Raw genomic sequence first — 56,951 nt, 5'->3', positions numbered from 1 at the left:
GGAGTGGACGGTGGGCGGAAGCAGCCTACCGCCACGCCCCGTTCGCGGCAGGCGGCCGCCCAGGCGTAGGCCTCGTCCGGGCTCGGCGCGGCCACCGAGATGACGCCGCCGGCCGGCTCCGAGACCTCCAGGCCCTCCGAGCGCAGGCGCTCCACCGCTCGCCGCGCGCGGGCATGCAGCTCGGCCCGCAGGTCGTCGCCGGACTCCAGCAGGCGCAGGGCGGTCAGCGCACCGGCGGCCACGGCCGGCGGGAGAGCCGTGTCGAAGATGAACGTGCGGCCGGTGTCGAGCAGCTCGCGGTGCAGCTGGCGGGGGCCGGCGATCACGCCGCCGGCGGCGCCCAGGGACTTCGACAGGGTGGCGGTGACCACCAGGCCGGGGGCGCCGGACAGGCCGGCGGCCGCCACACCGCCGGCGCCCGACGGGCCGATCACGCCGAGGGCGTGTGCGTCGTCGACCAGCAGCACGGCGCCGTGGGCGCTGGTGACCTCGTACAGCTCCGGCAACGGCGCCAGGTCGCCGTCGACCGAGAAGATGCTCTCCGTGACGACGACCGCGGGGCGGCCGGGGTGACGGGAGAGCTCACGGCGTACGAAATCCGGGTCCTGATGCGGGGCGACCACGGTCTCACAGCGGGCCAGGCGGCAACCGTCGATGAGGGAAGCATGGTTGTGAGCGTCGGAGACGACCAGGGCGCCGGGGCGCGCCAGGGTCCGCACGGCGCCCAGGTTGGCGAGATAGCCCGAGGAGTAGACCAGGGCCCGCTCGAAGCCCAGCAGCCCGGCCAGGCCGGCCTCCAGGTCGCGGTGGGCGGCCGTGGAGCCGCGGACCAGGCGCGAGCCGGTGGCGCCGAGGCCGAAGTCGAGCAGGGCCTGCGCGGCGGCGGCCAGGACCTCGGGGTGGCGGGACAGGCCGAGGTAGTCGTTGCCCGCGAGGTCGACGACCGGGTCGCCGGGGTCGCGCGGGACCAGCTCACGCCGCAGGCCGGCGGCCCGCCGGGTCGCGGCCTCCGCCTCGAGCGCCGACAGCCACTCCACCGTGGGCCTCCCCTTGTCGTTGTAGAACATCTACGATGCCGATTGTGCAATGTGCACAACCTAACCGAGCCCGCAGGGGGTCGGAGAGGCAACCCTAACGATTTGTAAGGTACGAGCATGCTTGATGCTGCCAAAGCCGTCCTGGACACCGGAGTCGGGCTCGACCGGGACGGTGTGCTCGCCGTCCTGACCTGCTCGGACGAGGAGCTGCCCGAGTACCTCGCGATCGCGCACGACGTCCGGATGCGCTGGTGCGGGCCGGAGGTCGAGGTCGAGGGCATCGTGTCGCTCAAGACCGGCGGCTGCCCCGAGGACTGCCACTTCTGCTCGCAGTCCGGGCTGTTCGCCTCGCCGGTGCGCGCGGTGTGGCTCGACATCCCGTCGCTGGTCGAGGCGGCCCGGCAGACCGCGGCGACCGGTGCCACCGAGTTCTGCATCGTCGCGGCGGTGCGCGGGCCCGACGAGCGGCTCATGGCGCAGCTCGCCGACGGCGTCGCCGCGATCCGCGAGGCCGTGGACATCAACATCGCCGCGTCGCTGGGCATGCTGACCCAGGCGCAGGTGGACCGCCTGGCCGAGCTGGGCATCCATCGGTACAACCACAACCTCGAGACCGCCCGCTCCTACTTCCCGCAGGTCGTCAGCACGCACTCGTGGGAGGAGCGCTGGGACACGCTGCGGATGGTCCGGGCGGCCGGCATGGAGGTCTGCTGCGGCGGCATCCTGGGCCTGGGCGAGACCGTCGAGCAGCGCGCCGAGTTCGCGGTCCAGCTGCAGGAGCTCGACCCGCACGAGGTGCCGCTGAACTTCCTCAACCCGCGCCCGGGCACGCCGCTGGCCGAGCAGCCGGTGCTCGACCCGAAGGACGCCCTGCGCGCGGTCGCCGCGTTCCGGCTGGCGCTGCCGCGCACGCTGCTGCGCTACGCGGGCGGGCGCGAGATCACCCTCGGCGACCTCGGCACCCGCGACGGGCTGCTGGGCGGGGTCAACGCCGTGATCGTCGGCAACTACCTCACCACGCTCGGCCGTTCCCCGGCGGAGGACCTGGCGCTGCTCGACGAGCTGAGCATGCCGGTCAAGGCCCTGTCCGCGACGTTGTGAACGCCGCGACCTACTGCGACCGCTGCGGGGAGCCGCTGGACAGCGGCTCCCACGACTCCTGCGCGGTCGCACGGCAGTTGGAGCCGCCGCGGTACTGCACGCACTGCCGCCGCCGCATGAAGGTCCAGGTGCTACCGGGCGGCTGGTCCGCCTCGTGCGTCGAGCACGGGGTGCTCACCCCGTAGGGCCGGCCCATTCCGTCGAGGCCGCCGCGGCGCGGTCCAGCGTGCGGGGGTTGACCCGGGCGATGGACGCGGCGAGGCGGCCGCGGGTCTGCAGTACCGCCGCGGCCTTCTTCGAATGCTGCAGCACCCGCAGGATCCGTGCGCGGCGCAGCCGGCCGTACTCGACCAGCGCCGGCCCCAGCGTCCCGCCCGTGACCCCGCCGACCAGCACCGTCTGCAGCGTGGCCACGTCCTCCAGCGCGAGCGAGGCGCCCTGCGCGAGGTGGTGCGGCATGGCGTGCGCGGCGTCGCCGATGAGCGCATAGCCGCCCGGCCCGCACGGCACCCCGAACGCCTCCGGCAGCGGCGTGAGCTCGCCGATCGGCTCCTGCACCAGGTCGTCGGCCTCGGTGGTGGCCAGCAGCTGCGCGATCGGCGCGTGCCAGCCGGCGAACCAGCGTCGCAGCAGCGCCAGCTGGCCGGCGGCCGGCTCGGGCCGCAGCGCGCCGGGCACGGTGGCGACCCAGTAGATGCCGCCGCGGGTGGAGCCGCCGGCCGAGCCGCGCTCGCCGAGCGATGCGTAGACGAACCGCTGCCCGCCGCCGATCGTCTCGCCGTGGAGCGCGACATCGGCGGGGAGCTCGGGTGCGCGGTACCACGGGATGACCGCCCGCCACGCGGCGAACCCGGCGCTGGCGAAGGTGCTCGCGGCGGCGAGCCGGCGCCGGATCGCGCTGTCCGGCCCGTCCGCGGCCACGACCAGGTCGGCCTCGAACATGACCCGGCCGTCGCCGACCGCCGGGCGGTCGCGGCGCACCCGGGCGGACTGCACCTCGATGCCGCCGCGCACGTCGACCTGGTCGCCGAGGCCGGCGATGAACGCGTCGTGCAGGTCCTCGCGGTGCACCACGACGGGCGGCGACTCGACCTCGGAGACGCCCGGCTGGACCAGCCAGGTGCCGTCGGGCCGGCGGATGCCCGCGGACGGCACCGGCGTGGAGATGCCGTCGAGGCCGCCGGCCAGGCCCAGGGCCCGCAGCGCGCGGATGCCGTTGGGCCACAGGACCAGCGCGGCCCGGCCGGGGCGCAGCCGGTCGTCGCGCTCGAGCAGGGTGACCTTCCAACCGGCTCGGGCCAGCGCGCCGGCGGCGGCGAGACCGCCGACGCCGGCCCCGACCACGACCGCGGTCCGCATCAGCCCTTACCGGCCGCGTCGCTGTTCTCGTGCTCGGGCTGCTGCGCCTCGTCGTCCGCTGTTTCTTCCGCCTCGGCTTCCGCCTCGGGCTTGGCCTCTGCTTCGGGCGTGGCCTCTGCCTCGGGCTTCGCCTCTGCTTCGGGCTTCGCCTCGGCTTCCGCTTCGGGCTCGTCCGGCTCGACGGCGGCCTGCGCCTCCTCGGCGCCGGCCTCCGGCTCGGCCGGAGCGGCGGCCTGCGCGGCCGGGGCGCCCACGAGGTGGATCTGCTCGTTCTCGTCGACCGTGACGAACTCCTGCGGACCGCGCACGCGCAGGAAGTACACCAGCGCGGCGGCGAAGACGATGATCGACGTCCAGTTGTTCAGGCGCATGCCCAGGATGTGCTCGGCGTCGTCGATGCGCAGCAGCTCGACCCAGAAGCGGCCGACGGTGTAGAGCATCACGTAGAGCGCGAAGGCGCGGCCCCGGCCGAACTTGTACCTGCGGTCGAGCAGCCAGACGGCCAGCGCGACGCCGAGGCACCACAGCGACTCGTAGAGGAACGTCGGTTGGAACAGGGTGTCGTACGCCATGGGCTTGCCGTCGGCACCCTCCGCCGCCCGGCCCTTCGCGCTGTCCCACTGGTAGACCTTGAGCCCCCACGGCAGGGTGGTCTCCTTGCCGTACAGCTCATTGTTGAACCAGTTGCCCCAGCGCCCGATCGCCTGGGCCACGGGCAGGCCGACGGCCAGCGCGTCCGCGGTCATCGCGAACGGCAGCCCGCGCCGGCGGCACGCGATGTAGGCACCGAGCGCGCCGGCCGCGATGCCGCCCCAGATGCCGAGGCCGCCCTCCCAGATCTTGAACGCCTTGATCAGCGACCCGTTCTCGCCGAAGTACGCCTCCGGAGAGGTGATCACGTGATACAGCCGGGCGCCGACGATGCCGAACGGCACCGCCCAGATCGCCACGTCGAGAATCACCCAGGGCGGGGCGCCCCGCGCCCGCAGGCGGCGGTCGGCGATGAAGCACGCGGCCACGATGCCCAGCACGATGCAGAGCGCGTAGGCACGCAGAGGAATTCCGATGTCCCAGACGCCACGGGTCGGGCTCGGGATCTCGGCCAGCGGAGAGAGGGCAGCATCCACGGGTGCACACGCTACCGCCGATCCGTCGAAATGCGATGCCCGGGCCATCCCGGTACCCGGTAGAGATCACCATCAGCGAAGGTCTCGCGACGCTGAGCGGCGGTGTCTAAAGTGCGAACATGGACTACTCAACGCTGAGTAACGGCAGCAAGGTGACCTCCGCGGTCGCCGCCGTCATCGAGGACGCGGCCGGCAGGGTGCTGTTGTGCCGCCAGGCCGGCGGGCACCAGCTGTGGGGCCTGCCCGGCGGGAAGATCCGCGCGGAAGAGAGCCCCGTGCACGCGGTCATCCGGGACATCCGCGAGGAGACCGGCATGGAGACCGAGATCGTCGAGCTGATCGGCATGTACCAACTGACCGGCGACGGCTGCGGCGCCGCCACGCCCGACCTGTTCGTCCACGTCTTCCGCGGCCGCCTCGACGGTGGCGGGCCCGCCCTCAACGCCCCCGGTCGCATCAGCCGCCTGTCGTGGCACTCCCCCGACATGCTGCCCGAGCCGCTGACCGCTACGACCCGCACCGCGATCGCCGACGCCGCCGCCGCGCGTACCGGCGTGATCCGCGAACTGCAGCGCGACGCCGAGCCCGAGGTCGTCGAAGCCTGAAAACCGCCCCGGCGATTTTCATGGGCATATCCCATTGGATCGCCGCGACCCTGTCCGCAATGATCAATGCATGGCCCCGCGGTACTACGCGCTCGGCGACTCGATGTCGATCGACGACTACGCGGGCGGCCCCGGCCTGGGCGCCGCCTCCCTGCTTGCCGACGACCTCGGCATCGAGCTGATGCTGCTCGCGCGCGACGGCGCGACGAGCGAGGACGTGCTGAGCCGCCAGCTCGGCCAGGTCGGCGGACGCCCGGCACTGGTCACCGTCACCATGGGCGGCAACGACCTGCTCACGGCCATCGTCGAGTCGCCGGACAAGGTGCCGGCGGCGATCGAGGCGATCGCCGCGAACTACGACGCGACGCTCGTGAGCCTCGCCGCGACCGGCGCGCGGGTGGTGGTCAGCACGGTGTACGACCCGACCGACGGCACCGGCGACCTGTCGTGGGCCGGCCTGCCCGACGTCGAGGGCGGGCTGGGCCTGCTGAAGGTGCTCAACGCGGAGATCCGCGCCGCGGCCGCCCGGCACGGCGCGGCCGTCGCCGACCTGCACGCCGCGTTCCTGGGCCACGGCGCCCAGGCGGGCGACATCACCACTTCGGACCCGCGCCCGGCCAACCGCGAGCTGTGGCTGTGCGGCGCGATCGAGCCCAACGCCTGGGGCGCCGAGGCCATCCGCGACACCTGGCGGGCGGCGCTACGCGCCTAGGGCGGAACACGGTGCCACGACCACGGCCGGCCTCTTCGTAGCGCCTGGTGGCCGGAGCGGGCGACGCCGGCGCGCCGGACGGAGTCAGCAGGGGCGAGGAGGGCCGCCAGGGGCAGCAGTTCAGCGGTGGCGGACGCCCTCGGCGAGTTCCGCGCTCAGCTTCGCCACGGCGGCGACGCCGGCGGACGGGGTCTCCGCCTCGAGCAGGCAGCGCACGAGCGCGCTGCCGACGATCACGCCGTCGGCGAAGGCGCCGACCTCGGCGGCCTGCTCGCCGTTGGACACGCCCAGGCCGACCGCGACCGGGGTGCCGGGTGCGAGCCGGCGCACGCGCTCGACCAGGGCGGGCGCGGCGCTGCTCGTGGTGCTGCGGGCGCCGGTGACGCCCATGACGCTGGTGGCGTACACGAAGCCGCGGCAGGCGGCGGCGGTGCTCGCCACGCGGGCGTCGGTCGAGGACGGCGAGACCAAAAACACCCGGTCGAGGCCGTGCGCGTCGGAGGCGGCCAGCCACGGCTCGGCCTCGTCGGGGATCAGGTCGGGCGTGATCAGGCCCGCGCCGCCGGCCGCGGCCAGGTCGGCCGAGAAGCGCTCGACGCCGTAGCGCTCGACGAGGTTCCAGTAGGTCATGGTGAGGATCGGCGCGCCGGTCGCGGCGGCCGCCTCGACGGCGCGCAGGCCGTCGCGGACCCGGAAGCCGCCCGCGAGCGCGGCCTCGGTGGCGCGCTGGATGACGGGGCCGTCCATGACCGGGTCGGAGTACGGCAGCCCGACCTCGACCACGTCCACGCCGTTGTCGATCATCGCGAGGATCGCGTCGACGGCGACGTCATGATTCGGAAAACCGGCCGGCAGGTAGCCGATGAGCGCGCTACGCCCCTCGGCGCGGGCCTTCTCGAACGCCGTCTGAGCACTCATACGCTGAACCATTCGCGCGCGGTGTCCATGTCCTTGTCGCCGCGGCCCGACAGGCAGATGATCACGGTCGGCTCGCGGCCCAGCTCGGCGGCCAGCCGCGGGATCACCCGCAGGGCGCCGGCGACGGCGTGCGCGCTCTCGATGGCCGGGATGATGCCCTCGGAGCGGCACAGCAGCTTGAAGGCGTCCATCGCCTCGGCGTCGGTGACCGGCTCGTAGGTGGCGCGGCCGGTGTCGTGCAGGTAGGCGTGCTCAGGCCCGACCGCCGGGTAGTCCAGGCCGGCCGAGATCGAGTGCGACTCGATGGTCTGGCCGTCCTCGTCCTGCAGCAGGTAGGTGCGTGCGCCGTGCAGCACGCCGGTCGCGCCGCCGGTGATGCTCGCGGCGTGCCGGCCGGTCTCCACGCCGTCGCCGCCGGCCTCGAAGCCGAACAGGCGCACGCCCTCGTCGGGCACGAACGCGTGGAACGCGCCGATCGCGTTGGAGCCGCCGCCCACGCAGGCCGCGACCGCGTCGGGCAGCCGGCCGGTCTGCTCCTGGATCTGGCGGCGGGCCTCGACGCTGATCCCGCCGACGAAGTCGCGCACCATCGCCGGGAACGGGTGCGGGCCGGCGGCGGTGCCGAGCAGGTAGTGCGTGTTGTCGACGTTGGTCACCCAGTCGCGCAGGGCCTCGTTGATGGCGTCCTTGAGCGTCTTGGAACCGGTCCCGACGGGCACCACGGTGGCGCCGAGCATGCGCATGCGGGCGACGTTGAGCGCCTGGCGGCGGGTGTCCTCCTCGCCCATGTACACGACGCACTCGAGGTCGAGCAGGGCGCAGGCGGTGGCGCTGGCCACGCCGTGCTGGCCCGCGCCCGTCTCGGCGATGACCCTGGTCTTGCCCATCCGCCGGGTCAGCAGCGCCTGGCCGAGGACGTTGCGGACCTTGTGCGCGCCGGTGTGGTTGAGATCTTCACGCTTCAGGAAGATCTGCGCTCCGGTACCGCGGGAGAGCCGCTCGGCCCGATACAGCGGGCTCGGCGTGTTGGCGTAGTCGCGCAGCAGCCGGCCGAACTCGGCCTGGAATGCCTCGTCGGCCTGGGCGTGGCGGTAGGCGGCGTCGAGCTGGTCGAGCGCGGCGATGAGCGCCTCGGGGACGAAGCGCCCGCCGTAGATGCCGAAGTGCCCGGCCGGGTCGGGCAGCAGGCCAGCGGCCGAGAGATACGCCCTCACCGGGCCGCCCGCGGCGTCGCCGGGTGGCTGCCGGCCGTGACGAGCTCGGCCACCGCGTCCCGCGGGCTCTTCTGCGTGACCAGGCCCTCGCCGACCAGCACGGCGTCGGCGCCCGCCGACGCGTAGCGGATCAGGTCGTGCGGCCCGCGCACACCCGACTCGGCGATCTTGACGACCTCGGCCGGCAGGCCGGGCGCGATCCGCTCGAACACGGTGCGGTCGACCTCGAGCGTGCGCAGGTTGCGGGCGTTGATCCCGATGACCCGGGCGCCGGCCTCCAGTGCGCGGTCGGTCTCCTCCTCGTCGTGCACCTCGACCAGCGCCGTCATGCCGAGGCTCTCGATGCGGTCGAGCAGCCCGGTCAGCGTGTTCTGGTCCAGCGCGGCGACGATGAGCAGCACCAGGTCGGCGCCGTAGGCCCGGGCCTCATGCACCTGATAGGAGGACACGACGAAGTCCTTGCGCAGCATCGGCACGTCGATCGCGGCGCGCACGGCGGCGAAGTCGTCGAGGCTGCCGCCGAACCAGCGGCCCTCGGTGAGCACGCTGACGCAGCGGGCGCCGCCGGCCGCGTACTCCTTCGCGAGCTCTGCCGGGTCCGGGATCTCGGCCAGCTGGCCCTTCGACGGCGACGAGCGCTTGACCTCCGCGATCACGCCGACGCCGGGTGCGCGCAGCTTGGCGTAGGCGTCTTGCGGCGGCGGTGCCTGTGCGGCGCGCTGCTTGATGTCTGCCAGGGGCACCTGGGCCTCGCGGGCCGCCAGGTCCTCACGCACTCCGGCGAGGATCTCATCGAGCACCCGGCCGCTTTCCGCGTTGATCAAGGAGCTCCCCTCTCCGGTTGTCATGCGACCGATGCTAGGTCGCCCCCGGTCAGTGGACGGTCGCGGGGGTATGGCCGACGTCACCTGATGGACTAGGGCATAATGCCTCGCCGCCCGGTTTTGTCGTACCCCGGATCTAGGGTGTCGGCATGAGCGTAGAGCGGGCGAACACATTGACGGCCGGCTGGGCGTCCGTGTCCCCCGCACGAGTGTTCTCGGGCGCCGCCGTCTATCCCCTGCTAGCCCTGCTCGCGTCGGTCGCGGCCGGGCGGGCGGCGCAAGAGCTGCTCGCGGTCGCACCGACGCCGCTCGAGCTGCCGATCCGCGGCGCGCTGGGCGTGTGGACCCGCGAGGGCGCCCCATTGACACTGGACTGGGCGGCCCGCTGCGACCCCCGCCTGACCGGCGACCCCGCCATCGACCGGCCGCTGCTGGACGCGTGGGCGGCCGCGCAGACCGGCGCGCCCGTGCCGCCCCTGCCCGCCGCCGCGTCCGGCCCGGTCGACGAGGACGGGCTGGTCCTGGCCACGGCCCTCGCCGTGACCGCGGACTGGCGGGAGCCGTTCACCGACGGCGTGCTCCGCCCGGCGCAGGGGCCGTGGGCGGGTCACCGGCTGGCCTCGCTGCACCGCCGCGGCACCGACCCGTCCGCGCTGCGGGTCGCCGCCACCGCGGCCGGCCCGGTCACGCTGCTCACCGTCGCCGGCGCCGCCGACGTCGACGTGGTCCTGTGCACGGCGGCCGGCGGGGCCTCGCCGGGCGCGGTCCTGGCCGCGGCGATCGCCGGCCTGCCCTCCGCCGCCGCCGCGGACGAAGGCCCGTGCATCAGCAGCGCCCTGGTCGACGCCGAGGACTCCACGCCCGAGCTGGTCGTGAAAGTTCCGCGGTTCGCCGCGGCGGGCACACACGACCTGCTCGCCAACGCTTCCGTGTTCGGGCTGGCGGCCGCGTCGGCCGGCGCCTCGTTCCCCGGCATCGGCCCCGACGGCCTGCGGATCGCCGCGGCGGCCCAGACCGCGTCGGCGGCGTTCACGGCCACGGGCTTCCGGGCCACGCCGGTGGCGCCCGCGCCGATGGTCCCGCTGCCGTCCACGCCCCGCGCCGCCCGCCGCCTGCGGGTGACCGCCCGCTTCGACCTGCCGTTCGGCTACCTGACCGTCCACCGCCCGACCGGCCTCGTCCTGATGGCCGGCTGGGTCGACGCACCGGAGGAAGCGCGATGAGCGTCGCTGATGCCAACCGTCTCACCGCCGCCTGGGCGGCCACCCTCGACGGCGCCGGCGGCACAGTGCTGTCGGGCGCGGGCGTCTATCCGCTGCTCGCCCTGCTCGCCGGCGCCGCCGAGGGGCCGGCCGCCGAGGAGCTGCGGGCCGTGGCTGCGCAGCCGCTGGAGCTGCCGGCGTCGGTGCGCGCCGCCGTCGGGCTGTGGGCCCGGGCGGACGTGCCGCTCACGCCGCGCTGGCGGGAGCTGGTGGCCGGCGTGCTCACCGACGACCGCGGGCCGCTGGACCGGTGGGCGAGCGAGCGGACCGGCGGGCTGATCCCGGCGATGCCGATCCAGGTCAAGGACGAGACCCGCCTGGTGCTGGCGGGCGCCCTCGCCGTCGACGAGCCCTGGGTCGACCCGTTCTGGGACGGTCCGATCTTCGTCGACGGCGGCCCATGGGACAGGCGGCCCATCAACGGGCTCCACCGCAAGCCGGACGGTCCCGCGGGCATCGCGGTGCTCGACTCCCAGGCGGGCCCGCTCACCCGAGTGACCGTCGCCGCCCGCGGCGACCTCGACGTGGTGCTGGTCCTGGGCGAGGAGCACCGCGGGCCCGGCGAGCTGCTGCCGGCCGCGATCGCCGCTCCGGCGGCCCAGGGCATCTTCTCGTTACACGGACCGGGCATCAGCGTCAGGGCCGGCATGACGCCGGGCTACCTGCTGTCGGTGCCCCGGTTCACCGTCCGCGCCGATCACGACCTGCTCGCGCACGCGGAACTGTTCGGCCTGCGCACCGCCTCCGACGACACCCGCGGGCACTTCCCGGGCATCGCCGACGAGCCCCTCGCCGTCTCGGCCGCGGCGCAGGCGGCCACGGCTTCGTTCACCGCGAAGGGCTTTCAGGCCGCCGCGGTCACGGCGTTCGCGGTCGCGGCCGGTGCCGGCCCGCGTCACGAGCAGGTGTGCGTGAGCTTCGACCGGCCGTTCGGGTTCCTGGCCGTGCACCGCCCGACCGGCCTGGTGCTCTTCGCCGGCTGGATCGCGGAGCCGGAGCCATGGGACCCCGGCGCCTTCTAGGCCTCTTCTGCCTTGGGGCGCTGCCAGCGGGCCGGGATCTGGCCGCGGGCCTGCATTTCCTTCCACTTCGCAAACGGGTCGAACTCGTGCTCCAGGGGCTCCTGCGCCGGGCGGTCGGCCTCCGGGACGTGGACCAGGTTGATCCGGATGCGATACCAGACCGAGTTGATCCCCCGCATCGAGTCGACCAGGACGTCGGCCGGCTCCAGCAGCGGCCACACCGACGGGTGACGGGCCTTCCACACCTCCAGGTCGGCGAGGGCCTCCTCCCGGGTGGCGGTGCGGGTGATCTCGATGAGCGGCATGCTCGGCTGGCGCCGGCCCGAGCCCTTCTTCGCCGGTGCGCGCTTCTTGAACGAGGCGGCGAGCTCCAGCAGCTGGTCCAGCGAGCCGCGCGCCTCCTCGATGCCCGCCCATGGGTCCGGGCGGTCCGGGACGGTCTCCATCGTGTACAGCGCCGGGTCGCAGCCGGGCACCTCGTCCCAGCTCAGCGGGGCGGAGACCTTCGCCTCCTCCGACGGGCGCACCGAGTAGCCGGAGGCCGTCGTGTGATCCTTGGCGTTCTGGTTGTAGTCGACGAAGACTCCGTGGCGCTCCTCCTTCCACCAGGCGCCGGTGGCGAGATCGGGCGCACGGCGGGCCACCTCACGCGCGAAGCCCTCGGCGGCGCGGCGCACCTCGGCGAAGGTCCAGCGGGGCTCGATGCGGGCGTAGACGTGGAAGCCGCGCGAGCCCGAGGTCTTCGGCCAGCCCGCCAGGCCGTATTCCTCCAGCACCTCCCGCGCGATCATCGCCACGTCGACGACCTGGCCCCACGGCACCCCCGGCACCGGGTCGAGGTCGATGCGCAGCTCGTCGGGGTGCTCGACGTCCTCGGCCAGGACCGAGTGGGTGTGCAGCTCCAGGCAGCCGAGGTTGACCACCCAGGCGAGCTGGGCGGCGTCGCGCAGCACGATCTCCTCGGCGGTGCGCCCGGACGGGTAGCGCAGCTCGGCCGTCTCGATCCACTCGGGCCGCTTGGCCGGGGCCCGCTTCTGGAAGAACGCCTCGCCCTCGATGCCGTTGACGTAGCGCTTCAATGCCATGGGCCGCCCGCCCGCGCCGCGCAGTGCCCCTTCGGCGACGGCCACGTAGTAGCGGACGACGTCGAGCTTGGTCCGGCCGGACTTGGGAAAGTACACCTTGTCGGGATTCGTGATGGTCACCTCGCGCCCGGCGACCTCGATCACTTCCTCGGTGCTGCTCGCCATGCGCCGAACCCTACTAGGGGCGCTGCGCTACCGCCGTCTCTTCGCCCGGTCCCGGCCTGGTCTCGGCCTGGTCTATGGGCGGTCGTCGTCTATGGGCGGTCGTCCTTTGTCGGGTCTTCGCCGCGGTCGAGTGCGTCCCAGAGCTCGGCCTGTGACGCGGGGCGGTCCGGTTTCTTCTCGGGGGCCGTCGCGGGGCGGTCGTATCGGGCGCTCATGCCCGGCCACGATCGGCCCGAGCGGACGGTCACCACGCCGGCGGCGAGCACCACCAGGCCGCCGAGCACGCACAGCAGCGGCCAGGCGACCTTCACCTTGTCGTCGAGGGTGACCAGCGCGGCGATCGCCACGCCCGCGCCGGACAGGATCAGCAGCACGCCCACCACCAGCCGCGCGGCGGCCCGGGTCGCGAAGAGCGCGCCGGCGCCGGCCAGCGCCACCACGCCGAGCGCGGGCAGCCAGGGCGCGATGTCCGTGCCGGTGCGCTCCTTCGTGATCGGCGGGAGCGGCGCCGGCTGCGGCGTGACGAGGTGCTGCCAGCTGCGGGTCGCGGCCAGCAGGACGAGCGCGGCGCCCGCTGCGCACGCCGCCGCCGTGATCATCAGTCCGCGACGCCCCGATGTACGCGCCGTGCCGGCCTCGGTCGCCTCGCTCATCGCGCCGGCCGCAGGGTCTCGGCGGTGGCGATGGCGGCGAGCACCGCCGCGGCCTTGTTGCGCGTCTCGGTCTCCTCCGCCACCGGGTCGGAGTCGGCGACGATGCCGGCGCCGGCCTGCACGTACGCCATCCGGTCGCGCATCAGCGCCGTGCGGATCGCGATCGCCGTGTCCATGTCGCCGCCGAAGCCGAAGTAGCCGACGACCCCGCCGTACAGGCCGCGCCGCGTCGGCTCGAGCTCCTCGATGATCTCCATCGCGCGGACCTTCGGGGCACCGGACAAGGTGCCGGCCGGGAACGTGGCCGCGAGCGTGTCGAAGGCGCTGCGATCGTCGTGCAGCTCGCCGACGACGGTCGAGACGATGTGCATGACGTGGGAGTACCGCTCGACGGTCATGAACTCGGGGACCTCGACCGTGCCGGGCTTGCAAACACGGCCGAGGTCGTTACGTGCGAGGTCGACGAGCATCACGTGCTCCGACCGCTCCTTCGGGTCGGCGAGCAGGTCGGCGGCCAGCGCCGCGTCCTCCTCCGGCGTGGCACCGCGCCAGCGCGTGCCCGCGATCGGGTGCAGCAGTGCCCGCCGCCCGTCCACCTTCACGTGTACCTCCGGTGACGACCCGACCACGTCGAAGCCGTCGAAGCGCAGGAGGTACATGTACGGGCTCGGGTTCGTCGTGCGCAGCACCCGGTAGACGTCCAGCGGGTCGGCGTCGGTGGCCCGCTCGAAGCGCTGCGCGAGCACGATCTGGAAGCACTCCCCCGCACGGATGGCCTCCTTGGCGACCTCGACCGCCTTCGGGTACTCCCCCACGGGCGTCCGGCTGACGACGTCGCCGAGCGGCACCTTGTCCACAGTGGACACCAGCGGCGGTGTCGGGCGCGACAGGGCCGTGGTCATCGCGTCGAGCCGCCCGATGGCCTGGTGATACGCGGCGCCGACCGCGGCGTCGTCCGCCCCGACCGCCGGCAGCACCGCGTTGGCGATGAGCAGCGCAGCCCCCTCGAAGTGATCGAGCGCGACGAGGTCGGTCGCGAGCATCATGCCAAGCTCGGGGTGGTGCAGGTCGTCCAGCGCCAGCTCGGGCAGCCGCTCGAAGCGCCGCACGGCGTCGTAGGACAGGAAGCCGACCAGCCCGCCCGACAGCGGCGGCAGGTTGAGTTCGCGCAGGTCGGCGTCGTCGGCGGTCAGCGCCGCGATCGTGGACCGCAGCACCTCGGTCGGGTCGCCGTCGACCGGCACGTTGGCCGGCGGCGCGCCGAGCCAGTGCGCGCGCCCCTCACGCTCGACGAGGGTGGCGACGCTGCGGACGCCGATGAAGCTGTACCGCGACCAGACCGCCCCGGCGGCCCCCGCGCCCTGCTCGGCCGACTCGAGCAGGAAGGTGCCCGGCCCGCCGGCGAGCTTGCGGTACACCCCAACGGGCGTCTCCCCGTCGGCCAGCAGCCGCCGGGTCACCGGCACGACACGCCGGGTGCGGGCGAGCTCGCGGAAGGTGGCCTCGTCCGGGGCCACGGCGCCGGTGGTCATCCGGTCACCTCCAGTGGAGTGAAGAAGCACGTGTGGTTACCGGTGTGACAGGCGGCGCCGGTCTGCTCGACGGTGATCAGCAGCGAGTCCCCGTCGCAGTCCAGCGCGACGGCCTTGACGTGCTGGAAGTGCCCCGACGTCTGCCCCTTGACCCAGTACTCGTTCCGGCTGCGCGACCAGTACGTCGCCCGCCCCGTCGTGAGGGTCCGATGCAGCGCCTCGTCGTCCATCCACGCCAACATCAACACCTCCCCGGTGCCGTGCTCCTGCACGATCGCGGGCACCAGCCCGGCCTCGTTGCGGCGTAAACGCTGGGCGACTTCTGGATCAAGGTTCGACGGCACAAAGGCAATTCTCCCGCACGGCGGACACTCGGCAGTTTGGGGTCTATGGCTGCTGGTCTCGGCAGGTGTACCTTGGCGGTGCGCCGCACGGAAGATCTGCGCGGTCGCCCACCCTTCCCCGCTCGCCGACGGCCACCCCCTACCCGTCATGCAGGGGGCACCCCACCGTCCGGTCATGCGGTCGTCGGTCCCGGGCGCCGCTCGGCCTCCCGGCGTCCGCGACCCCAGCGCTGAGCCAAGCAGCAGTCCGACCGGGTAGCTGCCCCCGTTCGGACCGAGCGGACGGAGGACCCAACGATGCATCCAAACTTCACCCCGCCGAACAACCAGTCGAGCCCGTCCCCTGAAGTAACCGCATCAGAGGACGAGCCGGCCGAGGCCCTGGTCCCGGAGCCCCGCCAGCCCCTCGACGACGAGGTGGCGGCCGCCGCCGCCGACGCCACCGAGTCCGCGGACGAGACCGCGGAGTCCTCCGAGCCCGCCGCCGCGGAATCCGCTCCCGCTGCCGCCGCCGACCACTTGGCCGACACCCCCGCCATCTCCGTGGCCGTCCCCGACGACATCTCCACCATCGTCGGCCCGGCCACCGACGAGTCCGACTCCCCCGCGGACGCCTCCACGGACACCGAGGCCGCCGAGGCCTCCACGGACGCCGAGGTCGCGGACGACACCGAGGCATCGACCGACGCCGAGGTAACCGAAGACGCCGAGGCACCGGCGGACGCTGAGGTCGCGGAAGACGTCGAGGCATCGACCGACGCTGAGGTCACCGACGACACCGAGGCTTCGACGGACGCAGAGGTCGCGGAAGACGTCGAGGCTTCGACCGACGCTGAGGTCATCGAAGACGCTGAGGCACCGGCGGACGCTGAGGTCACCGAAGACGCTGAGGCTTCGACGGACGCTGAGATCGCCGACGCGGAAACCACCGAGGAAGCCGAGGCATCGACCGACGCCGACGCGGAGACCACGGACGAGGCCGAGGCCGCAGCGGACGCCGAGGTCGCCGACGACACCGAGGCCTCGACGGAGGCGGAGGCCGCTGAAGCGGAGGTCGCAGACGACGCTGAGGCTTCGACGGACGCCGAGGCCGGCGAGCCCGAGGCGGAAGGCGAGGCCGCCACGGAGGAGGCCGTCGCCGAGACGACCGAGGGCGAGGCGAACACCGATGACACCGAGGCTGGGGCCGAGGACGCGGAGGCTGTAGCGGAAACCGACGAGGCTGAGGCCGTCGCCGACACCGAGGAGGCCACCGACTCGACCGACGACGCCGAGGCAGCGGCCGACACGGCAGAGCCGGAGGCCGCCGAGGCCGCCACGGAGACCGACGAGGCCACGGAGGACGCCGAGGCCGAGGCGATCGCCGAGACCGACGACGCCACTGACACCGACGAGGCCGCGGACGCTGACGAGACCGCGGACGCCGACGCCGTCGCCGAGACCGACGAAGCCACCGAGGACGCCGAGGCCGAGGCGATCGCCGACACCGACGACGCCACCGACACCGAGGAAGCCGCGGAGGCCGAGGACGCGGAGCCGGAGGCGGCCGCCGAGACCGACGCCGAGGAAGCTGCGGAGGCGACCGACGAGGCCGAGGCCGGCGAGGAAGAGGCCGCCGCAGAGGCCGCCGAGGAGGCGGAAGCAGGCGAGGAAGAGGCCGTCGCCGAGACCACCGACGAGGCCGAGGCCACCGAGGAAGAGGCCGTCGCCGAGACCGCTGACGAGGCCGGGGACGAGGAGGAGGCCGCGGCCGAGGACGCCGAGGCGGCGGCCGACGCTGAGGAGGTCGCCGAAGCCGAGGTGGCCGAGGAGCCCGAGGCGGCGGACGAGAGCGACGACAGCGAGGCGGTCGCGGACGACACGGCCGAGGCTGTCGCCGACGAGGACGCAGAAGAGGACGCGAGCGACGAGGCCGACGCGGACGAGCCGGCCGCCGAGGCGGAGGAGGCCGCGGACGCCGAGGCCGTCGCGGAAGAGGCCACCGAGGCTGAGGCCGTCGCGGAAGAGGCCGCCGAGGCTGAGGCCGTCGCGGAAGAGGTCGAGGACGCCGAGGCCGTCGTGGAGGAGGCCGCCGAGGCTGACGAGGCCGAGGCCGTCGCGGAAGAGGTCGCCGAGGACGCTGAGGCTGACGAGGCCGAGGCGGTCGTGGAAGAGGCTGCTGCCGAGGCTGCTGAGGAGGCTGAGGCCGAGGCGGTCGTCGAGGAGGCTGCTGCCGAAGAGGCCGAGGCGGAGGACGCCGAGGACGAGGGCGACGACGAGCCGGTCGCGGAGGGCGACGCCGACGCCGCAGAGAGCGAGGCGGGCGAGGATGCTGAGCCGGTCGCGGAGGACGACGCCACGGAGGGCGACGAACCGGCTGCGGAGGCGGAGGTCGACGCGGCTGAGGACGAGGGTGCGGCTGACGACGAGCCTGAGGCGGTGACCGAGGAAGCCACCTCCGACGACGCCGAGGCGGCCGAAGACGAGGACGCCGCGGACGAAGAGCCCGCCGCCGAAGCCGACGAGTCCGCCGACGAGGACGAGGAAGCCGAGGAGCCCGCTGCCGAAGCGGACGCCGACGACGACGCCGAGGACGACGACGCCGAAGAGCCCGCCGCCGAAGCCGACGCCGACGACGACGCGGAAGACGACGACGCCGAAGAGCCCGCCGCCGAAGCGGACGCCGACGACGAAGGCGTCGAGGACGACGACGCGGAGGAGCCGGCCGCTGAGGCCGACGACGCCGACGAGGAAGAGGACGGCGAGGAAGTCAGCGCCGAAGCCGACGTCGACGACGAGGGCGCCGAGGAGGGCGACGACGCCGGCGAGGCGGTCGCCGAGGCTGACGACGCTGACGCTGCGGGTGACGAGAGCGACGACGAAGGCGACGACGACGTTGAGGCGCTTGCCGACGCGGCGGATGACGCTGATGACGAAGACGATGAGGACGACGAGGACGAGGACGACGAAGTCTCGGCCGAGCTCGAGGACGACGAGGACGAAGACGAAGACGAAGACGTGCTCGTTGTTGTCGGGGAGGTCGGGGACGTCGACGACGCCGAGGAAGGCGACGAGGACGAGGCGATCGCGATCGTGGTGCTCGAGGAGGACGAGGACGACGAGCTGGAGTACGCGGCCGTCGCGCCGGCGCCGCTGCGGCCCGGGGACCTCGTTGAGCAGCGGATCGTGCTGTGGAAGCAGAAGCGGGCCGACCGGTTCCGGCAGCGGCTGGCCAAGGCGGAGTCCAAGTTCGTCGACGACCCGGTGAAGGCGGTCGCCCGGGTGTCCGCGGTCGTCAGTGACGCGATCGAGACGCTCGCCGAGAAGCTGCAGGAGCAGCAGCACGCGCTCAACCCCAGCAAGTCGTCGAAGCACCCCGACACCGAGGCGCTGCGCGTCGCGCTGCGGCAGTACAAGGACTTCCTCGAGCGGGTCCTGTCCCTCTAGTACAGAAACCTGCAGTACCGAAACCTGCAGTACCGAAAGCTGAAACGCCCGAGGGGGCGGACCGGAACGTTCCGGTCCGTCCCCTTGTCGCATTTACGGGTTTGACATGCCGCGGATTTCATCTACCGTTGAGTTCATCAAGCGTTGAGTTCTGACGAGGCCGCCGGGCACCGCGCGAGACCTCGGGCACCGCCAAGCAAGCGAGCTCCAAGACCCACCACCGCCAAGGAAAAGAAGGGACCCACGATGAGCAACGCGATCGAGGTCGAACACCTCGTCATCGCGCGCGGCAAGCGGCGGGTGCTGCACGACTTCACCTGCACCGTGCCCAGCGGCAGCGTGACCGGCCTGCTCGGCCCCAGCGGCAGCGGCAAGACGACGCTCATGCGGGCCGTCGTCGGCGTACAGAAGATCGTCAGCGGCACCGTCACCGTCCTCGGCCACCCCGCCGGGGCCAAGGAGCTACGCGACAAGGTCGGCTACCTCACGCAGGCACCGAGCGTCTACGCCGACCTCACCGTCCGCGAGAACACGCGGTACTTCGCCTCCCTCTACGGCCTGAGCGCCAAGGCGGCGGACGAGGCGATCTCCGACGTCGGCCTGACCCAGGCCAAGGACCAGCTGGTCGGCCAGCTCTCCGGCGGCCAGCGCGCCCGCGCCTCGCTGGCCTGCGCGATCGTGAGCAAGCCGCAGCTGCTCGTGCTCGACGAGCCGACCGTCGGGCAGGACCCGGTGCTGCGCAACGAGCTCTGGCAGCGGTTCCACGCGCTCGCCAAGGCGGGCTCGACGCTGCTCGTGTCCAGCCACGTGATGGACGAGGCCGGCCGCTGCGACCGCCTGCTGCTCATCCGCGACGGGTACCTCATCGCCGACCAGACCCCCGCCGATGTGCGACTGAGCGCCGGCACCGACGACCTCGACGAGGCGTTCCTGCGGCTCGTGCAGGCCCAGGACACGCAGAAGGTGGGCTGACCCATGTCCGCACGACTGACCTTCGGCACCGCCGCACGCATCCTGCGCCAGCTCCGCCACGACCGCCGCACGATCGCCATGATCCTGGTCGTCCCGACGATTCTTTTGACCTTGCTGCGGTACCTCTACGACAACAACCCCTTCCTCTTCGACCGCGTCGGCCTGATCATGCTCGGCGTGTTCCCGCTGGTGATCATGTTCCTGCTGACGAGCGTCGCGATGCTGCGCGAACGCACCAGCGGCACCCTGGAGCGCCTCCTCACCACGCCGATCGGCAAGGTCGACATCCTGCTCGGTTACGGCATCGCCTTCGCCGTGGCCGCCGCGGTACAGGCGGCAGTCGTCTCGGCGCTCGCGTTCTGGCTGCTCGGCCTGGACACGCTCGGCCCCGCGTGGCTCGTCGGCGTGATCGCGGTCGGCAACTCCGTGCTCGGCATGGCGCTGGGCCTGCTGGTCAGCGCCTTCGCCGACAGCGAGTTCCAGGCCGTGCAGTTCATGCCCGCCGTGGTACTCCCCCAGGTCCTGCTGTGCGGCCTGCTCCAGCCCCGCGATCGCATGCCCGACTGGATGGAGGCGATCAGCAACGTCCTGCCGATGTCGTACGCCGTGCAGGCCCTCACCGAACTCGGCTCCCACACCGACCCCACCGCGCTCATGTGGCGGGACCTCGCGATCATCGTCGGCTGCGTCATCGTGGCACTCTTGCTCGGTGCGGCCACGCTCCGCCGCCGCACCCCGTAGCCCCGCCTCCGCCACGCCCCGCTGTGCGGGGCGTGGCAGGCTCTCGAGGTACCGCTGAAGAATCGATCGAAATGAGGCTCATGGCTCGCACCGGACGCCGCCCCGGCAACCAGGACACGCGCGAGGCCATCCTGGCCGCCGCCCGCGAAGCGTTCGCCGAGCGCGGCTACGACGGGGCGTCCATCCGCCAGATCGCCACCAGCGCCGGCGTCGACCCGGCGCTGGTGCACCACTATTTCGGCGCGAAGGACCAGCTGTTCCTGGCCACGATGGAGGCCCCGATCAACCCGGGTGAGATCCTGCCGAAGATCTTCGAGCCCGGCCTGGACGGCGTCGGCGAGCGCCTGGTGCGCACCTTCGTCGGCGTCTGGGACTCCCCCACCGGCACCACGGTCGCGGCCCTGGTCCGCAGCGCGATGCAGCACGAGTGGTCGGCCCGCATGCTGCGCGAGTTCCTGGTCACGCAGATCCTGCGCCGCGCGACCCGCACCCTGAACCTGGACCCCGCCGAGGCCCCGAAGCGCGCTTCCTTGGTCGCATCGCAGATGATCGGCCTGGCCATGATTCGGTACATCCTGAAGCTGGAACCCCTGGCCTCCATGACCGAGGACGAGATCGTGCGCAACGTGGCCCCCACGATCCAGCGGTACCTGGCCGAGCCGCTACCCGAGGCCTAGCCCCTCGCCGGATCCTGGCGCAACTCGTCGGGCTCGGCGCAGTGCGTCCGGGCCTGCGGCGTCAGCAACAGCCCGAGCAGCGCCACCGCGCACAGCACCGGCAGCAGCCCGAACGGCAGCGGCGCGTCGAGCACCCACGCCAGCAGCGGCGTCATCGTCCCGGCCAACACCCAGAACACCAGGCTCGACAGCCACGCCCAGTGCTCCCCCCGCCGGACCCGCACCCCGAGGAACACGAGCACGCCCGCGAGCGGCGACAGGAACAAAACGGCATTGAAGAACAGGACAAAATCCAGATATCCGGTACCGCCCTGAGCCACCGGATCGACCTGCATCCCCGACAGGAACACCCCGAACGCCGCGAGCGCAAGCGTCAACATGACCCCGCCCACCGCGTTGAAGCCCGTCACCGCGATGCGCACCTGCACCGGCACGTACCGCCGCCCCCCGGCCGTCATGCAGCCCAATGTAGGCCATCGCCTCACCGGCGAAACGACCACACATAAAGCTGTACGTAAATGGAATCCGACTCGGCGACAAACCGTCACCATCCCGGATTCGTCACCGTAGAGCGCCCGACAACCGGCGTATCACCGTTGGTGGCCCTGCCTTGCAGCCGCCGAGTTCCGGTCCCGCTGCGCACCCACGGGATACACCGGCGCACCGACGGGATGCCCGGGCCCGGCACGCGCGCCGGTGTCCGCCGCGCACCGACGGAGTGCGCCGGGATGCGCGGGCCCGGCACGCGCGCAGGTGCCCGCTGAGCACAGACGGAGTGCGCCGGCGCACCGGCGGAGTGCACGTTCCCGGCACGCGCGCCGGTGCTGGGTGGCAACGGTCGCGCGGCGCGGGCGTCTAGCGGGTCTGCTCCAGCCACGAGGCGTACAGGCGGGCGTAGATCGAGTCGGCCTCGTTGACCAGCCGCGAGTGCGGCCCGCGCTGCACGACCCGCCCGCGGTCGACCACGATCACCTCGTCCGCGGACTGCGCCGTCGAGAGCCTGTGCGCGATCGCGATCGTCGTGCGCCCGCGCGTCACGGCGTCGAGGGTGCGCTGGAGCCGCACCTCCGTGGCCGGGTCGACCGCACTCGTGGCCTCGTCGAGCACGAGCAGGTCGGGATCGGCGACGTACGCGCGGGCGAGCGCAACCAGCTGCCGCTCGCCGACCGACAGCGCCTCCCCGCGCTCGCCCACCTGCGTGTGCAGCCCGTCGGACAGCGACTCGAGCCAGTCGCTCAGCCCGAGCTCGGTGAACGCGCGCTCGAGGTCGGCGTCGGTGAGCGTGGGCCGCGCGAACCGGACGTTGTCGGCGATGCTCGCGTCGAACAGGAACCCGTCCTGCGGCACCATGACGACCCGGCTGCGCAGCGAGTCGAACCGGACGTCGGCCAGCGGCACGCCGGACAGCAGCACCCGCCCGGTGCTCGGGTCCATCAGCCGGGTCAGCAGCTTGGCGAACGTCGTCTTGCCGCTGCCGGTCTCGCCCACCACGGCCACCCGGGTCCGAGCGGCCACGGTGAGGTGGACGTCGCTGAGGACTTCGGGCCCGTCCGGGTAGGCGAAGTGGACATGCTCGAACCGCACGTCGATCGGCCCGTCGGGCAGCGCCCGCCCGCCGGACCCCGGGTCGGCGACGTCGGGCTCGGTCTCGATGATGTCGAGCACGCGGCGCCACCCGGCGATCGCGTTCTGCGCCTCGTTGAGCACCTCGGTGGCGACCTGCACAGGCTGCACGAACAGCGTGGCGAGGAAGAGGAAAGCGGTCAGCTGCCCGACGCTGAGCCGACCGCCGACCCCGAGCAGCGTCCCGACGACCACGACGCCCGCCAGCGCCAGCCCCGCCGCCAGCTCGCCGAAGCTCATGCTGATCACGTTGTTGGTCTGCGCCCGGAACTGGTTGCGCCGACTGCGATCGATCGCCGCGTCGAGCCGCTCACTGGTACGCCGCTGAATGCCGTACGCCCGCACAACCGGCGCCCCGACGACGCTCTCCGCGATCACGCCGAGCATCGCCCCGACGCTCTCGCGAACCTCGAGATAGAGCACGCTGAGCCGCCGCTGAAAGAACCGCACGACGAACACCAACGGCGCGAAGGCCAGCACGACCACGAGCGTGAGCTGCCACGAGTACACCAGCATGACCGCAGTGGTAACCGTCAGCTGCCCCAGGTTGACGATGAACAGCAGCCCTCCGAACTGCAGGAACTGGCTGATCTGGTCAACGTCTCCGGTAACCCGCGAGACGAGCGCCCCACGCCGCTCGGACTGCTGGTGCAGCATCGAAAGATCGTGAATATGCCGGAACGTCCGCGCCCGGATGCTGGCGAGAGCGGTCTCACTGACGGTGAACAGCCGCACATTCATCACGTACGCACTGAGCATCGTCACCAGCAGCACACCCGCGGTGATCGCCACGATCGTGCTCACGATGCCCAGATCCGGCCCACCGGGCGCCCGGATCCCCCGGTCGATGCCCTGCTGAATGGCAACAGGCACGGCAACCCGCCCCGCCGTGGCAACAAGGGCAAGCCCGAGCGTCCCGGCAAGCCCGGTGAACAGCTCCGGCGACAGCGCCAGCCCACGCCGCAGAATCGACGCCCGCGGGACGCCCTCGACACTCGCGGTCACGCGCTCACACCTTCCCCGCCCACGCGGCCAAGAATTCGAACCCCAGCCGCCAAGCCGCGGCCACCAGCAACTCGCACGGTCATGAGCCAACACCCTCCGCGCCTGGGCGGTCACCGCCGCAAACGGCAACCGTCACCGCGACCGGGCGGCCAGCGACAACACCGCGCCCACGCGACCCCGCCGGCAGGGTCAGGTCCGCCGCATCGTCGAGGCCGGGCGGCGACACAGCGGCGCGGTCAACGAGAGCAGGGAGCGCCGAGCCCGGCGCCGCGGCGAGGCCAGGCGCCGACGCGGCGACGCGAGCACCGGCCGTGAGTCGAGCCCGGGTGGACGCGGCGACGAGGATGGGCGCGGCGACCACGCCAGCGGCGGGCGCAAGCAGCGACGAGCCCGGCGCCGCCGCGAGACCAAGCGCCAGCGCAGCGGAGCGAACGGCGGCAGTGAGCAGAGCCCGACGCGGCGCAGCGGCAAGACCGACCGCCGGCGCGGGCGCGCCAGCGGCGGGCGCAAGCAGCGACGAGCCTGCAGCCGCCGCGAGGCCAGGCGCCGGCGCAGCGGAGCGAACGGCGGCAGTGAGCAGAGCCCGGCGCGGCGCAGCGGCAAGACCGACCGCCGGCGCGGGCGCGGCAGCGGGGGGCGCAAGCAGCGACGAGCCCTGAACCGCGGCGAGGCCGGGCGGCGGCGCAGCGGCGTGAGCGGAGGACGTGCGCGGGGCACGGCGCGGCGCGGCGGCTCGAACGCGGGCTGGGGACGGCGGGCGCGAGTGCGATAAGGAGGGCGACGGGCCGCGGCGGAGGAGCGACATGCGCGGCGTGGGCGGGGCGAGCGCGGTCATGCGCTCACGCTCTGCTCATCCAGGCGATCGTCGAGGTCGTCGTCGTCCGCGCCGGCAGACCGCGCGGACGACGAGCCGGCGTGAGCACCGACGGCGCCCGGGACGGCGGGTCCGGCGGCAGACGGGCCGGCAGGCACCGCGGCAGACGGGCCGGCAGGCACGGCGGCGGGCGGCGTGGTGGGCGCGGTGGTGGGTAGGTCCGCCGCCAGGTCGAGGGGGTCGACGTCGAAAGCGTGCTCGCGTTCGCGCTCCTCCTCGGCCTTCTCGTACGCCGTGACGAGGTCGGCGTAGCCCGGGGCGGTCTCGAGGAGCTCGGTGTGGGTGCCGCGGGCCACGACGCGGCCGCGCTCCAGGTAGACGACCTCGTCGGCCAGGGCGATCGTGGCGCGGCGGTAGGCGACGACCAGGATCGAGGCGGGCTGGGTGGCGCCGTCGGCGCGGCGCAGGGACGCGAGGATCGCGGCCTCGACGCGCGGGTCGACGGCGCTCGTGGCGTCGTCGAGGACGAGGAGGCGCGGGGCGCCGGCCAGGGCGCGGGCGATGGTCAGGCGCTGACGCTGGCCGCCGGACAGTGAGGTGCCCCGCTCGCCGACCGTGGTGTCGAGACCGTCGGCGAGGTGGCCGACGAAGCCGTCGGCCTGGGCGAGACGAAGGGCGCGCCAGGCGGCGTCGTCGTCGACGCCGGCCCGGTCGAGCGTGATGTTGCCGCGAACGGTGTCGTCGAAGACGAACGGGACCTGCGCGACGAGGGCCGCGGCGTCCGAGAGCGCGTCCTGCGTGAGCTCCCGCAGGTCGACGCCGTCCACCTCGATGGCGCCGGAGCCCGGGTCGACGAGCCGGGCGGCGAGCGCGGCGATCGTCGACTTGCCCGAGCCGGTCGGGCCGACGAGCGCGACGGTGCGCCCGGGCGGCACGTCGAACGTGACGCCGGCGAGCACGCGCTGGCCGTTGCCCTCCTCGTCGGTGTAGGCGAAGTCGACGTCGCGGAAGCTCAGCGCGGCCGGGCCGGTGCCGGTCAGGGCGGTCTCGCCGTAGACGGTGTCGCCCTCGGCGTCGAGCACGTGCCGGATGCGCTCCCAGCCCACGACGCTGCGTGGCAGCTCGGCGAGGACCCAGCCGATGGCCCGGACCGGGAACGCCAGGACGGTGAACAGGAACGCGACGCTGACGACCTCGTCGACCCGCACGGCGCCCTGCTGGTAGCGCCAGCCGCCGACGATGAGCACGGCGAGCGTGCCGAGGCTCGGCAGCGCGTCGAGCACCGGGTCGAACAGGGCGCGCACCCGGCCGACACGGATCGTGGCGTCGCGCAGCTGCACCGCCTTGTCGGCGAACCGCTCGGTCTCCGACGCCTCGCGGCCCATGGTCTTGACCACGAGGGCGCCGTCGAAGCTCTCGTGCGCCACGGCGCTGACCTCGGCGCGCAGCTGCTGGGCCTTGGCGATGCGCGGCGACATGCGCCGCGAATAGGCCACGTTGACGCCGAGGAGGGCCGGGAAGATCGCGACGCCGACGAGCGCCATCGCCCAGTCGGTGACGAACAGCGACGCGACCGCGGCGACCAGCATGACGACCGTGCCGACAGCGAAGGGGAACGGCGCGATCGGATACCAGGCGGCCTCGACGTCCGCGTTGGCGTTGGACAGCAGGGTGCCGGTGGCGTGGCGCTGGTGCCAGGCCAGCGGCAGGCGCAGGTAGCGGCGGGTGACCGCGCGGCGGTACTTCGCCTGGAGGTTGAACTGCATGGCACCGGCGCCGAGCCGGCGGCCGAGGATGCCGACGATCTTGCCGAGGCTGACGGCGAGGATCGCCAGCCCGCCGAGCAGCAGGGAGCCGACGGCGACGTGACCGTGGTCGATGGCCGGTAGCACGATCTTGCCGACCACACGGCCGGAGACGAAGGCGGTCGCGATGGTCAGGAGACTGAACAGGACGCTGCCGACCACCGACACGGCAAAGGTGTGAGGCTCGTCACGGACCGCGTATCCCAGCACTCGAAAGCCCTTGGCGAGCACCTTGCCGCTGGTCACATCAGCCCCCTGTTTTCGTCGCGCCGGTAAGCAACCCCGACCGCACGCCAACCTTACCGACGACCTACGACAATTTCGGGGCTAGCGTTACGCACATGACTTCCTTCGCCCGCGCCGAGCGGGCGGCGCTCGCCGACGCACTGCTCGCGGCCGGCCCCGACGCGCCCACCCTCTGTGAGGGCTGGGTCACCCGCGACCTCGCCGCCCACCTCGTGCTGCGCGAGCGCCGGCCCGACGCCGCAGCGGGCATCATGATCAAGTCCGTGGCCGGTCACACGCAGAAGGTGCAGGACCGCCTGGCCGCGGGCGACTACGCCGCGCTCGTCGAGACGGTGCGCACGCCCGGCCTCATCGCGAAGCCCGGCTTCCTCGAGGAGGGCATGAACCTCGTCGAGTTCTTCGTGCACCTCGAGGATGTGCGCCGGGCGACGCCGGGCTGGGCGCCGCGCGAGCTGCCCTCGGAGTACGCCAACGCGCTGGGCGCGCGGGCGAAGGGCTCGGCACGCCTGTCGGCCCGCCGCTTCCCGGCCCGCATCCTCGTGAAGGCCGCGGGCCTGGAGCCGTTCACGGCCGGCCGAGGCGATGCCGACGCGTCCCGGCAGGTCACGGTCGAGGGCGCGCCGGGTGAGGTGCTGCTGTTCTTCACCGGACGGCAGGCGGTCGCCGACGTCGAGCTGAGCGGGCCCGACGATCTCGTCGAACGGCTCAAGGGAGCCCGGCTGGGCATCTAAGGCTGGGCTTCCTCACGTTTCGGTTTCGGGTCTAGCCCGTTTCGGGATCGACGGTTTACCGTCTGGTAACCGACGGACGTGACGGCAGTCACGGGCGGCGGCGCCCGCGTCCCGGACGCCCGGAAGGCCCGATCATGACCAAGACCCAGCGGCTCGAACTGCCGTACCGCTCGATCCCGGACATGTTCCTGCACCGCGTCGCGGAGACGCCCGACCAGCGCGCGTTCGGCAGCCCCGCCGCCGACGACGCCGGCGAGCCGGTCTGGCTCACCTGGCGCGAGGTGGGCGAGCGCGCCCGCGCGATCGGCGCCGGCCTGACCACGCTCGGCATCCAGCCCGAGGACCGCGTCGCGGTGCTGTCCAGCACCCGCCTGGACTGGATCCTCGCCGACCTCGGCATCATGCTGGCGGGCGCCGCCACGACCACGGTCTACCCGACGACGGAGCCCGAGGAGGCGGTGTACATCGTCGCCGACTCCGGCTCGAAGGTGCTCTTCGCCGAAAACGCGGCACAGGCGGCGAAGCTCGACGGCGCGGACCTGCCCAACCTGACGACGGTCGTGCTGCTCGACGGTGCACCCAGCGGTACCGAATCCGTCAAGACAATCACGCTCGCGGACCTGGAAGCGGCCGGATGGACGGCGATCGCCGCGGACGCGGAGCTCATCGACCGGATCGTGGCCGGCATCGACGGCGACCGGCTCGCCACCCTGATCTATACGTCGGGCACCACGGGCCGTCCCAAGGGCGTCGAGCTGCTGCACGCCGGCTGGGTGTGGCAGGGCAAGACGCAGCAGGACACCGGCGTGCTCACCCCCGGCGACCTGCAGTACCTCTGGCTGCCGCTGTCACACTCGTTCGGCAAGACGCTGCTGTGCGGGATCGTGTACGTCGGCCTGCCCACGTACGTCGACGGCCGCGTCGACAAGCTCATCGACAACCTCGGCAAGATCCAGCCGACGCTCATGTGCGCGGCCCCGCGAATCTTCGAGAAGGTCTACAACCGGGTCGTCACCGGCGCGCAGGCCGACGGCGGCGCGAAGTGGAAGATCTTCACCTGGGCGGTCGCGGTCGGCAAGCGCGCCTCCGCCGAGCGCCTGGCCGGCCGCCAGCCGAGCGGGACGCTGAAGCTGCAGGCCGCGGTCGCCGACCGGCTGGTCTTCAGCAAGCTGCGGGCCCGCCTCGGCGGCCGGATGCGCGCGATGGTCTCCGGCTCGGCGCCCCTGGCACCGGAGATCGCGGAGTTCTTCTTCGCCGCCGGCCTGCCCATCCTCGAGGGCTATGGCCTGACCGAGACGTCGGCCGGCTCCTTCGTCAACCGGGAGGGCCGCCCGCGCATCGGGACCGTCGGCGAGGCGCTCGGCGACCTCGAGGTCAAGCTCGACACCGACGGCGAGGTGCTGCTCAAGGGCACTCCGGTCATGCGGGGGTACCACAACCTGCCCGACGAGACCGCCGCCGCGTTCACCGAGGACGGCTGGTTCCGCACCGGCGACATCGGCGAGCTCGACGACCAGGGCTACCTGCGCATCACCGACCGCAAGAAGGACCTGATCAAGACCTCCGGCGGCAAGTACGTCGCGCCGAGCTACATCGAGGGCCTGTTCAAGTCCGTCTGCCCGTACACCTCGCAGGCCGTCGTCGTCGGCCAGGCCCGCAACTACGTGACGATGCTGGTCACGCTGGACCCCGACGCGATCAAGGGCTGGGCCGAGGGCACCGCGCTGGCGGGCAAGTCCTACGCCGAGATCGCCGCCTCCAAGGAGGCCGAGGCGCTCGTCGAGGGCTACGTCCAGGAGCTCAACGCCAAGCTCAACCGCTGGGAGACGGTGAAGAAGTTCGCCGTCCTCAGCCGCGACCTGTCCATCGAGGACGGCGAGCTCACCCCGTCGCTCAAGGTCAAGCGCCGCGTCGTGGAGAAGTCGTTCGCGCCGGATATCGAGCGCATGTATGCGGGCTCGCTCGCGGAGATCTGACAAGGACCTCACTCACACCCCACAGTGTCGTGGCCCCCGGGAACCGCCATCCCCGGGGGCCACGACGCGTTCGGGGGTCTGCCAGAAATACGGGACATGGGTAAAGCGCCCGGATGACTACCGATCCGTCCATGAACATGGTGGCGTTCCGGCTGCAGCGCGAAGGCGGCACGATCGTGACCGGGCACGGCCGCACCCGCGACGACGACGCCGTGCGCCAGGCGTGGGCCATGGTCCAGCGCGAGCACAACGCCGCGCCGGGCGAGGTCATGGAGTTGTACAGCGAGTGGGAGCCCTCGTTGGCCGACAACGTGTTCATCGCGAAGGCCTTCCCTCGGGCCAAGCTCACGTACTCCTTCTCCCGCCCGGCGAACGGCCAATGGGACGCCGCGTTCGCCGAGGCCCGCGCCACGATCGAGCGCGCGGAGGCCGAGCGGCGCATGCGCGAGGTCGACGAGCAGGGGCAGCTGGTGCCGGTGCTCTGGAGCCCGCGGACGGCGGCCGAGATGCTGCAGATGTTGCCGTACCGCGAAATCGTCCCCGGCGCCCTCGTCGTCACGGTCGCCGTGGCCGCGCCCACCCCGCGCGGGACGATCGGCATGAACCACGTGACCCGGGCCGGCCTGGGCGACACCCCGTTCGAGGAGCGCCTGGCGGCGGCGACCGAGTCGCTGACGCAGGGCCTGTCGATCAACGCCTACAACGACGGCGAGGTGTTCGGCGTGAGCCGCGAGGGCGGGTTCGCCGCCTCGGCGATCGCGCTGCCCGGCTTCGGCGCGCGGATGGCCCAGATCGTCGGCAGCGAGGACCTCGTCGTCGCCATCACCGACGCCGACTGCGCGTTCCTGGCCGCGGCGGGCTCGCCGGCCGCGCAGCACCTGCGGCAGATGGTCGCCGAGGCCCCGCGCGGCGGCCAGCCCGAGCCGACCCTCCTGCGGCTCAACGGCCGCGGCATCGCCGTGGCGTAAGGACGGCCGAGCGACGATCGCGCTCCCGACAAACGCTCAACGGCCGCGGCATCGCCGTGGCGTAAGGACGGCCGAGCGACAATCGCGCCCCCGACAAACGCTCAACCGCCGTGGCGTAAGAACGGCCGGGCGACGATCGCGCTCCCGACAAGCGCTCAACGGCCGCGGCATCGCCGTGGCATCAAAGGTGGCATAGGAACGATCAGGCGACGACCGCCGGTGTCGCCCAGGAGTGGCGGCGCGGGCGGTCCAGGTCGCTGCGGGCCTCGGCGAGCCGGCGCACCGCCTCGACCAGGTCCGCCTCCGGCAGCGTGAACGGCAGGCGCATGAAGCGCTCCATGGTGCCGTCGGCGCCGAAGCGCGGGCCCGGCGCGACGCGCACGCCCAGCTCCTCGGCCGAGCGGGCCAGGGCGCTGGACACCGGCGCGTCGAGCTCGGCCCAGATGACCATGCCGCCGCGGGGCAGCACGAAGCGCCACTCGGGCAGCTGCGCGCGCAGCGCTTCGGCGAGCGTGTCGCGCTGGACCAGCAGTTGCTTGCGCCGCGCGGCGACGATCGTGTCGCGCCGCTGCAGCAGCCGGACGGCGACGAGCTGGTCGAGCACCGGCGAGGCCATGTCGACGCCGACGCGGGCGGCGGCGAGGCGGGCGATGAGCGGCGCCGGGCCGCGCACCCAGCCGATGCGCAGGCCGCCCCAGTACGCCTTGCTCATGCCGCCGATCGTGAGCACCCGGGCCGTGCGGTCGAACGCGGCCACGGCGGGCGGCATCCCGCCCTCGGCGAGCTCGGGCTCCAGCGCCAGGTCGACGAAGGACTCGTCGATGATCAGGTCGGTGCCCGCGGCATGTGCCGTCGAGGGCAGCCGCTCGCGCAGCGAGGCCGGCATGAGGTGGCCGGTGGGGTTGTGGAAGTCCGAGATGAGGTACGCCACCCGCGCCTGCGCCGCGCGCACCGTCGACAGCAGCAGGTCGGCGTCCCAGCCGTCGGGGCCGATCGCGTAGGCGCTGATCCGCGCCCGGCCGGCGACGAAGGCGCTCAGCGCGTTGGGGTAGGTCGGCGTCTCCACCAGGGCGCGCTGGCCGGGCGCGACGAGCAGGCGCAGCAACAGGTCCAGCGCCTGCTGCACGCCGCCGGTGATCATGACCTGGTCGGGCTCGGTCGGCAGGCCGCGCTCGGTGTATTGGCGTGCGACGGCCTCGCGCAGCACGAGCAGCCCGGAGGGCTGGTAGCCGGGGCCGCACAGGTATGGCTCGAGGTCGGCGACGGCCTCGGCGGCGGCCGGCCCGGCCTCGGGCGGCGCGGGCATCGCCGCGCAGCCGAGGTCGATCAGGCCGGCGTCGTCGCTGGGCGTCCACAGCCCGGAGGTGCCGACGCGGTGCCCGGCCGGCAGCTCGGTCCAGCTCCCGGCGCCGCGACGGCTGGACACGTGCCCGCTCTCGCGCAGTTCCCGATAGGCGGCGGTCACGGTGGTACGGCTGATGCCCAGCGCCGCCGCGAGCTCGCGCTCGGCGGGCAGCCGGACGCCCAGGGCCAGGCGGCCGTCGATGAGCAGGCCGCGCACGGCGTTGGCGAGCACCACGTATTCGGGCCGGCGCCCGGCGGGGCCGCGCACCCCGACCGCGACCTGCCAGGCGTTGAGCATGCGGGCCAGTTGGGCGCCCCGGACGATCGCTGACAAGGCCAGTCCCCCCCTAATTGGCTTTCACACTCGACCGATTGGCCTCAGACTGGCATGCACCGGCTCGGCGGGCAAGTCCAATTCCCGCTCGCTTTCGGGGACCACCTTGCGCGGGGCGACCGCGCCCAGCAGGACGCCGCCGAGGATCGCCGCGCCGCCGACCAGGTCGTACCAGTGGATGTCCTCGTGCAGGAACAGCGCCGAGGACAGGATCGCGAAGATCGGCGCCAGGGCGGCGAAGGGCGCGACGGTCCCGGCGCCGTAGCGGGCGATCAGCCTGCCCCAGACCCCGAAGCCGAGCAGTGTCGACAGGTAGGCGATGTAGGCGATCGCGCCGACGGCGACCAGGTCGAGGCCCTTCAGGGCGCCCCAGACGTACGCCGGGCCGTCGACCGTCAGCGTCAGCAGGATCAGCGGCGGGGTGGCGACGGCGCTGACCCACACCATGAAGTTGAGCATGTTCTGCGCGGAGGCCTTGCGCATGGCGACGTTCGCCAGGCCCCATGCGGCGCCGGCCGCCACGACCAGCAGGAACGCGCCGAGCGGGCGGTCCAGGCCGAGCTGCGTCGCGATGAGCACGATGCCGGCGCCGGCCAGCACGACACCGGCCACGCGCCGCGGGCCCGGCCGGTCGCGCAGCAGGACGGTGGCGAAGACGAGGGTGAAGACGACCTGGCTCTGCAGTACCAACGCGGAAAGCCCCGACGGCAGACCGGCCGCCATCCCGGCGAAGAGCAGGGAGAACTTGACCACGCCGAGCGCGATGCCGGTGGCGATCACCCAGCGCCACGGCGCCTGCGGCCGCCCGACCAGGAACACCGCGGGCAGGGCCGCGACGCCGAAGCGCAGGGCGCAGAACAGCAGCGGCGACATGCTCGACAGGCCCACGTGGATGACCACGAAGTTGACGCCCCAGATGACGGTCACCACGATCGCCAGGGCGAGGTCGCGAGGTTTCATGCCTCGATGATTGGCCCGCCGAACTTGAAGTACCATCGAAAAGTTCTGCATTGTTGTTTTAGCATTGCTTCATGCTTGACCTTTCGCGGCTCCAGGCGCTCCGCGCGGTGCAGACGTTCGGCACGGTCACGGCCGCCGCGGGCGCGCTGCACTGCACGCCGTCGGCGGTCTCCCAGCACATCGCCAAGCTCGAGCGTGAGACGAAGACCACGCTCGTGGAGAAGGACGGGCGGCGGCTGCGGCTCACCGAGGCGGGCCGGGTCCTCGCCGAGCACGCCGGGCGGGTCCTCGCCGCGGTCGAGGAGGCCGAGGCGGCGCTCGCCGCGCACCAGGAGACGGTGTCGGGGCGCCTGAGCGTGTCGTCGTTCCCGACCGCGTGCCGCGGGCTGCTGCCCCATGCGCTGCGCCGGCTCGCCGCGGACCACCCGGGCCTCGAGCCGACGCTGCTGGAGACCGACCGCGAGTCGAGCTTCGACGGCATCCTGCGCGGCATCATCGACGTAGCCCTCATCGACGAGTGGCTGGAGATCCCGGTGACCTACCCGCCGGGCGTGGCCAGCGTCGAGCTGGGCCTGGACGTCGGCGACCTGATGCTGCCGGCCGCGCACCCCCTCGCCCGCGGCGTCGGGCCGGTCACGCTCGACGAGGTCCGCGAGGAGCGCTGGATCGGCGCGACGCCGGGCACCGTCTGCAACGAGTGGCTGCTGCGCATGCTGCCCGGCCTGCAGCCGTCGATCCTGGTCAACGAGTTCGAGACGCAGTTGACCTTCGTCGCCGAGGGGCTCGGGGTGGCGTTCGTGCCGCGGCTGGCCCGCACCGCGCTGCCGGCCGGCGTCGTGGCCCGGCCGGTCACCCCGGAGGCGGCCCGGCGGGTCTCCGTCGCGTGGCGCGCGGCGGCCGCGGTGCGCCCGGCGATCGGGGCCACCGTCTCGGCCCTGCAGGACGCCTGGCGGCACCGGGCGAGCCCGGCCGTCCCCGGGTTGGACCTACCCGAGTGGGTGCCCGGGCGGGACGTCATTCACGTGGTTTAGCCCAGTTCAGGCGTCTCGTCCGGGCCCCCTGGACCGCGAGGCGTTCATTCATCATATTCACTTCTGCGGGTTTTCGGGCCGCCCCTTACATTCATTGCTATGGCCCTCTTCCGTTCCCGGACGGCGACCGGCGCCGGCATCCTGGCGACGCTGCTCCTGGTGCTCATCTTCGGCAACCAGATCTTCACGGAATGGGTCGACCGCCATAGTGACGGGTCGACCGTTTGGGGATTCTTCCTGCGCATGCTCGCCTGGCCGCGGTGGTGGATCAGCCCGCGCGACGGCTCCGGCAGCGCGGCCCGGGAGCTGCTCGCGAACGACCTGCGGGCGTTGCTGGTGATCCTCTTCGTTGCGTTGGTGCTGTCCGTGTCGGCCAAGACCGTGGCCGGCGGCGGGGGCGCGTTCGTCATCGGCTGGGCCTCGCTGATCTTCGGCGCCGCCCTCGCCGCCTTCACCACGGCGTTCCTCGTCTCGGACCCGACGATGCTGGGCGCCCTCAACGCGGCCGCGGCCGCCTCCGGCTACGGCCTCTTCGTCGGCTGGATCGTCGGCATCGCCGTCGCCGCCGGAAAGAAGGCCGACTAGCGAACCGGGTGCCCGGCCTCGCGCAGGGCAACCTTGACGTCACCGATCGCCAGCTCGCCGAAGTGGAACACACTCGCGGCGAGCACGGCGTCGGCGCCGGCGGCGACGGCCGGTGCGAAGTCGCCGACCTTGCCGGCCCCGCCGCTGGCAATGACGGGGATGCCGACCACCGCGCGGACCGCCTCGATCAGCTCCAGGTCGAAGCCGTCCTTGGTGCCGTCGGCGTCCATCGAGTTGAGCAGGATCTCGCCCGCCCCGAGCTCGGCGACCCGGGCCGCCCACTCGACGGCGTCGAGGCCCGCGCCGCGGCGCCCGCCGTGCGTGGTCACCTCGAAGCCGCTGGGCTGCCCCTCGGCCCGGCGCACGTCGAGCGACAGCGTGAGGACCTGGTTGCCGAAGCGCTGCGCGATCTCGGCGATGAGCTCCGGGCGGGCGATCGCGGCCGTGTTCACCCCGACCTTGTCCGCTCCGGCGCGCAGCAGCGTGTCGACGTCCCCGACGCTGCGCACGCCGCCGCCGACGGTGAGGGGGATGAAGACCGTCTCCGCGGTACGCCGGACGACGTCCAGCATCGTCGCGCGCCCGTCGGCGGAGGCCGTCACGTCGAGGAAGACCAGCTCGTCGGCGCCGGCGGCGTCGTAGGCAGCGCCCAGCTCGACCGGGTCGCCGGCGTCGCGCAGGTTGAGGAAGTTGACGCCCTTCACAACCCGGCCCGCGTCAACGTCCAGGCAAGGGATCACCCGCACCGCGACGCTCATTCGGACTCCTCCAGCACCTGCAGCGCCTCGGCGACGGTGAAGGCTCCGGCGTACAGCGCCTTGCCCACGATCACGCCCTCGACCCCGGCCGGCTCGAGCGCGGCCAGCTGGCGCAGGTCGTCGAGCTTCGACACGCCGCCGCTGGCGATCACCGGCTTCTTCGTCCGGCCGGTGACCTCCAGCAGCAGGGTCAGGTTGGGGCCGGTCAGCGTGCCGTCGCGCATCACGTCGGTCACCACGTAACGGGCGCAGCCGGCCTTCTCGAGCCGGTCGAGGACCTCGAACAGGTCACCGCCCTCCTTGGTCCAGCCGCGCGCCGCGAGCTGGTGACCCCGCACGTCCAGCCCCACCGCGACCTGGTCGCCGTAGGTGGCGCAGACGTGGTCGCACCAGTCCGGGTTCTCCAGCGCCGCGGTGCCCAGGTTGACCCGGGTCGCGCCGGTGGACAGCGCGGCCTTCAGCGACGCCTCGTCGCGGATGCCGCCGGAGAGCTCGACCTGCACGTCGAGGCGTCGCACCACGTCGGCGAGCAGCGCAGCGTTGGAGCCCCGCCCGAATGCCGCATCGAGGTCGACGAGGTGGATCCACTCCGCGCCCTGCCGCTGCCAGGCCAGCGCGGCCTCGAGCGGGTCGCCGTAGGTGGTTTCGCTGCCGGCGGCGCCCTGGACGAGACGGACCGCCTGGCCGTCGGCGACGTCGACGGCGGGCAGGAGCTGCAGAGCCATGAGAGTTCAGATCCTTCGGTCCAGGACGAGCACGGTTAGCGCCGGAGTGGCGACGATGACGATCGCGCTGATGCCGATCCGGGCCGGCCAGGAGTCGATGAGCAGCCAGACCAGGGCCAGGACGACCAGCACGATGGTGAGGATGACGGCCCGTTGCGCGCGGGACCGGCGAGCGAAAAGCTTACCGGTGCGCCCGACGCGGACCTTGGGCACCAGCCGCCGCATTGCGGCCCGGCGCACGCGTTTGCGCTCGTGGCGGCGCATGCGTTCGGCGCGCTCCGCCTCCAGCAGCGCGCGTCGCTTCGCCCTCTCCTTGCTCACGTGCTCAGAGGGTTTCGAGCCAGTTCGCGAGCAGCGTGGCGCCCGCGTCGCCGGACTTCTCCGGGTGGAACTGGGTCGCGCGCAGCACGTCGGTCTCGAACGCGGCGACGAACGGCTCGCCGTGCACCGCCGTGGCCACCCGCACGCCGGCCTCGGCCTGCGCGTCGATGACCGTCGGGGCGTAGGAGTGCACGAAGTAGAAGCGGGTCTCGGCCGGCAGGCCCGCGCCGAGGACCGAGTCGCCCGGCCAGGTCACCGTGTTCCAGCCCATGTGCGGCACGACCGGCGCCTGCAGCCGGGTCACCGTGCCGGGCGCCAGCCCCAGGCCCTTGGTGACCACGCCGTGCTCCTCGCCGGAGTCGAACAGGATCTGCATGCCGACGCAGATACCCAGCACCGGCGCGCCCGCGCGGACCCGCTCGGCGATCGTCGGGCCGGCGCCGAGCTCCTCAATGCCGGCCATGCACGCCGCGTAGGCGCCGACGCCGGGCACGACCAGGCCGTCGGCCCGCGCCGCCTTGCCCAGGTCCGAGGTCACCTCGACGTCCGCGCCGACCCGCGCCACGGCCCGCTCCGCCGAGCGGAGGTTGCCCGAGCCGTAGTCGAGAATCACCACTCGTTTCGCCACGGATACTCCCCCTCTCTCAGAGCCACAGCAGCCCGCCGGCCGCGGACAGAGCGGCCAGCACCAGCGTGATCACGAACGGCACCTTGGACTTGCTCTGCTGGCGCAGCGACAGCGCCCCGCCGAGCAACAGCCCGGCCAGCGCGAGCAGCAGAATGCTCACAGCGCGCCCTTGGTGCTCGGCACCGCGCCGGCGTTGCGGGGGTCGATCGCGCACGCCTGGCGCAGCGCCCGGGCGACGGCCTTGAACTGCGCCTCGACGATGTGGTGCGCGTCGGGCTGTGCGCCGTGGCGGCCGGCCCGCAGGATGCTCACGTGCAGCGTGACCCGCGCCGAGTGGCCGAAGGACTCCCAGATGTGCCGGGTCAGGCTCGTCGGGTAGTTGCCGCCGATGTGCGGCGCGATGTTGGCGGGCTCGTCGTGCACCACGTAAGGCCGGCCGGACAGGTCGACCACCGCCGAGGCGAGCACCTCGTCCAGCGGGACCTGGGCGTGGCCGTACCGGGTCACGCCGGCCTTGTCCCCGAGCGCCTCGGCGAACGCGGCGCCGAGCGCGAGCGCGGTGTCCTCGACGGTGTGGTGGGCATCGATCTCCAGATCCCCCACCGTCTGTACCCGAAGATCGAACCCGCCGTGCTTGGCGATCTGGTTGAGCATGTGGTCGTAGAAGCCCACGCCGGTGGAGATCTCCCCGACGCCGGTGCCGTCGAGGTCGAGCTCGACCAGGACCTTGGTCTCCTTGGTGACGCGCTCGATCCGGGCGGTACGGCTCACGGCACCTGCGCTTCGCTCCGGCACCGTCGTGAGCTGAAACCCTGCCACGCCGCTTCGCTCCAAACCGCTCACAACAGCTCCTCGAGTGCATTCAGGAAAGCGCTGGTCTCCTCGGGCGTGCCCGCGGTCACGCGCAGCCAGCCGGCCAGGCCGACGTCGCGGATCAGCACGCCCCGGTCGAGCAGGGCCTGCCACACGCCCTTGCTGTCGCCGCGCGGCGCGCCGAACAGCACGAAGTTGGCGTCGCTGTCGGCGACCGGAAGGCCCCAGCCGCGCAGCGTCGCCACGATGCGGTCCCGCTGCTCCTTGACCGCGTCCACGGTCGACAGCAGCGCATCCGTGTGCGCGAGCGCCGCGCGGGCGACCGCCTGGGTCATGGCGCTGAGGTGGTACGGCAACCGCACCAGCTGCACCGCGTCGACCACGGCCGCGTTGGCCGCCAGGTAGCCGACCCGCCCGCCGGCCAGCGCGAACGCCTTGCTCATCGTGCGGGTGACGACCAACCGGGGGTACCGCTGCAGCAGGCTCAGGGCGAAGACCGTGCCCTTGCGGGCGAACTCCGCATAGGCCTCGTCGACGATGACCATGCCCTCGGCGGCCTCGGCGACCGCCTCGACGACGTCCAGCGGCAGCGCGGTGCCGGTCGGGTTGTTGGGCGAGCACAGGAAGACCAGGTCCGGCCGGTGCTCGCGGACCTTCGCCACGGCGTGCTCGGCGGTCAGCTCGAAGTCCTCGCCGCGGCGCCCGTCGACCCACGCCGTGCCCGTGCCGGCGGCCAGCAGCGGATGCATCGAATACGACGGCGTGAAGCCCAGCGCGGTGCGCCCTGGCCCGGCGAAGGTCTGCAGCAGCTGCTGCTGGATCTCGTTGGAGCCGTTGGCGGCCCACACGTCCTTCCAGGTCAGCCCGTGCCCCAGGTACGTCGCCAGGTCCGTGCGCAGCGCAACGGCGTCCCGGTCCGGATACCGGTTGAGATCGCGCAACACCGCGGAAAGCGACTTCTCCATCTCCGCAACGGCCGCATCCGGTACCGGATAAGAGTTCTCGTTCGTGTTGAGGCGCACGGCCACGTCGAGCTGCGGCGCGCCATACGGGGTCATGCCGCGCAGCTCGTCGCGCAGCGGCAGGTCGTCGAGCGTCGTCATCCGTTGAACCGCACCTTCACCGCGGCGCCGTGCGCCGGCAGGTCCTCGGCGTCCGACAGCGCCACCACGTGCCCGGCGACCTGCTGGAGCGCGTCGTGCGAGTACTCGATGAGCTGCACGCCGCGCAGGAACGTCTGGGTCGACAGCCCGGACGAGTGCCGGGCGCAGCCGCCGGTCGGCAGGACGTGGTTGGAGCCCGCGCAGTAGTCGCCGAGCGACACCGGCGACCACGCGCCGACGAAGATCGCGCCGGCGTTGCGCACCCGCTCGGCCACCGCCCGCGGGTCGCGGGTCTGGATCTCCAGGTGCTCGGCGCCGTATGCGTCCACGACCCGCAGCCCCTGCGCGAGGTCGCCCACCAGTACCGTCGCCGACTGCGGCCCGTTCAGCGCCTCGGTGACCCGCTCGATGTGCCTGGTCGCCGCGACCTGCCGCGCGACCTCGGCGTCCACCGCGTCCACGAGCTCCACCGACGTCGTGACCAGCACGCTCGCCGCCAGCGGGTCGTGCTCCGCCTGGCTGATCAGGTCCGCGGCCACGTGCCGCGGGTCGGCGCTGTCGTCCGCCAGGATCGCGATCTCGGTCGGCCCCGCCTCGGCGTCGATGCCGACGGTCCCGCGCAGCATCCGCTTCGCGGCCGTCACCCAGATGTTGCCCGGCCCGGTGATCATGTCGACCGGCGCGCACGCCGGCTCCTCGTCGCTGAACCCGTAGCCGAACATGGCGATCGCCTGCGCGCCGCCCACCGCGTACACCTCGTCGACCCCGAGCAGCGCGCACGCCGCCAGGATGTTCCGGTTCGGCAGGCCCGTGTCCTTCTGCGGCGGGCTCGTCACGGCGATCGACTCGACCCCCGCCGCCTGCGCCGGAACGACGTTCATGACCACGCTCGACGGATACACGGCCAGGCCGCCCGGCACATACAGCCCGACGCGCCCGACCGGCAGCCACCGCTGTGTCACCGTGCCGCCCTCGCCGAGCACCGTCGTGACCTCGGTGCGGCGCTGGTCCTCGTGCACCTTCCGGGCCCGGGCGATCGACTCGAGCAGCGCGGCCCGGACGGCGGGCTCGAGCTCGGCCTCGGCCCGCTCGATCTCCTCCGTGGGCACCCGCAGCTGCTTCACCTCGAGGCCGTCGAAGCGATGGGTGGCCTCCCGGATCGCGCTCGCGCCATGCTCGCGCACTGCTTCGACGGTCGGACGCACCTGCTCGGTGGCGACGGTGACGTCGATGGCGGCTCGGGGCAGCAGACGGCGCGGGTCCTCGGCGGAGCCGCGCAGGTCGATCCGGTTCAACACCCTTGCGAGTCTATTCGGCGCCGCCAGCGGTTATGCGTCCCCGTCCCGCCTGGCGGTCTGTCCGCTTCTTGCCGCTGTTACCTGCGTCGCCATCGCCCTAGGGCTGGGCGTTCTGCCGGGCCTTCGCCCAGCGCCAGTTGGTCTCGGCCGGCTCGGGGGCCGGCCCTGGGAGCGGATCGGCGTCGTCGCGCTCCATCCCGTCGATGGCCAGCGCCAGGTAGCGCCGGCGCAGCTGGACGCTGCGATCGCGGTCGGGCAGCCGGATCGCCGCGCACGCCTCCAACAGCAGCGTCACGTCGGCCAGCACGAAGTCGGCCCGCAGCCGCCCGCCGGCGTGCGCCCGGGCGACGAGCCGCTCGACGAGCTCGTTGGCCCGCACCGCGTCGGCCCCCATCTCGGGCGTCGGCGTGAAGGTCCCCGCCAGGTGCACGGTGAGCGCATGGACGTCGGCGTCGACGACGTTGCGCAGGAAGGTCGTCAGCGCGTCCCAGCCTTCATTCATGTCGCCACCGTCGACGGCCGCGTCGATGAACGCCTTGAGCCCGTCGTGGCACAGGGTGCGCAGCAGGTCCTCCTTGCCCGCATAGCGCCGGTACAGCGCGCTGATGCCCACCCCGGCCCGCTCGGCCACGGCGGAGATGGGCGCCTTCGGGTCCTCGATGAACACGTCACGGGCCGCGGCGAGGATGGCGCCGTCATTGCGGGCGGCCTCGCGCTTACGCCCTTGAAGCGGTGTGGTCATGACCCACACCATACCACCGGAACGGACTGTTCCGATCCGGTTCGCAGCACACCGCCGCCCCCGCTTCCGCGGTTCGCAGCGCACCGTCGCCCCCCGCTTCCGCGCTTCACAGCGCACCACCGGCCCGCCCGCCTCCGCGCTTCACAGCGCACCACCGGCCCGCCCGCCTCCGCGCTTCACAGCGCACCGCCGGCCCGCCCGCTTCCACGCTTCGCGTGAGGCGCACCGCCATGTCGCCCTCGCCGACGATCGCACCGCCGCCGGCGAGGGCGATCCGCCCGGGACGCCTATTGGAACGGAGCATTCCGTTCTGCTATGCTCGAGACAACGGAATGAAGCGTTCCGTTCCGGCTAGCAGCGGAGGATGTCATGAAGGAGTTCCGGGTCGAGGTGCCGCAGGCCGCGATCGACGAGCTGCGGGCGCGGCTGCAGCGGACGATCTGGCCGAACGAGCTCGACGGCGTCGGCGACGAGTACGGAGTGGCCCGGGGACGGGTCGAGGAGCTCGCGCGGTACTGGCTGGAGGAGTTCGACTGGCGTGCGGTCGAGGCGCGGCTCAACGCGTATCCGCAGTTCCTCACCGAGATCGACGGCGAGACCATCCACTTCCTGCACGTGCGCTCCGCGAACCCGGACGCCCTGCCCCTGATCCTCACGCACGGGTGGCCGGGCTCCGTCGTGGAGTACCTGGACGCCATCGAGCCGCTGTCGAAGGACTTTCACCTGGTCATCCCGTCGCTGCCGGGCTACGGGTTCTCCGGCCCGACGCGCGGGCGGGGTTGGAACCGGTACCGGACGGCAAAAGCGTGGAACGAGCTCATGTCCCGCCTCGGGTACGAGCGGTTCGGCGCGGTCGGCAACGACGCCGGCTCGATGATCGCCCCCGAGCAGGGCCGCCTGGCGCCGGAGCGGGTGATCGGCGTGCACGTGACGCAGCTGTTCTCGTTCCCCAGCGGCGACCCCGCCGAATTCCAGGACCTCACCGACGTCGGCCAGCGCGCGCTGGCCAAGCTGCAGTGGTTCTACGAGAACAAGATGTCCTTCAACGTGCTGCAGAGCCAGCAACCCCAGACCCTGGCGTTCGCGCTGGCCGACTCCCCCGCCGGCCTGCTCGCGTGGCAGTCGCAGCTCTTCGGCGAGACCCTCGACGCGGACTTCGTGCTCGCCAACGTGGCCATCTACTGGTTCACCGGCACCGCGGCCTCGTCGATGCGCTTCTACTACGAGGAGGCCCACGCGACCGGCAAGCCCGAGACCCCGACCACCACCCCCACCGGCCTCGCAATGTTCTTCGGCGACTTCGAGTCGATCCGCCGCTTCGCCGAACGCGACCACGCCAACATCGTCCAGTGGCACGCGTACGGCTACCCCGAGTCCCCGGCCGCACCCACGACCGGCGGGAACGACGCGGCCGGGCATTACGCCGCGCACGAGGCCACCGATGTGCTGGTCGCCGATGTCCGGAGTTTCTTCAAGACCCTCTCCTGAGGGCCGCCGGGCGCAAGCTCGGCTACGCTTCGGCTCGTGGAGGCACCGAACGATCCGGAGCGCACGCGAACGCTCCTGCCGCTCTTTCCGCTCGGCACGGTGTTGTTCCCCGGCCTGGTGCTGCCGCTGCACGTGTTCGAGCCGCGGTACCGCACCCTCGTGCAGCACCTCACCGAACTCCCGGCGGACCTCCCCCGGGAGTTCGGTGTCGTGGCGATCCGCCGCGGCTGGGAGGTCGGCCGGCAGACCGAGTCGACGGACGCGGCGATCACCGCCGGCGAGTCGCTGTCGCTGTACGAGGTGGGATGCGCCGCCGAGATCAGGCAGATCACCGAGCTCCCCGACGGCCGATTCGACCTCATGACCGTCGGCCGCCGCCGCTTCCGCCTGCTGGGCCTGGCCCGCAACGACACCCCGTACCTCACCGGCGAGGTCGAGTGGCTCCCCGAGCCCAAGGGCGAGCCGGACCGCGAGAGCGAGCTGGCGGCCGGGGTGCTCGCCGCCTACCAGGACTACCTGCGCGCGGTACGCGCCGACGACGACGGCGAGCAACTGCCCGACGACCCGACGGTCCTGTCCTACCTCGTCGCCGCGACGGCCTCCCTGACCCTGGAGGACCGCCAGTCACTGCTGGCCGAGCCCGACACGATCAGCCGCCTCAAGGCCGAGCGCGCCCTGCTGCGCCGCGAGGCCGCCCTGCTCGGCCAGGTCCGCGCCGTCCCCGTCGCCCTGGGCGACCTGGCGGTTCCCTCCAGCCCGAACTGAGCCTCGCCCTTCGTCGCTCGCCGAGCCGTGCGGCAGCGCTCCCATCGATCGACGAAACACTCGACCCCGGCCGGCACCGGTCGGGGTCGAGTTTCAGTGTTTCCGGTCCTGACCGCGGGTGCACGCCCTACCGAGGCAGGCACTCGAACGAGAGTCGAACTCGGTAAGGCGGGTCAGCTGCGCGGGGCCTCGGCGGACGGAGGCTCCGGCTCCGTGGCCGATTCCGGGGTAGCCGAGGGCCAACCCGCGGCCGCATGCGTCGGATTGGCGGCGGCGCTCGGCCAGCCCCCGGTCGTGCCGGGCACGCCCCGGGCGATCGGGTGGTGGCCGTCGCTCGAACCGGCCGCTGCAGGCTGGGCACCGTTCGGACCCGCGACGGAAGGCTGACCGTCGAACGAGCCGCCGAGCGTCGGCTGGGCGTCGTCCGAACCCGCGAACCCGGGATAGCCGCCGTCGGAACCGGCCGGGGCATGTTCGGCGCCGTCCGGGCCCGCGGGCCAGGGCTGGCCACCGCCGGAACCGGCCGGGCCCGCGGGCCAGGGCTGGGCGCCTTGCGAGTCCGTGGGGGCGTAGAGGCCGTTGGGCGCAGGCGGGTAGGGGGCCGCCTGCGGGTCCTGGCCGAGGCCGGCCTGGCCTTCGGCGGTCGGCCGGAACTGCGGGTCCAGGTACTCCGCGGGCATGTTGTCGTAGCGGAGCGTCGGGGAGGCGTGGAAGCCGGCCAGGCCGGTGTAGACCGCGGCGGCGGACAGAGCCTGGACCAGCATGGTGCCGCGGACCCAGGGGATGAAGCCCAGGTAGAGGCTCGATGTGCCGGTGCGGAGCTTGACCGGGCGGAAGATGTGGGTGTCGACCGGGGCGTGGTTGACCTGGTCGACGTAGTAGGACCAGCCGATCTTGTTGCCGAGCCAGGCGGCCAGGACCGAGGCGGCGGCGGAGCCGACCACCAGGGCGGCCAGGAGGATCGGGCCGCGGTAGCGGCGGAGCAGGAACCAGGCGGCCACGGCGATGAGGATGCCCATGGCGATGGACATCAGGAGGAAGTAGCCGTCGTCGGCCCAGTAGCCTTCGGGCTCGCCCTCGATCGGGTAGGGGCCGTATTGCGTTTGGACCAGTTCCACGTGAGGGGCGAGCTTCGACCACAACAGGCCGAAGGGGGCGCCCAGGCCGAAGACCACCACCGCGACGAGCAGGGCGAACAGCAGCTCGCGGCCGCGAGGCACGCTGGCCGCGGCGGTGGGGGCCATCGGCTGTTCGACGGGCGAAATCGGGGCGATGCTCACGATCCCATCCTGCCAGGCGCGGCGGCCGATCCGGCAAGTGAGTCCGCGACGGACCCCGATCCCGGCGAGTGACCCGAATCGGATAGATCCGCCGGGGTCGCCACATTTCCTGAATCGAGCGGATCCGTCGAAGGAGCCGAACCCGCAGCACCCGGCGATGACGACGGCCCGAACGAGGACGAAGCCGAGGACGAGGGCGGCGGCAGGGTCAGGTCGGGGAGGGTCAGGTCCATGGCCATCAGGCGGGGGGCCTCCTCGCGGCGGTCGACCCGGCCCTTCACCGCGACCACCGCGTCCTCCGCGACCCACTGGTCGACCAGCTCGTAGGTGTCCGGGAAGAACATGACCTCGACGCTGCCGTCCAGGTCCTCCAGGACGGCCGACGCCCAGGGGCGGCCCTGGCGGGTGACCTTGCGCTGGACGCCCGACAGGATGCCGGCCAGGCGGACGACGGCGCCGTCGGGGACCGTGCCCTCCTCGACCAGGGCGGCGATCGGGCGGTCGGCGGCGGCGCGCAGGATGTGCTCCAGGCCGCGCAGGGGGTGATCGGAGACGTAGAGGCCGAGCATCTCGCGCTCGAAGGCGAGGCGCTCGGGCTTGTCCCACTCCATCGCCGGGACCGGCGGGGCGGTCATCAGCGGGGCGCCGAACAGGTCGAACTGGCCCATGGCCTCGTTGCGCTTCACGCCCATGACGGCGTCGAGGGCGTCGGCGTGGATGCTCAGCAGGCCGCGGCGCGAGTGGCCGAGGGAGTCGAAGGCGCCGGCCTTGATGAGCGACTCGATCGTCTTGCGGTTGCACACGACCTGGTCGACCTTGGCGAGGAAGTCGTAGAAGTCGGTGAAGGCGCCCTTCTCGCGCCGGGCCCGGATGATCGCCTCGACCGCGGCACCGCCGACGTTGCGGACGGCGCCGAGGCCGAAGCGGATGTCGGGGCCGTCGGCGGCGAAGCGGCCCTGCGAGGAGTTGACGTCGGGCGGCAGCACGCGGATGCCCATGTGCCGGCACTCGGCGAGGTAGACGGCCGAGCGGTCCTTGTCGCCGCCGACCGAGGTGAGCAATGCGCTCATGTACTCGGCGGGGAAGTTGGCCTTGAGATACGCCGTCCAGTAGGCCACCAGGCCGTAGGCCACGCTGTGCGCCTTGTTGAAGGCGTAGTCCGAGAACGGCACGAGGATGTCCCAGAGGGTGCGGATCGCGCCCTCCGAGTAGCCGCGCTCGCGCATCGCCGGCGCGAACAGCGTGAACTCCTCGTCGAGGATCTCCTTCTTCTTCTTGCCCATCGCCCGCCGCAGCCGGTCGGCGGCGCCGAGCGTGTAGCCGGCGACGCGCTGCGCGATCGCCATGACCTGCTCCTGGTAGACGATCAGGCCGTAGGTGTCGCCGAGGATGTCGGCGAGCGGCTCGGCCAGCTCGGGGTGGATCGGCGTGACCGGGCGCCGGCCGTTCTTGCGGTCGGCATACTCGTTGTGCGCGTTGGCGGCGATCGGGCCGGGCCGGTAGAGCGCGCCGACGGCGGAGATGTCGGCGAAGCCGTCCGGTGCCATCGCCCGCAGCAGCTGGCGCACCGGCGTCGCGTCGAACTGGAACACACCGAGCGTGTCGCCGCGCGATAGCAGCTCGTAGGTGGGCCCGTCGTCCAGCGGCGCGTCCTCGATCGCGAGGGACACGCCGCGGTTGTGCCGGATCGCCTCGAGCGCGTCGTCGAGAATCGTGAGGTTGCGCAGCCCGAGGAAGTCCATCTTGAGCAGGCCCATGGCCTCGCAGGCGCCCATGTCCCACTGGGTGATGATGGCGCCGTCCTGCTCGCGGCGCTGGATCGGCAGCACCTCGAGCAGCGGCTCGCGGGACAGGATGACGCCGGCCGCGTGCACGCCCCACTGCCGCTTGAGCCCCTCCAGGCCGCGGGCGGTGTCGACGACCGTGCGCACCTCGGTCTCGGACTCGTAGAGCCGGCGCAGCTCGCCGCCCTCCTTGTGCCGCGGGTGCGCCGGGTCGAACACCCCGGACAGCGGCATGTCGCGGCCGAGCACCGGCGGCGGGACCGCCTTGCTGATCCGCTCGCCCAGGGAGAACGGGAAGCCGAGCACCCGGGCCGCGTCCTTGATCGCCGCCTTGGCCTTGATCGTCCCGTACGTGATGATCTGCGACACCCGGTCGGCGCCATACTGCTCGGTGGCGTATTGGATCATCTCGCCGCGCCGGCGGTCGTCGAAGTCGATGTCGATGTCGGGCATGCTCGGTCGCTCGGGGTTGAGGAACCGCTCGAAGAGCAGCCCGTGCGCGAGCGGGTCGAGCTCGGTGATGCCGAGCGCGAACGCGACCAGGGACCCGGCCGCCGAGCCGCGCCCCGGCCCGACGCGGATGCCCTCGCGGTGGGCGTGCGCGACGAGGTCGGCGACGACGAGGAAGTAGCCGGCGAGGCTGGCGCCGGTGATCACCGACAGCTCGTATTCCGCCTGGCGGGCGTGCGGCTCGGGCACGCCGGTGGGAAAGCGCCGGGCCAGCCCGCGGGCGACGTCGGCCTGCAGGTGTGAGTCCTCCGTCTCGCCGGGCGGCACCGGGAAGCTCGGCATCAGGCGGCGAGGGACGAAGACCTCGGCGTAGTCGCCGATGCGCGCCGCGATCTCCAGCGTGGCGTCGCAGGCGCCGGGGACCTCGGCGTCCCAGAGCCGGCGCATCTCCTGCGCGGACTTGAGGTAGAAGTCGCGGGCGTCGAACTTGAAGCGCTTCGGGTCGGCGAGCGTCGTCGCCGACTGCACGGCGAGCAGCGCCTCGTGCGCGTCGGCGTCGCCGGCGAACGTGTAGTGCAGGTCGTTGGTGGCCACCGGGGTGAGCCCGAGCCGCTTGCCGAGGCGCAGCAGGTCGGCGCGGACCCGCGTCTCGATGCCGAGGCCGTGGTCCATGAGCTCCAGGTAGAGGTTGCCGGCGCCGAAGATGTCGCGCAGCTCCCCCGCGGCGGTGCAGGCCCGCTCGAAGTCGCCGATGCGCAGCCAGGTCTGGATCTCTCCGGACGGGCAGCCGGTCGTGGCGATGACGCCCCCGGCGTGCTCCTGCAGCAGCTCCCGGTCGGCGCGGGGCTTGTAGAAGTAGCCCTCCAGGCTGGAGCGGGACGACAGCCGGAAGAGGTTGCGCAGGCCGGTGGCGTCGGCGGCGAGGAGTGTCAGGTGGGTGTATGCGCCGCCGCCGGAGACGTCGTTCTCGCCGCCGTCGGCCCAGCGCACGCGGGTGCGGTCGCGGCGGTGGGTGCCGGGCGTCAGGTAGGCCTCCACGCCGAGGATCGGCTTGATCCCGGCGCGGGTCGCCTGGTGGTAGAAGTCGTGCGCGCCGAACATGTTCCCGTGGTCGGTCATGGCGAGCGCCGGCTGCCCGAGCCGCGCCGCCTCGCCGAAGAGCGGCCCCAGGCGCGCCGCACCGTCGAGCATCGAATACTCGGTGTGCACGTGCAGATGTACGAAAGACTCCCCCACGGCCCCGAACCTATCGCCGGGGTACGACATTTTGCGAGACACTCCACGTCATGATCGACCGTGACCGGCTCGGCGCACTGTTGCGCCGCGAGCGAGCCACCTTCGCCGAGCGCAACCCGCGCTCGGCGGCCGAGTACGAACGAGCCGGGCACCTCTTCGGCCGGGTGCCGATGACCTGGATGAACAAGAAGGCGGCGGGCTTTCCGCTGTACCTCGCCACCGCCCGCGGCGCCACCGTGACCGACGTCGACGGGCACGAGTACATCGACTTCTGCCTCGGCGACACGGCCGCGATGGCCGGGCACTCCCCCGAGCCCGTGGTCGCCGCGGTCCGGGAGCGCTTCGACACCCTCGGCGGCGCGTGCGCGATGCTGCCGACCGCCGACGCGGCCTGGGTCGGCGACGAGCTGACCAGGCGCTTCGGCGTCAGCCGCTGGAGCTTCGCGCTGACCGCGACCGACGCCAACCGCTGGGCGATCCGCCTGCTGCGCGCGGTGACGGGCCGGCCGAAGATCCTGTTCAACAGCTACTGCTACCACGGCTCGGTCGACGAGTCGCTGATCGTCCTGGACTCCCAGGGGCGATCGGTCAGTCGCGACGGCAACGTCGGCGCGCCGGTCGACGTGACCGAGACGAGCCGGGTGGCGGAGTACAACGACCTCGCCGGCCTCGAACGCGAGCTGGCGCACGGCGACGTCGCCGCGGTGATCATGGAGCCGGCGCTGACCAACATCGGCATCGTCCTGCCCGAGCCGGGCTACCTGGAGGGCGTGCGGGAGCTGACCCGCACGTACGGCACCTACCTGGTCAACGACGAGACGCACACGTTCTCGGCCGGCCCCGGCGGCGCGACGGGCGCCTGGGGCCTGCAGCCGGACGTGGTCACCATCGGCAAGGCGATCGGCGGCGGCATCCCGTCGGCTGCGTACGGTTTGTCGGAAGAGTTCGCCCAAAGGGTAGAAAATACGAAAAATCTCGATCTCATCGACATGGGCGGCGTCGGCGGCACCCTGGCCGGCAACGCCCTGTCAATCGCCGCGACACGGGCAACGCTCGAACACGTCCTGACAAAACCAAGCTTTGACCGAATGTCCGAAATGTCAGCACAATTCGCGAACGACGTCCAACGCGTCATCGACGCATACGACCTGCCGTGGTCAGTCACGCAGCTCGGGGCACGGGTCGAGTATCGATTCGCGAAACCGGCGCCGAGAACGGGTACCGAATCACATGCGGCAAGCGACGCGGACCTGGAGGATTTCCTCCACGTCTATCTCGCGAACCGCGGCATCCTGCTGACCCCGTTCCACAACATGGCCCTGATGTCCCCCGCGACGACCGAGGAGCAGGTCGAGCGGCACCACAAGGCGTTCGAGGGGGCGATCGAGGAGCTCAGCGCGCGTAGGGGTCCATCATGACGGCGGCCGCCCGCAGCCAGGCCCGCTTGGTCGCCGGCGCCAGCATCGGATACTCGATGTTGGAGCCGCTCTCCAGCGCCGGGTCGTAGGGCACCACGACGACGGCCCGGGTCCGGGTGCGGAAGTGCCCGGCCAGGTCGTCGATGAGCGGCGTCGGGTTGGGCGTCGGGCACGACAGCAGGGTCACCGCGTTGGCGACCAGCTCCTCCATGCCGGCCTCGTCGAGCAGGTCGAGCATCCAGTCGGCGGTGAACGCGGCATCCTCGCGCGGCACGCTGGTGACGACCAGCTGGTCGGCGGTCTGCAGCACGGTCTGCCAGTTCGGGCTCTCGACATTGTTGCCGGTGTCGACGCAGATTACGTCGTGGGTGCGGCGCAGCAGCTCCAGCACGCGACGCACCGTGTGCGGGTCGAGACGCTGCGCGAAGCGCGGGTTCTCCTCGCCGGCGAGGACGTCGTAGGAGCCGTCCGAGGCGTGGCGCAGGTAGTCGTCGAGCATGTCGTACAGGTCGTAGCCGGTCGCGTTCTCGACGCGCACGAGGTCGGCGATGAGGTGCCGGATCGTGCGGGCGTGCCGCGCGCTGCCGGCGCGCAGGCCGAGCGTGCCGCGCAGCTCGTTGTCGTCCCAGGCGATGACGCCCTTGCCGCGGACGCTGCCAATGGTGGCGGCGGTCAGCACGGTCGCGGTCGTCTTGTGCACCCCGCCCTTGGGGTTGGCGAAGGCCAGCACCTTCGGGGTGGGTATCTCCTGGCGGAGGACCTGGACCATCTGCTCGTTCGGGTCGGCCGGACGGTCCTGGTACTCGACCATGGGGCCGCGACGCGCGGGCCCGTCGGGGAGCGGCGCGTCGTAGGGGCGGGTGCCGTTGCTCGGTTGCATTGGCTCGTCATCGTAGGGCCGACCGGGCCGGTACGGGGCCGTGGGGCTGCCGAAGCGGCCGTCGTAATCCAGATCACCCGGGTTCGCCCGGCCCAGCAGCGCGCGGTCGAGCAGCGAGCGCCAGCGGGGAGCCGGGTCCGCCGACCTGTCCCACCCGGCATCGGCCACGACGAGCCCTCCTCACGCGCGCTCAGAAGCTTGTACCTCAGGCTACGGACCGAACACTATTCGGACCACACCTGCGAGCCCATCCCCTGCATCAACTGCACGACAGGCCGAAGGGACATCGCCTCAGGACGGACCGGGGGACGCGGCGGCCTCGCGAACCGGCTCCGCGACCGTATCCTGCTCGGGCAACGGGGGCAGGAACACCGTGCGATCGAGGCGTTGCAGCTCGGTGATCGGGTCGACCACGCGGGTCTCGGGCCGGGCCGCGACGGAGCGCAGTGCGGCCGGCGCGGCGTACACGACCGCGGCATAGACGCATGAACAGTGCTCGCGGTAGGCGGTCGCCTCCTGGTCGGCGACGTTCGCGCCGGAGACGTACCGCTCGCGCGTGTCGCTCGGCGCGTCGTCGGCCCGGGCCAGCAGGTCGCGGTAGTGCTGCGCCTCTTCGATCTTGCGCCGGGCGGTGTCGTCCATGGCCACGACCACGTCGTCCGGCAGCCGGTACGCCCCGAGACGCACGAGCTCGGTCTGCGTTTTCGGCAGTGGTACCCGTGCGAAGACGCTCGACACCGAAACGTCCGCGAGCACCGGCGCGAGCCGCTCGGGCGCGAGGTAGGCGGCGAAGGACACGAGCGCGTAGACCGGCGCGTCCCCGGGCAGCGCGGCCAGCTCGTCGCGCCCGGCCCGCACGTACTGCGGGATCGAGTCTCCCTCGGCCACCCCGACCCGCAGCACGTCGCCGAGCGACGGGTCGCTGCGCGGCCGCTCGGGGCGGTGCACCACGAGCAACGTGACGGTCACCGCGAGCACGCCGACGACGGCCGTGAACGCGCGCAGGCGCCGTGCACCCCGGAAGATCCGGGCGAGGACGTTGCCGACCGGCGGGAGAAGGCGCTGGTCGAGTCGCTGGAGCTGCTTCATCGCCCCGCCAGGGTCGCACAGCGCTTCCTGAAGGGTGACCCACGGGGTCTTGACATCGGTGCAGTGAAGGATTTCTATCAGGAAGGTTTCCTAATAGAAGCCGCACCCCCACCACCGGAGAAGAGGTCCCCATGCGCAGATCGATCATGATCCGTGCGACCGGAGCCGCCGCGGTAGCGCTCACCGCTGCCGGGGTCTTCCTCGCGGTCACGCCGTCCGCCCAGGCGGCGACCGCGATCCCCGCCCACGTGTTCGCCCCGTACTTCGAGGCGTACAACGGCGACAGCCTCAACGGCCTGTCCCAGCAGTCCGGCGACAAGTACCTGACGATGGCGTTCATCCAGACCGCCAGCCGGGGCTCGTGCACCGTCTACTGGAACGGCGACACCGGCATGCCGATCGCCAACTCCACGTTCGGCAGCGACATCGCCGCCATCCGCGCTCGCGGCGGCGACGTCATCCCCAGCTTCGGCGGCTACGCGGCCGACAACGGCGGCACCGAGATCGCCGACAGCTGCACCGACGTCAACCAGATCGCGGCGCAGTTCGAGAAGGTCATCACCACCTACGACGTCGCCCGGATCGACCTGGACGTCGAGGACAACTCGCTGACCAACTCGGCCGGCATCGACCGGCGCAACAAGGCGATCAAGATCGTCGAGGACTGGGCCGCGGCCAACGGCCGGTCGATCCAGTTCGTCTACACGCTGCCGACCACCACGAGCGGCCTCGCTGACAGCGGCCTCGCCGTGCTGCGCAACGCGGTGACCAACAATGCCCGGGTCGACATCGTCAACCAGATGACGTTCGACTATTACGACAACCAGCCGCACCAGATGGCCAACGACACCAAGACCGCGTCGAACGGCCTGCACAGCCAGCTGCAGCAGCTGTACCCGGGCAAGACCAGCCAGCAGCTGTGGTCCATGATCGGCGTCACCGAGATGATCGGCGTCGACGACTTCGGCCCCGCGGAGACCTTCACGCTGGCCGACGCCAACGCCGTGTACAGCTGGGCGACGCAGCAGGGCATCGCGGAGCTGTCCTTCTGGGCGCTGCAGCGCGACAACGGCGGCTGCCCCGGCGGCGCGGCGGCGGACACCTGCTCCGGCATCTCCCAGAACACCTGGGACTTCTCGCACATCTTCGCGCCGTTCACCAGCGGCGGCAGCACCTCGTCGCCGAGCCCGTCGCGCAGCGTGTCGCCGAGCCCGTCGCGCAGCACGTCGCCGAGCCCGAGCCAGAGCAGCAGCACCCCGCCCGGCGGCGGGCTGGCCAACGGCAACTTCGAGACCGGCAGCCTGGCGCCGTGGACCGGCTCGCTGTGCAGCATCGTGAGCACGCCGGTGCACGGCGGGTCGAAGGCCCTCAAGGCCGCGGCGTCCAGCTCCGACAACGCCCAGTGCAGCCAGACCGTCGCGGTCCAGGCCAACCGGGCGTACACCCTGACGGCCTGGGTCCAGGGCAGCTACGCGTTCCTGGGCGCCACCACGGGCTCCGGCGACGTGAGCACCTGGACGGCCGGCGGCTCGAGCTGGACCAAGCTCACCGTCACCGTCAACACCGGCAGCTCGACGTCGATCAAGGTGTGGGTGCACGGCTGGTACGGCACCGGCACGATCTACGTCGACGACGTGACGCTGGCGTAGTTACAGGGGGGAACTAGGCGGCGGCGCTCAGGATGTCGAGCGCCGCCGCCAGGTCCGCTGGGTACTCGCTGACGAACGACACGTACTCGCCGGTGCGCGGGTGCAGGAACCCCAGCTCCTGCGCGTGCAGCCACTGCCTCGACAGGCCGAGCCGGGCCGCCAGGGTGGGGTCCGCGCCGTACGTCAGGTCGCCGACGCAGGGGTGCCGCAGCGCCGAGAAGTGCACCCGGATCTGGTGCGTGCGCCCGGTCTCGAGCTTGACGTCGAGCAGGCTCGCCGCGGGGAACGCCTCGATCGTGTCGTAGTGCGTGACGCTCGGCCGGCCGCCGGAGACGACCGCGAACTTGTAGTCGTGGCTCGGGTGCCGGTCGATCGGCGCATCGATGGTGCCGCGCAGCGGGTCCGGGTGGCCCTGGACGACGGCGTGGTACCGCTTCTCCACCTCGCGCGCCTTGAACGCCCGCTTCAGCGCGCTGTACGCGGGCTCGCTCTTGGCCACCACCATGAGCCCGGTCGTGCCGACATCGAGCCGGTGCACGACCCCCTGCCGCTCGGCGGCGCCGCTGGTGGCCACCGTCTGGCCCATCGCCGCCAGCCCGCCGATGACGGTCGGGCCGGTCCAGCCCGGGCTCGGGTGCGCCGCCACGCCGACCGGCTTGTCGACCACGACGATGTCGTCGTCGCTGTACACGATGGCGAGCCCGTCGACCGGCACGGCCTCGATCGCCACCGCGCTCGGCGGCGCCGGCAGCGTGACCTCCAGCCAGGCGCCCGCGCGGACCTTGTCCGACTTCGGGCGCACCTCGCCGTCGACGGCGACGTCACCGGCCTCGACCAGGTCGGCCGCGACCGTCCGGCTGAAGCCGAACAGCCTGGTCAACGCCTGGTCGAGCCGCGTGCCGTCGAGCCCGTCGGGCACGGGCAGCGAGCGGACCTCACGCATCGCGCTTGACCCGCGACCCGTCGCGCCGGCGGCCCGTGAACTCCAGCAGGATCGCCAGGATCACCCCGACCGTCAGGGCCGAGTCGGCGATGTTGAACACCGGGAAATGCCCGGCGTGGTCGTCCAGGAAGCTGAACATGTCCACCACGTGGCCCTGGAACGGCCCGGGCGCCCGGAACAGCCGGTCGCCGAGGTTGCCCGCGGCCCCGCCCAGCACCAGCCCGAGCGCGATCGCCCAGGCCGTCGACACCGTGCCCTTGATCATCCAGAACAGCCAGCAGATCACGCCGAGGGCGACCAGCGGGAAGATCCACGTCTGGTCGCGCAGCATGCTGAACGCCGCACCGCTGTTGCGCGTGTAGATGACGTAGATCAGTCCGCCGAAGAGCTTGACCGGCTCGCCGTTCGCGATCGTCGAGGTGGTCCACTGCTTCACGGCCAGGTCGATCGCGACGATCGCGGCGGCGACGAGGCCGAAGACGGCCCAGGCGCGGGTCCGCGGCCGCGTCCCGGGCTCGGTCCGATCCTGGGTGGGATCCTGGGTGGTCAGCGCCGCTCCTCCAACTGCTTGCAGGTGACGCAGAGCGTAGCGGACGGGAAAGCGGCGAGTCGCTCGACGGGGATGGCGTTGCCGCACTTCTCACACCAGCCGTAGCCGCCCTCGTCGAGGCGCTCCAGGGCGCGCTCGACCTGCGAGACCCGCTCCGCCAGGTTGTTGGCGATGGTGATCTCCTGCTCGCGCTCGCCGGTCTTCGTCCCGGTGTCGGCCTGGTCATCGCCGGCGGAGTCGGTCAGGCGGTGCTGCTGCAGCTCGTGGATCTCCAGCAGGGTCTGGTCGTGCTCCGCCTTGAGCTCGTCGCGGCGCTCGATCAGGGCCAGACGGATCTTCTCGGTCTCGGCTGCCGTGCGCGTGCCACGGGCGGGCTTTGCCCCAGCGGTCTTGGCCGCGGTCGTCTTCGGTTCTGCGGTCTTGGCCATGGTGGCTCCCTCGGCCGCACGGGCGGCGGTTGACGTGGTCGGCGCATTCGTGGTGGTGCTCGTCGTGCTGTCGTTCGCGGCGCTACGGCCGGTGGTCCCCCGAGCCGTCGTCGTCTTCCTGCCGGGCTGGGCGGCCGATGCCGCCCTCCCCCCGGAACGCTTGGCGGCCGTCCGGTCCGAAGCGGCGTTCGCCCTCTTGGTCCGGGTCGGCGTTCCGGTCGCGGCAGCGCCGGCTTGCCTTGCGGCGGGTTTCTGTGCTGTTGTCACAGTGGTCACACCCGTCACATCGGCGGCGTTACCCTGCCCGGCACCGCTCGCTGACCGGCCCTTCGGCGCGGCACCAGCCCGCTCGGCCATGGCTCCCCCAGATGCAAAATGGGCGCGCGACGCGCGGTCGCGCACTCCAGTGGCTGGCAAGAATACGGAATGTACACGCGTCCGACAAACGCGCCACACGCATTCAGACCAATTGGATCATTTTATTGGCGCCGATCCTCGCCATGTTCGGCAAACCAACGGGCGAGTCTTCCACGCCTGCTCACGGCGCGCAGCCGTTGCTCCGCGGCGTCGCGCACCTGCTCAGTGGTGACGATCAGGAGACTGTCGCGGGTCTTCAGGCGCGTCTCGGGCGCCGGCACGAACGCGCCGCCGTCGCGCAGCACCAGCGTCACGACCGCACCGACAGGCAATCGTAACTCGTCCACGTGCACGCCGTTGAGCTTCGAGCCCGCAGGCACCTCGACCTGCAGCAGGTCGGCCCTCATCCGCTCCAGCGGGGCCGCCTCCACCTGCAGGTCCGTGGGCTCGGCGGGCGCGGTGACGCCCAGACGGCGCGCCGCCGGTGGCAGCGTCACGCCCTGGGCCGCCGTGTAGATCACGACGAGCACGAAGACGACGTTGAACAGGTCCTGCGCGCCCGGCACGCCGGCCGAGAGCGGGATCGTGGCGAGCACGACCGGCACCGCCCCGCGCAGCCCGGCCCAGGACAGGAACGCCTGGTCGCGCCAGCCGAGCACGGAGCCGGTCAGGGCGAACGGCGCGGCGCTGAGCAGCACCGACAGCGGGCGGGCGAGCACGACCAGGACCAGGCCGACGACCAGCGCGGTGATCACCGCGGGGCCTAGCTGGCTCGGCGAGGCGAGCAGGCCCAGCAGCACGAACAGCCCGATCTGGGCCAGCCACGCCAGGCCGTCGGCGAAGCCGAGCATGGCCCGCCGGTGCGGCAGCCGGGCGTTGCCGAGCACCACGCCGGTGACGTAGACGGCGAGGAAGCCGGAGGCGTGCGCGACCGCGCCGGCGGCGTACGCAAACACGGTCAGGCCGATCGCGGCGAGCGGGTAGAGGCCCGCCGAGGGCAGCGCCGCCCGGCGCAGCGCCCAGGCGCCGCCGAAGCCGACGAGCAGGCCGATCGCGCTGCCGGTGACGAGCTCGTAGGTGACGAGGCCGAGCTCTTCGTACCAGTGCCCCTGCTCGGCGAACGGCGTCGACAGCAGCACGACCAGGATGACCACGGGCGCGTCGTTGATGCCGGACTCGGCCTCCAGCAGGGCGGCCAGCCGCGGTCGCACCGGCACCCGGCGCAGCGTGGAGAAGACGGCGGCGGCGTCGGTCGAGGACAGCACCGCGCCGTAGAGCAGGGCCTGCTGCCAGTCCACGCCGAGCGCGTAGTGCACAACGGCGCCGACCACCGCGACGCTCACGACCACGCCGAGCGTGGACAGCACCACCGCCGGGCCGAGCACGGGCCGCAGCGTCGACCAGCGGGCCGTCAGGCCGCCCTCGGCGATGATCACAACGAGCGCGCAGATGCCCAGCGTGCGGGTCAGCTCGGCGTCGGAGAACCGGATGCCCAGGCCGGCCTCGCCGAGCACGAGACCCAGCATGAGGTACACCAGGAGGCTGGGCAGGCCGAGCCGGACCGAGAGCCGCACCGCGCCGACGCAGACCAGCAGGACCGCCGCGCCGATCAGGAGCGCGACGTTGAGCTGGTGACTCAACGGCGGCCCGCCAGCAGCTCGGCGACCCGGCCTTGCAGGTCGTCGGGCGGGTCGGCGAGCTCGACCAGCTTGTCGCGGCTGGTCGCGCCGGCCTTCAGGCGCAGTGCCGAGGGCCGGACCCCGATCGCGTCGGCCAGGGCCCGCAGCGCCGCCTCGGTCGCCTGTCCCTCGACCGGGCGCGCACCCACCGCGACCACCACGGCAGGCCCGTAGGGCCCGGGATGGCTCCCGCCCACCGCGGTGCGCGAGGCACCGGGTTTGACGCGGATCGCGATCGTGGCCACGCCTCATTGTGAAGGTTCACCCGACCGTGGGCGATCCTCCGCCCGGCGGGAATCCCTAGCGCCAGGTAGGTTGCCTACCGCCTGGCGAGCAGCACGTCGTTGGGGGCGCAGGCACTGCAGGGCG

The 56,951-nt window shown here is 72.5% G+C and carries 50 protein-coding genes and 3 pseudogenes (2 of these 53 cut by a window edge); 19 read left to right on the top strand and 34 right to left on the bottom strand.

The window, feature by feature from the left end; genetic code table 11:
• Positions 1–1,067, bottom strand: partial view of an 8-amino-7-oxononanoate synthase gene (locus tag ABD901_RS28930; RefSeq protein WP_345131218.1) — the 5' portion only. The gene continues 97 nt to the left of window position 1, outside the view; only the first 1,067 of its 1,164 coding nucleotides appear in the window; the start codon lies at positions 1,065–1,067; its stop codon lies off the left edge, out of view.
• A gap of 87 nt (positions 1,068–1,154) precedes the next feature.
• Here ABD901_RS28930 and bioB point away from each other — a divergent pair, with 87 nt between their 5' ends.
• Positions 1,155–2,138: a biotin synthase BioB gene (gene bioB / locus ABD901_RS28925; RefSeq protein ID WP_345131216.1), complete on the top strand. Its 984-nt coding sequence runs from the start codon at positions 1,155–1,157 to the stop codon at positions 2,136–2,138.
• 5 nt (positions 2,139–2,143) lie between these two features.
• Positions 2,144–2,323: pseudogene (bsaP, locus tag ABD901_RS28920) on the top strand (biotin synthase auxiliary protein BsaP); the annotation flags it as partial.
• Here bsaP and ABD901_RS28915 read toward each other — a convergent pair.
• Together ABD901_RS28915 and lgt are read right to left on the bottom strand one after the other, a co-directional pair.
• Positions 2,313–3,497 (bottom strand): FAD-dependent oxidoreductase, encoded by a 1,185-nt coding sequence (locus ABD901_RS28915; RefSeq protein WP_345131212.1) that lies wholly within the window; start codon positions 3,495–3,497, stop codon positions 2,313–2,315. The pseudogene bsaP and the gene ABD901_RS28915 overlap by 11 nt on opposite strands.
• Complete coding sequence (gene lgt / locus ABD901_RS28910) at positions 3,497–4,672, bottom strand: prolipoprotein diacylglyceryl transferase (protein ID WP_345131210.1); 1,176 nt, start codon at positions 4,670–4,672, stop codon at positions 3,497–3,499. Before lgt ends, ABD901_RS28915 begins: the two co-directional genes overlap by 1 nt.
• Positions 4,673–4,743: 71 nt before the next feature.
• Between lgt and ABD901_RS28905 the strand changes: the two genes are divergently transcribed.
• Together ABD901_RS28905 and ABD901_RS28900 are read left to right on the top strand one after the other, a co-directional pair.
• Positions 4,744–5,229, top strand: a complete 486-nt coding sequence (locus ABD901_RS28905) for an NUDIX hydrolase (RefSeq protein ID WP_345131208.1) — start codon at positions 4,744–4,746, stop codon at positions 5,227–5,229.
• Positions 5,230–5,299: 70 nt separating this feature from the next.
• Positions 5,300–5,941: an SGNH/GDSL hydrolase family protein gene (locus ABD901_RS28900; protein WP_345131206.1), complete on the top strand. Its 642-nt coding sequence runs from the start codon at positions 5,300–5,302 to the stop codon at positions 5,939–5,941.
• 120 nt (positions 5,942–6,061) lie between these two features.
• Here ABD901_RS28900 and trpA read toward each other — a convergent pair whose 3' ends face one another.
• The 3 genes from trpA to trpC are packed head-to-tail and all read right to left on the bottom strand — an operon-like array spanning position 6,062 to position 8,873.
• Positions 6,062–6,859 carry a tryptophan synthase subunit alpha gene (gene trpA, locus ABD901_RS28895; protein WP_345131204.1) on the bottom strand — a complete coding sequence of 266 codons (798 nt, stop codon included), beginning with the start codon at positions 6,857–6,859 and terminating at the stop codon, positions 6,062–6,064.
• Positions 6,856–8,073 carry a tryptophan synthase subunit beta gene (gene trpB, locus ABD901_RS28890; protein ID WP_345131202.1) on the bottom strand — a complete coding sequence of 406 codons (1,218 nt, stop codon included), beginning with the start codon at positions 8,071–8,073 and terminating at the stop codon, positions 6,856–6,858. Before trpB ends, trpA begins: the two co-directional genes overlap by 4 nt.
• Positions 8,070–8,873, bottom strand: coding sequence for an indole-3-glycerol phosphate synthase TrpC (gene trpC / locus ABD901_RS28885; RefSeq protein WP_345131310.1), 804 nt, complete (start codon positions 8,871–8,873; stop codon positions 8,070–8,072). The genes trpB and trpC overlap by 4 nt, the downstream gene beginning before the upstream one ends.
• Before the next feature lie 173 nt (positions 8,874–9,046).
• Between trpC and ABD901_RS28880 the strand changes: the two genes are divergently transcribed.
• Both ABD901_RS28880 and ABD901_RS28875 read left to right on the top strand, forming a co-directional pair.
• The gene (locus ABD901_RS28880; RefSeq protein WP_345131200.1) at positions 9,047–10,120 is read left to right on the top strand and encodes a hypothetical protein; all 1,074 of its coding nucleotides are present in this window, start codon (positions 9,047–9,049) and stop codon (positions 10,118–10,120) included.
• Entirely contained in the window at positions 10,117–11,181 is a 1,065-nt protein-coding gene (locus ABD901_RS28875; RefSeq protein ID WP_345131198.1) for a serpin family protein, read from the top strand. The genes ABD901_RS28880 and ABD901_RS28875 overlap by 4 nt, the downstream gene beginning before the upstream one ends.
• Here the strand turns inward: ABD901_RS28875 and ligD are convergent.
• The 4 genes from ligD to hisI form a co-directional block, all read right to left on the bottom strand.
• Positions 11,178–12,431, bottom strand: a complete 1,254-nt coding sequence (gene ligD / locus ABD901_RS28870) for a non-homologous end-joining DNA ligase (protein ID WP_345131196.1) — start codon at positions 12,429–12,431, stop codon at positions 11,178–11,180. The two genes, ABD901_RS28875 and ligD, sit on opposite strands and share 4 nt — an antisense overlap.
• An 89-nt stretch (positions 12,432–12,520) precedes the next feature.
• A complete protein-coding gene (locus ABD901_RS28865) occupies positions 12,521–13,084 on the bottom strand; it encodes a Trp biosynthesis-associated membrane protein (protein WP_345131194.1) in 564 nt (187 codons plus the stop codon).
• Positions 13,081–14,616, bottom strand: a complete 1,536-nt coding sequence (locus ABD901_RS28860) for an anthranilate synthase component I (RefSeq protein WP_345131192.1) — start codon at positions 14,614–14,616, stop codon at positions 13,081–13,083. The genes ABD901_RS28865 and ABD901_RS28860 overlap by 4 nt, the downstream gene beginning before the upstream one ends.
• Positions 14,613–14,960, bottom strand: a complete 348-nt coding sequence (gene hisI, locus ABD901_RS28855) for a phosphoribosyl-AMP cyclohydrolase (protein WP_380138687.1) — start codon at positions 14,958–14,960, stop codon at positions 14,613–14,615. The genes ABD901_RS28860 and hisI overlap by 4 nt, the downstream gene beginning before the upstream one ends.
• 297 nt (positions 14,961–15,257) lie before the next feature.
• Between hisI and ABD901_RS28850 the strand changes: the two genes are divergently transcribed.
• The 4 genes from ABD901_RS28850 (at position 15,258) to ABD901_RS28835 (ending at position 20,776) form a co-directional block, all read left to right on the top strand.
• On the top strand, positions 15,258–18,386 hold the full coding sequence (locus tag ABD901_RS28850; protein ID WP_345131190.1) for a hypothetical protein: 3,129 nt from the start codon (positions 15,258–15,260) through the stop codon (positions 18,384–18,386).
• A gap of 246 nt (positions 18,387–18,632) precedes the next feature.
• A complete protein-coding gene (locus tag ABD901_RS28845; protein ID WP_345131188.1) occupies positions 18,633–19,358 on the top strand; it encodes an ABC transporter ATP-binding protein in 726 nt (241 codons plus the stop codon).
• Between the two features lie 3 nt (positions 19,359–19,361).
• Positions 19,362–20,099, top strand: coding sequence for an ABC transporter permease (locus ABD901_RS28840; protein ID WP_345131186.1), 738 nt, complete (start codon positions 19,362–19,364; stop codon positions 20,097–20,099).
• Between the two features lie 80 nt (positions 20,100–20,179).
• Complete coding sequence (locus tag ABD901_RS28835) at positions 20,180–20,776, top strand: TetR/AcrR family transcriptional regulator (protein ID WP_425556724.1); 597 nt, start codon at positions 20,180–20,182, stop codon at positions 20,774–20,776.
• Here the strand turns inward: ABD901_RS28835 and ABD901_RS28830 are convergent.
• The 3 genes and pseudogenes from ABD901_RS28830 to ABD901_RS28820 form a co-directional block, all read right to left on the bottom strand.
• Positions 20,773–21,234, bottom strand: a complete 462-nt coding sequence (locus ABD901_RS28830) for a hypothetical protein (protein ID WP_345131182.1) — start codon at positions 21,232–21,234, stop codon at positions 20,773–20,775. The genes ABD901_RS28835 and ABD901_RS28830 overlap by 4 nt on opposite strands.
• A gap of 397 nt (positions 21,235–21,631) precedes the next feature.
• Complete coding sequence (locus ABD901_RS28825) at positions 21,632–23,404, bottom strand: ABC transporter ATP-binding protein (RefSeq protein WP_345131180.1); 1,773 nt, start codon at positions 23,402–23,404, stop codon at positions 21,632–21,634.
• 1,029 nt (positions 23,405–24,433) lie between these two features.
• Positions 24,434–26,254: pseudogene (locus tag ABD901_RS28820) on the bottom strand (ABC transporter ATP-binding protein); the annotation flags it as partial.
• Between the two features lie 110 nt (positions 26,255–26,364).
• Here ABD901_RS28820 and ABD901_RS28815 point away from each other — a divergent pair.
• The 3 genes from ABD901_RS28815 to ABD901_RS28805 all read left to right on the top strand — a co-directional run bounded on the left by ABD901_RS28815 (position 26,365) and on the right by ABD901_RS28805 (position 29,944).
• Positions 26,365–27,000, top strand: coding sequence for a TIGR03085 family metal-binding protein (locus ABD901_RS28815; RefSeq protein WP_345131178.1), 636 nt, complete (start codon positions 26,365–26,367; stop codon positions 26,998–27,000).
• A gap of 134 nt (positions 27,001–27,134) precedes the next feature.
• A complete protein-coding gene (locus tag ABD901_RS28810) occupies positions 27,135–28,976 on the top strand; it encodes an AMP-dependent synthetase/ligase (protein ID WP_345131176.1) in 1,842 nt (613 codons plus the stop codon).
• A 113-nt stretch (positions 28,977–29,089) separates the two neighbouring features.
• Positions 29,090–29,944 (top strand): hypothetical protein, encoded by an 855-nt coding sequence (locus ABD901_RS28805; protein ID WP_345131174.1) that lies wholly within the window; start codon positions 29,090–29,092, stop codon positions 29,942–29,944.
• 202 nt (positions 29,945–30,146) lie between these two features.
• On the opposite strand, the gene yczR is transcribed toward ABD901_RS28805, so the two are convergent.
• Positions 30,147–31,622, bottom strand: coding sequence for a MocR-like transcription factor YczR (yczR, locus tag ABD901_RS28800; RefSeq protein WP_345131172.1), 1,476 nt, complete (start codon positions 31,620–31,622; stop codon positions 30,147–30,149).
• A gap of 24 nt (positions 31,623–31,646) precedes the next feature.
• Positions 31,647–32,582 carry an EamA family transporter gene (locus tag ABD901_RS28795; protein WP_345131170.1) on the bottom strand — a complete coding sequence of 312 codons (936 nt, stop codon included), beginning with the start codon at positions 32,580–32,582 and terminating at the stop codon, positions 31,647–31,649.
• Positions 32,583–32,653: 71 nt separating this feature from the next.
• Between ABD901_RS28795 and ABD901_RS28790 the strand changes: the two genes are divergently transcribed.
• Together ABD901_RS28790 and ABD901_RS28785 are read left to right on the top strand one after the other, a co-directional pair.
• A complete protein-coding gene (locus ABD901_RS28790; RefSeq protein WP_345131168.1) occupies positions 32,654–33,613 on the top strand; it encodes a LysR family transcriptional regulator in 960 nt (319 codons plus the stop codon).
• A 99-nt stretch (positions 33,614–33,712) separates the two neighbouring features.
• The gene (locus ABD901_RS28785) at positions 33,713–34,198 is read left to right on the top strand and encodes a hypothetical protein (protein ID WP_345131166.1); all 486 of its coding nucleotides are present in this window, start codon (positions 33,713–33,715) and stop codon (positions 34,196–34,198) included.
• Here ABD901_RS28785 and hisF read toward each other — a convergent pair.
• The 9 genes from hisF to ABD901_RS28740 form a co-directional block, all read right to left on the bottom strand.
• Entirely contained in the window at positions 34,195–34,956 is a 762-nt protein-coding gene (gene hisF, locus ABD901_RS28780; RefSeq protein ID WP_345131164.1) for an imidazole glycerol phosphate synthase subunit HisF, read from the bottom strand. The two genes, ABD901_RS28785 and hisF, sit on opposite strands and share 4 nt — an antisense overlap.
• On the bottom strand, positions 34,953–35,681 hold the full coding sequence (gene priA, locus ABD901_RS28775; protein ID WP_345131162.1) for a bifunctional 1-(5-phosphoribosyl)-5-((5-phosphoribosylamino)methylideneamino)imidazole-4-carboxamide isomerase/phosphoribosylanthranilate isomerase PriA: 729 nt from the start codon (positions 35,679–35,681) through the stop codon (positions 34,953–34,955). The genes hisF and priA overlap by 4 nt, the downstream gene beginning before the upstream one ends.
• 6 nt (positions 35,682–35,687) lie before the next feature.
• Positions 35,688–36,002 (bottom strand): hypothetical protein, encoded by a 315-nt coding sequence (locus tag ABD901_RS28770; RefSeq protein WP_345131160.1) that lies wholly within the window; start codon positions 36,000–36,002, stop codon positions 35,688–35,690.
• A 4-nt stretch (positions 36,003–36,006) separates the two neighbouring features.
• Complete coding sequence (gene hisH / locus ABD901_RS28765; protein WP_345131158.1) at positions 36,007–36,630, bottom strand: imidazole glycerol phosphate synthase subunit HisH; 624 nt, start codon at positions 36,628–36,630, stop codon at positions 36,007–36,009.
• Between the two features lie 16 nt (positions 36,631–36,646).
• Positions 36,647–36,790: a hypothetical protein gene (locus tag ABD901_RS28760; RefSeq protein WP_345131156.1), complete on the bottom strand. Its 144-nt coding sequence runs from the start codon at positions 36,788–36,790 to the stop codon at positions 36,647–36,649.
• The gene (gene hisB, locus ABD901_RS28755) at positions 36,787–37,401 is read right to left on the bottom strand and encodes an imidazoleglycerol-phosphate dehydratase HisB (protein ID WP_345131154.1); all 615 of its coding nucleotides are present in this window, start codon (positions 37,399–37,401) and stop codon (positions 36,787–36,789) included. Before hisB ends, ABD901_RS28760 begins: the two co-directional genes overlap by 4 nt.
• Before the next feature lie 68 nt (positions 37,402–37,469).
• Positions 37,470–38,546 (bottom strand): histidinol-phosphate transaminase, encoded by a 1,077-nt coding sequence (locus tag ABD901_RS28750; protein ID WP_345131152.1) that lies wholly within the window; start codon positions 38,544–38,546, stop codon positions 37,470–37,472.
• A complete protein-coding gene (gene hisD / locus ABD901_RS28745; RefSeq protein ID WP_345131150.1) occupies positions 38,543–39,844 on the bottom strand; it encodes a histidinol dehydrogenase in 1,302 nt (433 codons plus the stop codon). Before hisD ends, ABD901_RS28750 begins: the two co-directional genes overlap by 4 nt.
• 97 nt (positions 39,845–39,941) lie before the next feature.
• Complete coding sequence (locus ABD901_RS28740) at positions 39,942–40,586, bottom strand: TetR/AcrR family transcriptional regulator (RefSeq protein WP_345131148.1); 645 nt, start codon at positions 40,584–40,586, stop codon at positions 39,942–39,944.
• A 369-nt stretch (positions 40,587–40,955) separates the two neighbouring features.
• On the opposite strand from ABD901_RS28740, the gene ABD901_RS28735 reads away from it, so the two are divergent.
• Positions 40,956–42,074, top strand: coding sequence for an epoxide hydrolase family protein (locus ABD901_RS28735; RefSeq protein ID WP_345131146.1), 1,119 nt, complete (start codon positions 40,956–40,958; stop codon positions 42,072–42,074).
• 36 nt (positions 42,075–42,110) lie between these two features.
• A complete protein-coding gene (locus ABD901_RS28730; protein WP_345131144.1) occupies positions 42,111–42,839 on the top strand; it encodes an LON peptidase substrate-binding domain-containing protein in 729 nt (242 codons plus the stop codon).
• A 173-nt stretch (positions 42,840–43,012) separates the two neighbouring features.
• Here the strand turns inward: ABD901_RS28730 and ABD901_RS28725 are convergent, their stop codons facing one another.
• Together ABD901_RS28725 and dnaE are read right to left on the bottom strand one after the other, a co-directional pair.
• The gene (locus tag ABD901_RS28725) at positions 43,013–44,119 is read right to left on the bottom strand and encodes a DUF2567 domain-containing protein (protein WP_345131142.1); all 1,107 of its coding nucleotides are present in this window, start codon (positions 44,117–44,119) and stop codon (positions 43,013–43,015) included.
• The gene (gene dnaE, locus ABD901_RS28720) at positions 44,116–47,589 is read right to left on the bottom strand and encodes a DNA polymerase III subunit alpha (RefSeq protein WP_345131140.1); all 3,474 of its coding nucleotides are present in this window, start codon (positions 47,587–47,589) and stop codon (positions 44,116–44,118) included. The genes ABD901_RS28725 and dnaE overlap by 4 nt, the downstream gene beginning before the upstream one ends.
• Positions 47,590–47,639: 50 nt before the next feature.
• On the opposite strand from dnaE, the gene ABD901_RS28715 reads away from it, so the two are divergent.
• Complete coding sequence (locus tag ABD901_RS28715; RefSeq protein ID WP_345131138.1) at positions 47,640–49,007, top strand: transaminase; 1,368 nt, start codon at positions 47,640–47,642, stop codon at positions 49,005–49,007.
• Here the strand turns inward: ABD901_RS28715 and ABD901_RS28710 are convergent.
• Both ABD901_RS28710 and ABD901_RS28705 read right to left on the bottom strand, forming a co-directional pair.
• A pseudogene (locus ABD901_RS28710) lies at positions 48,982–49,920 on the bottom strand (MinD/ParA family ATP-binding protein); the annotation flags it as partial. The gene ABD901_RS28715 and the pseudogene ABD901_RS28710 sit on opposite strands and share 26 nt — an antisense overlap.
• 258 nt (positions 49,921–50,178) lie before the next feature.
• Positions 50,179–50,976: a hypothetical protein gene (locus ABD901_RS28705; protein ID WP_345131135.1), complete on the bottom strand. Its 798-nt coding sequence runs from the start codon at positions 50,974–50,976 to the stop codon at positions 50,179–50,181.
• Between the two features lie 131 nt (positions 50,977–51,107).
• Here ABD901_RS28705 and ABD901_RS28700 point away from each other — a divergent pair, with 131 nt between their 5' ends.
• Positions 51,108–52,625: a carbohydrate binding domain-containing protein gene (locus tag ABD901_RS28700; protein WP_345131133.1), complete on the top strand. Its 1,518-nt coding sequence runs from the start codon at positions 51,108–51,110 to the stop codon at positions 52,623–52,625.
• Between the two features lie 13 nt (positions 52,626–52,638).
• On the opposite strand, the gene ABD901_RS28695 is transcribed toward ABD901_RS28700, so the two are convergent.
• From ABD901_RS28695 to ABD901_RS28670, 6 genes are all read right to left on the bottom strand, one after another.
• A complete protein-coding gene (locus ABD901_RS28695; RefSeq protein WP_345131130.1) occupies positions 52,639–53,568 on the bottom strand; it encodes an RluA family pseudouridine synthase in 930 nt (309 codons plus the stop codon).
• Positions 53,561–54,118, bottom strand: coding sequence for a signal peptidase II (gene lspA, locus ABD901_RS28690; protein WP_380139995.1), 558 nt, complete (start codon positions 54,116–54,118; stop codon positions 53,561–53,563). Before lspA ends, ABD901_RS28695 begins: the two co-directional genes overlap by 8 nt.
• Positions 54,115–54,546 (bottom strand): TraR/DksA family transcriptional regulator, encoded by a 432-nt coding sequence (locus ABD901_RS28685; RefSeq protein WP_345131126.1) that lies wholly within the window; start codon positions 54,544–54,546, stop codon positions 54,115–54,117. Before ABD901_RS28685 ends, lspA begins: the two co-directional genes overlap by 4 nt.
• Positions 54,547–55,025: 479 nt before the next feature.
• Entirely contained in the window at positions 55,026–56,543 is a 1,518-nt protein-coding gene (locus ABD901_RS28680; protein ID WP_345131124.1) for a potassium/proton antiporter, read from the bottom strand.
• Positions 56,540–56,827, bottom strand: a complete 288-nt coding sequence (locus tag ABD901_RS28675; RefSeq protein ID WP_345131122.1) for a DUF167 domain-containing protein — start codon at positions 56,825–56,827, stop codon at positions 56,540–56,542. The genes ABD901_RS28680 and ABD901_RS28675 overlap by 4 nt, the downstream gene beginning before the upstream one ends.
• 74 nt (positions 56,828–56,901) lie before the next feature.
• Positions 56,902–56,951, bottom strand: partial view of a hypothetical protein gene (locus tag ABD901_RS28670; RefSeq protein WP_345131120.1) — the 3' end only. The gene runs 661 nt beyond the window's last position; only the last 50 of its 711 coding nucleotides appear in the window; its start codon lies beyond the right edge, outside the window; the stop codon is at positions 56,902–56,904.

The organism is Dactylosporangium darangshiense, from assembly GCF_039537565.1.
Taxonomy (GTDB): Bacteria; Actinomycetota; Actinomycetes; order Mycobacteriales; family Micromonosporaceae; genus Dactylosporangium; species Dactylosporangium darangshiense.
Note: the sequence above shows the minus strand (reverse complement) of the source record. Positions and strands in the feature narration are given on the sequence as shown.

Bases quoted from the DNA above. Each gene is read 5' to 3' on its own strand.
- bioB (WP_345131216.1), top strand. From the start codon at position 1,155: ATGCTTGATGCTGCCAAAGCCGTCCTGGACACCGGAGTCGGGCTCGAC.
- ABD901_RS28915 (WP_345131212.1), bottom strand. From the start codon at position 3,497: ATGCGGACCGCGGTCGTGGTCGGGGCCGGCGTCGGCGGTCTCGCCGCC.
- lgt (WP_345131210.1), bottom strand. From the start codon at position 4,672: ATGGCCCGGGCATCGCATTTCGACGGATCGGCGGTAGCGTGTGCACCC.
- ABD901_RS28905 (WP_345131208.1), top strand. From the start codon at position 4,744: ATGGACTACTCAACGCTGAGTAACGGCAGCAAGGTGACCTCCGCGGTC.
- ABD901_RS28900 (WP_345131206.1), top strand. From the start codon at position 5,300: ATGGCCCCGCGGTACTACGCGCTCGGCGACTCGATGTCGATCGACGAC.
- trpA (WP_345131204.1), bottom strand. From the start codon at position 6,859: ATGAGTGCTCAGACGGCGTTCGAGAAGGCCCGCGCCGAGGGGCGTAGC.
- ABD901_RS28880 (WP_345131200.1), top strand. From the start codon at position 9,047: ATGAGCGTAGAGCGGGCGAACACATTGACGGCCGGCTGGGCGTCCGTG.
- ABD901_RS28875 (WP_345131198.1), top strand. From the start codon at position 10,117: ATGAGCGTCGCTGATGCCAACCGTCTCACCGCCGCCTGGGCGGCCACC.
- ligD (WP_345131196.1), bottom strand. From the start codon at position 12,431: ATGGCGAGCAGCACCGAGGAAGTGATCGAGGTCGCCGGGCGCGAGGTG.
- ABD901_RS28865 (WP_345131194.1), bottom strand. From the start codon at position 13,084: ATGAGCGAGGCGACCGAGGCCGGCACGGCGCGTACATCGGGGCGTCGC.
- ABD901_RS28860 (WP_345131192.1), bottom strand. From the start codon at position 14,616: ATGACCACCGGCGCCGTGGCCCCGGACGAGGCCACCTTCCGCGAGCTC.
- ABD901_RS28850 (WP_345131190.1), top strand. From the start codon at position 15,258: ATGCATCCAAACTTCACCCCGCCGAACAACCAGTCGAGCCCGTCCCCT.
- ABD901_RS28845 (WP_345131188.1), top strand. From the start codon at position 18,633: ATGAGCAACGCGATCGAGGTCGAACACCTCGTCATCGCGCGCGGCAAG.
- ABD901_RS28840 (WP_345131186.1), top strand. From the start codon at position 19,362: ATGTCCGCACGACTGACCTTCGGCACCGCCGCACGCATCCTGCGCCAG.
- ABD901_RS28835 (WP_425556724.1), top strand. From the start codon at position 20,180: ATGGCTCGCACCGGACGCCGCCCCGGCAACCAGGACACGCGCGAGGCC.
- ABD901_RS28830 (WP_345131182.1), bottom strand. From the start codon at position 21,234: ATGACGGCCGGGGGGCGGCGGTACGTGCCGGTGCAGGTGCGCATCGCG.
- ABD901_RS28815 (WP_345131178.1), top strand. From the start codon at position 26,365: ATGACTTCCTTCGCCCGCGCCGAGCGGGCGGCGCTCGCCGACGCACTG.
- ABD901_RS28810 (WP_345131176.1), top strand. From the start codon at position 27,135: ATGACCAAGACCCAGCGGCTCGAACTGCCGTACCGCTCGATCCCGGAC.
- ABD901_RS28805 (WP_345131174.1), top strand. From the start codon at position 29,090: ATGACTACCGATCCGTCCATGAACATGGTGGCGTTCCGGCTGCAGCGC.
- ABD901_RS28795 (WP_345131170.1), bottom strand. From the start codon at position 32,582: ATGAAACCTCGCGACCTCGCCCTGGCGATCGTGGTGACCGTCATCTGG.
- ABD901_RS28790 (WP_345131168.1), top strand. From the start codon at position 32,654: ATGCTTGACCTTTCGCGGCTCCAGGCGCTCCGCGCGGTGCAGACGTTC.
- ABD901_RS28785 (WP_345131166.1), top strand. From the start codon at position 33,713: ATGGCCCTCTTCCGTTCCCGGACGGCGACCGGCGCCGGCATCCTGGCG.
- hisF (WP_345131164.1), bottom strand. From the start codon at position 34,956: ATGAGCGTCGCGGTGCGGGTGATCCCTTGCCTGGACGTTGACGCGGGC.
- priA (WP_345131162.1), bottom strand. From the start codon at position 35,681: ATGGCTCTGCAGCTCCTGCCCGCCGTCGACGTCGCCGACGGCCAGGCG.
- ABD901_RS28750 (WP_345131152.1), bottom strand. From the start codon at position 38,546: ATGACGACGCTCGACGACCTGCCGCTGCGCGACGAGCTGCGCGGCATG.
- ABD901_RS28740 (WP_345131148.1), bottom strand. From the start codon at position 40,586: ATGACCACACCGCTTCAAGGGCGTAAGCGCGAGGCCGCCCGCAATGAC.
- ABD901_RS28735 (WP_345131146.1), top strand. From the start codon at position 40,956: ATGAAGGAGTTCCGGGTCGAGGTGCCGCAGGCCGCGATCGACGAGCTG.
- ABD901_RS28715 (WP_345131138.1), top strand. From the start codon at position 47,640: ATGATCGACCGTGACCGGCTCGGCGCACTGTTGCGCCGCGAGCGAGCC.
- ABD901_RS28705 (WP_345131135.1), bottom strand. From the start codon at position 50,976: ATGAAGCAGCTCCAGCGACTCGACCAGCGCCTTCTCCCGCCGGTCGGC.
- ABD901_RS28700 (WP_345131133.1), top strand. From the start codon at position 51,108: ATGCGCAGATCGATCATGATCCGTGCGACCGGAGCCGCCGCGGTAGCG.
- ABD901_RS28695 (WP_345131130.1), bottom strand. From the start codon at position 53,568: ATGCGTGAGGTCCGCTCGCTGCCCGTGCCCGACGGGCTCGACGGCACG.
- ABD901_RS28685 (WP_345131126.1), bottom strand. From the start codon at position 54,546: ATGGCCAAGACCGCAGAACCGAAGACGACCGCGGCCAAGACCGCTGGG.